The organism is Hungatella hathewayi WAL-18680 (assembly GCF_000235505.1).
GTDB lineage: Bacteria > Bacillota > Clostridia > Lachnospirales > Lachnospiraceae > Hungatella_A > Hungatella_A hathewayi_A.
This window is the reverse complement of the sequence record NZ_JH379028.1, coordinates 620,192-677,862: the sequence shown is the minus strand read 5'-3', so window position 1 is coordinate 677,862 and position 57,671 is coordinate 620,192. Positions and strand designations below refer to the sequence as shown.

The window sequence follows — 57,671 nt, the reverse complement described above, 5'->3', positions numbered from 1 at the left end:
GCACCTACTACGGAAGGATGTACGAGTCAAAGTTTCTGATGGGCGCCATCGCGGCATCCATGGCCCAGTCGGATAAGCTGGGATATATCGCGGATTATCCCGTCTTTGGCACCATTGCCAATATCAACGCGTTTGCGCTGGGCGCCAGGATGATTAACCCATATGTGAAGGTGTATCTGGAGTGGTCCAGGTTGAAGAACGCCAGGAGCCAGGAGGCCCTTCAGGAGGAAGGGATTTCCTACATTTCCGGTGAGGATATGATAACGCCGAGGACGGCTTCCAGGGAGTACGGCCTCTACCACAAGGAAGAGGACGGAACTTGTGTTAACCTGGCAACGCCCATCCTTCACTGGGGAAAATTCTACGAGCGGATTGTGAAGGTAATCAGCCACGGTTCCTCGGAACTGAAAGGCATGAAGGGAAAACAGGCGGTCAACTACTGGTGGGGCATGTCGGCGGATGTGATTGATGTCATCTGCTCCCAGAATCTACCTCACGGCACCAACCGGCTGATCAGCTTCTTGAAGAGTTCCATCCGGGCCGGCAGTTTCCAGCCTTTTGACGGACTGATCTACTCCCAGGGCGGAGTGGTTCAGTGCAAAGAGGACGAGAGCCTGTCGCCACAGGAGATTATCACCATGAACTGGCTGGCGGAAAATGTAGTAGGACGGATTCCCGATTTTGATGAGCTGACACCGGAGGCCCAGTCACTGGTGCGTCTCCAGGGTGTGAAACTTGATGACAATGAGGATGCGGAGGATAAGCAGATTGAAGATACTGGTTCTGGCGGACAGTGAGTCCAAAAATTTATATGAATACTACGAGCCGGAAAAACTGCAGGATATTGACTTAATCATATCCTGCGGCGATTTGCGGCCTGGGTATCTCAGCTTTTTCGCCACATTTTCCCATGCCCCACTGCTCTACGTGCGGGGCAATCACGACGGCCAGTACAGCGAGAGGCCGCCGGAGGGCTGTATCTGCATTGAGGACAGCATTTACCGTTTCCGGGGCATTCGGATCATGGGGCTGGGCGGTTCCATGGAGTACATACCGGGGGCGGACAACCAGTATACCGAGCGCCAGATGGCCCGGAGGATACGGAGGATGGGAGGAAAGCTGCGGCGCAGCAGGGGGATTGATATCCTGGTATCCCACGCGCCGGCATTTCAGCTCAACGATATGGAGGACCTTCCGCACCGGGGATTTGACTGCTTTAACCGGCTGATGAAAAAGTATGAGCCGAAATATTTTGTACACGGACATGTTCACGCCAATTACGGCGGGAATTTCAAGCGGATTGACCAGTTTGGGACAACCACGGTTGTCAACGCCTACGAGTCTTATGTCATTGAGTATCCGGACAGCGAGTGTACCGTGGAGAATAGGGGAGTATTATGGAAAACGGTGGACAGAGTAAGACAGCGCAGTATGCTCTGATTCAGGGACTGTACTGGATGAGCTTCTGCATGATATTCGCCTATGCCAGTGTTTATCTGCTGGACAGAGGACTCAGCAACACGGCTATCGGGCTGCTGATTGGAATATCGGGAAGCGTATCGGCCATCCTCCAGCCATGGATTGGCGGTATGGCAGGGGATGGCCCCGGGAAAATGCCGCTGAAACGGATGATTATGCTTGGCTGCAGTTTGATGCTGCTGGTGGGGCTGAGTCTGTTTCTGGTTTCCGGAAACCAGGTGCTGACGGTGGTGTGCTATGGCGTTGGAGTCACGTTTCTCCAGGTGCTGACCCCGCTGGTCTATTCCCTTGGGATGGTGTGCATCAACCGGGGGGAGAAGCTGGACTTCGGGCTGGCGAGAGGGATTGGCTCCCTGGCCTACGCCGGGATATCCTATGTGGCCGGATTTATGGTAGCTTCGATGGGAACGGCGTTTATCCCGGCTTCTATCGCGGTGCTTTACGGGGGGATGCTGGCGGCTGTGTTTGCCTTTCGCTCCGGGGAAGAAGCGTCGGGGGGAAGAGTGTCCGGTGAAATGTCATCCGGTGAAATGTCTTCGCCAGGCGGTGGTGGCACGAAGGGCGAAGGGGATGGCGGGCCTGTGTCCGGCATGACGCTACAGCGAGAACATGGCGGGGAAGGACAGCAGGAAGTGTCATTTTTCAAGCGGTATCCCCGGTTTTTCATGCTTTTGTTGGGCGCCATCCTGGTGTTTGTCAGCCATAACATGCTGAATAACTTTGCATTTCAAATCATGGAGAGCAAAGGGGGAGGCAGCTCCGCCATGGGGACAGCCATTGCCCTGGCGGCGGCCAGTGAGCTTCCTACCATGTTTCTGTTCGGATGGATGGTGACGAAGGTGCGGTGCGATGTCTGGCTGAAGATATCGGGGCTGTTCTTTCTCATAAAAGCGGCGGCCACCGTGCTGGTGAGAGATGTGGCCGGCATGTATCTGATACAGGGACTTCAGATGTTTGGGTTTGCCCTGTTTGTGGTGGCTTCGGTTTACTATGTGAATATGATTATGAAGGATAAAGACCGCACGAAGGGGCAGGCGTTTATGACTATGACGAATACCCTGGGCGGCGTGCTGGGCTCGGCCTGCGGCGGGGCCCTGATAGATGGCTTCGGCATTCATACCATGCTGCTGGTGTCCACGGGTGTGGCGGCAGTGGGAATGGCGCTGATGAGCGGGGCGGTGAAGAGACGATGAGAACGGCATGACAGAGAGGAGACAAAAATATGGCAATTGAGAGAGTTGGCATCATCGGGCGGGGCGCGGTTGGCGTGCTGTACGGCAATCTCCTGAATGAGAAACTTGGGAAGGAGCGCGTGGGCTTTATCGCAGATGAGAAGCGGGCCAGCCAGTACCGGGATAACCCGGTATTCTGCAATGGCCGGATCTGCGATTTTACATATGCCAGCGACGGGAAATCCTACGGGCCGGTGGATTTGCTGCTGATTGCGGTGAAGTATCCGGTGCTGATGGAGTCGTTAGAAAGCGTGCGGGATTTTGTGGGAGAGGATACCATAATCCTGAGCCTGTTAAACGGTGTCACAAGCGAGGGCATCACGGAAGAAACGCTTGGCAGGGGTGTGGTGCTTCACTCAATCGCCCAGCTGATGGATTCCGTCAAGGCGGGGAATCAGGTGGAGTACACGAAGACCGGCGAGATTGTGATTGGCACCAACGATGAGGGAAAGGAACCTCAGCTGCGGGAGGTGGAAGCATTTTTCCGGGAGAATGGGATTCCTCATCATGTGGCGGAGGATATTATCTACGAGCAGTGGAGCAAGCTGATGTTAAACTGTGGCATCAATCAAATCTGCGCCGTATATGATATTCCATACAGAGGCTGCCAGAGCGGCCAGCCCTACCGGGAGGAATTCCGGGATACCATGGAGGAGGTGCGCCGGATAGCCGTGCTGGAGGGGATTCCTCTCAAGGAGGCGGATATCGAGCGCTGGCTGGTTGCCATAGACGGGCTGGATGCCGATTCCATGCCGTCCATGCGCCAGGATATGCTGGCGAAGCGGAGGACGGAGGTAGACCTGTTCTCGAAGACTATCATGGAATTAGCAAAGAAGCATGGGACGGAAGCACCGCTGAATACAAAGCTGTATCAGAAGATAAAAGAGTTGGAAGAAAACTTCAGATAATAATAGGAGCGGAGACAGAGCAGGAGATATGGAATGAGTAATCAGCAGAAACGGAATAACCAGGTGGAAGCTTACTGGACGCCTGTGAGGCAGGTGGAAGCATGCTGGGAGACAGCGCGGGCGAATCTTTGGAAACTGGTATTGACGGTGATGGTGCTGGCCGGCATCTGCGCCATGAATACTTGGGCGGAGGAGCCGGAGCAGTTTGTAAACGGGACCACAATTAACGACATCAGCGTCGGCAAGATGACTGTGGATGAGGCGAAAGCAAAGATACAAAAGACCTACACGGAGAGTTATAAGCTGTCCATCGTGGAAAAGGGCGGGAAGAAGGAGCAGATTGCCGGCGGGGATATCGGATATTCGGCGGCTGTGCCGGAGGGGCTTCAGGCGATTCTGGATGAGCAGAACGCCACAGGCCGCCGGTGGGGACCGTCCATCGACAATTCCCACACCATGGAGATACCGGCTGTCTATGACGAGAAGGCGCTGGAGGCGGCCGTTGGACGGCTGAACTGCATCAGCGGAAGTGAGATAGTGAAGACCATGGATGCGCGGGTGTCGGAGTACCAGGAGGGCCAGCCCTTCACCATCATTCCGGAGGTGCAGGGAAATGATGTGGACGAGGCCAGAGTGATGGCGTTGATAAAAGAAGCCGTGGCGTCGGGAAAACAGGAAGTGAACCTGGAGAGCGGCGGATGTTACCGCACCGTGAAGGTGAAAGCCAGTGACGAGAAGCTGAAAGCCCAGTGCCAGGTGATGAACCAGTGCAGGGATATGGTGATTACTTATACGTTTGGTGAGACGGCCGGTTCCGGGACAGCGGGCGAGGAAGCGTCAGCGGGCAGCGGAGCAAATGCAGTCGGAACCGTGGATGCGGGTACTGCTAGCGCTTCAGAGAATGTGGAAGCTGCTTCCGGCGGAAGTGTCGAATCTTCAACGGGAGCGGAAACTGCCGCTGGCGCCGCCAGAACCGAGGTCCTGACCGGTGAGACCATCTGTACCTGGCTCACAGGCACGGAGAACGGGGAAATCAGCGTCAACCGGGATTCAGCCGCTGCCTACGTGGCAATGCTGGCCGAAAAATATGACACAGCGGGAACCAGCAGAATATTCCACACCTCCACCGGAAAAGATGTGGAGCTGACCGGCCCCTACGGCTGGAAGATCGACCAGGCGGGGGAGATTGACGCACTGATTGCCGCCATCCGCACCGGCCAGAGCCAGACCAGGGAGCCGCTGTATGCCAAAAAAGCGGCGAGCCGCACCTTGCCGGACTGGGGAAACACTTACGTGGAGATTGATTTGGGCTCCCAGTATGTGTCCATGTTCCAGAATGGCGAGCGGGTATGGAGCTCCGGATGCGTTACCGGAAACGTCTCCAAAAACTACACCACCCCGGAGGGCATATACAGTCTGACCTACAAAGAGAAGAGCCGGGTTCTGCGCGGAGCCAAGAAGGCCGACGGAACCTATGAATACGAGAGCTACGTGGATTTCTGGATGCCCTTCAACGGCGGAATCGGTCTCCACGATGCCAACTGGCGTGGCCAGTTCGGCGGCACGATCTACAAAACCAACGGAAGCCACGGCTGCGTTAACCTGCCGCCGGTGAAGGCGAAGGATTTATATGAGCTGGTTTACACAGGGATTCCGGTTATCTGTTTTAATTGAGATGGGAATATAAAAATACCAGACAGGAACGGCGGATAATAAAAATCTGCGTGTTTCGGTCTGGTATTTTCTTTTGGCTGTCTGATAAAAGAATTTTGCAACTCTGTTTGTGAACTATGATTTACTGAAATCGGTTATCCTCCAGTTTCCTGACAACAATGGCTCTGGTTGTGGTATACTGGTGGTGCGGAGACGATAGGAAGAGATATAATAAATAGAGAGATAATGAATATAGAAATCATGGGAATAAAAATAATACGAACGGAGACAGGAGCGGCGGGATATGGCGTTTTTTGAATATGGGGAGAGGGAAATCCAGTATCTGACGGAGAAGGACAAGGTGTTGGGGGAGGCGATAGAGAAGATTGGGCATGTGGAGCGGAAGGTGAACCCGGATTTGTTTGGGGCGCTTGTCAGTTCCATTGTGGACCAGCAGATTTCCACGAAGGCGGGGCAGACGATCTGGAAGCGGATGTGTGACGGGCTTTCGGAGGTGACGCCGGAGACGATTGGGAAATGCCCGGTGGAGGAGCTTCAGGCGTTTGGGATTTCGTTTCGGAAGGTGGAGTATATCAAGAATGCGGCCAGGAAGGTGCTTGACGGGGAGTTGAATCTGGAAGCATTACATACCATGAGTGATGAGGAGGTCTGCCGGGAGCTGTCGTCCCTAAAGGGCGTCGGGGTGTGGACCGCCGAGATGCTGATGACATTTTCCATGCAGAGACCGGATGTGTTCAGTTTCGGGGATTTGGCCATCCACCGGGGGCTGCGGATGCTGTATCATCACAGGAAGATTGATAAAAAGCTGTTTGAAAAATACCGGAGGCGTTATTCCCCCTATGGCACGGTGGCCAGTCTGTATCTGTGGGCCATAGCCGGCGGAGCCATCGAGGGCATGAGGGATTACGCGCCGAAGAAAAAATAGGAGAATAGACACATGAAGATTATCATTTCCCCCGCGAAAAAGATGCGGGTGGACACGGACAGTATGGAGACGGTGGGCGTGCCGGTGTATGTGAAAGAGACGGGGCGGCTGCTTGAGGTTTTGAGGGGGTATTCGTTAGGGGAGCTACAGAAGCTGTTTGCGGCTAACGAGGATATTACCAGACTGAATTATGAGCGTTACCAGGATATGAATCTGGAGGAGCGGCTGACGCCTGCGGTGCTCTCCTATGTGGGCATTCAATACCAGTCCATGGCGCCGGGAGTATTTACATCGGAGCAGTGGGAGTATGTGAACCGTCATCTCCGTATCCTGAGTGGATTTTACGGAATTTTAAATGCATGCGACGGCGTGGTGCCCTACCGCCTGGAAATGCAGGCGAAGCTGCCGGTGGACGGCTGCCGGGATTTATACGAGTTCTGGGGAGACCGCTTATACCGTGAACTGGTAAAGGAGGATCAGGTTATCATCAATCTGGCCTCAAAGGAATACAGCAAAGCGGTGGAGCCCTACATAGAAAAGGATGTCACCTTCCTCACCTGCGTCTTCGCAGAAGAGCAAGCCGGAAAACCCAAAGTAAAAGCCACCGCCGCCAAGATAGCCCGCGGCACAATGGTCCGCTGGCTGGCCGAGCACCAGGTCCAGGATGTGGAGAAGATCAAGGAATTTGACGAGGGCGGGTATCGGTATTGTGGGGAGATGTCGGGGGAGAGGGAGTGGGTGTTTCTAAAGAATAACGATTTGCTGTAAAGAAGTAAGGCAAAGATGATAGAATATCATGGATTTAGAATTAGGACAGTGGATGCACATAACCAGTAGTTATCAGAATCCACTGTCTTTAAGCTGTATTTAATTAAGGCAGCAGATAAATTGCTTCATAAATTCTTTTATGCTGCCATTTTCGATTTTTTCCTGAACTAAGTCAAAAAATAATACCTCTATGACGTCCTTGATTGCTGGATTATTTTTATGTGTTTCAAGAAATACATAAAACAATTCATATAGAGCTTCCTTTTCCAAGTTTTTAATTGTATTTTGATAGGCCTTTAGGGAGATGGAGCCGCTATCATATGTGTTACAAATGATAGACCAGTAACCGGGATTATTCTTAACCCATGTATTCATTTTTTTGATTTGCTGGGTTCTTTTATTCATAAAAATTACCTCCTAATGTGTTTTGGGTAATAGATAAGTGCAATTTTATTATAACAGAAAAATATCAGAGAAAACTGATTTGACGGCAGAGTGACGGCGCGAAATTTTAGAAATACTTTACAAAAGAGAGCGGGTATTGTAAAGTGTTTATTATCAAGGGATTATTGAAGTAGAGAATGTGCTGCTACGCACCTTATGGGTCAAAAGAAATGTGGGAAGGGGTACACCCACCAATAATCCTTTGGTAAGCATATCTGATTGTATCTGGTGTAAAGAAGTGATTTGTGTTGTTGGTACAGTCATTTTTTTATTCTGTAAAATTTATAATCATAGGTGCGAGATTCCATAAAAATTGAGAATAGGCTTAAATAATGAATTCATGCTTGTAATAAAGGATATTTTCTGTTATATTAAGGATGTACGCAATGCGTACAAGACGATGAAATTAGTCAGATATTGTCTGACCAATTTGAAAATTAATAGTTTTCTGCTATAATATGGATATGATTGCGGAAAGGGGACTGTATGGAATTTAAGAGAACGATATACAGTGAATTGATGAAGTGGAAGGAGAGGCATACAGGCAGGGTACTTGAATTAAAGGGTGCCAGGCAGGTGGGCAAAACCTATATCCTCCAAAAATTTGCAAGAGAAAATTATAGCCATATGACTTATTTTAATATGGCAGAAGTGACGGGAAAACGTTTTTTGGAATGTCTGGCCTTGGCAGAGGAATGGAAACCTGGAATGCCACAACCCGAACATGAACTTCAGAAGGCGATGATATTATATGATGTGGATTTTAAAGATACAAGAGATACAATCATTGTGATTGATGAAATTCAGGAATCTTCACAGGTGTTTAATAAAACCAGGATGTTTGCCAGAACGCTTGCCTGTGATGTGATTATTACAGGTAGTTATCTTGGAAAAATACTTGATAAAGAATTCTTCCTGCCAGCTGGTGATCTCGATATTCTGGAGATGGGAACTTTGAGCTTTGAAGAATTCCTGGACGCTTCCGGTAAACTTGATTTGTTTGAGCAATTGGACCTCTATGGAAATTCACCACATGAAGGATATGATGAAATTAAGGAGTGTTTTTCTATATATGAACGCATAGGTGGTTATCCGGCTGTGGTAAGGACCTATTTTGAGACACATGATTTTGAAGAATGTGACAAGATTTTGCGGTCATTGCTGGAAGTCTTCACAAGAGAATCCAAACGGTATTTTAAAGAAATTATTGATGTGAATATTTTTGAAAAATTATTCGATGCAATAGGGAGGTTGATGATTAAAGAAAAGACCGGAGTGCGGGATTTGGTAGAAGAAATCAGTAAAATTGCATACCAGAGTGAGAGTGGAAGAATTACTAAGAAGATGGTAAATCATGCAATCGGATGGCTGGAAGAATCCCATATACTTGGCTATGCTGCTAAAAGTATAGATTGTAATTATTTGGATATTAAGGAAAATTGTCGATTGTATTTTTTGGATTTGGGTATAGCGTATACTTTTCTAAAGCAAGTCGGAGCAAGCGAGAAGGAATTGCAGGGGATTTTAGCAGAAAATTTTGCGTATTTGATTTTAAAACGTCATGTTCATGTTGACATTGCCGGAAACAACCCATGGTTTGCTATTTGGCAAAAAACCAAAGGTGAGTTGGATTTTTTTGTCAGAGGACAAGATGGTAAATCTTATGGAATCGAAGTAAAAAGTACAGATGAATCTGCTAAAACAGCTAGAGCAATATTTGATGCAAAGAAGTTAGATTATCTTTATTGCTTAAAGGGTGACAGTTATGGTGGAATTGCTGAAAATGGCAGGTGGTTAACAGTTCCGTTGTATTTGACACCAAGAATAAGGTTTGATCTTTCATAAGTTGAATAATTTGAAGATAACAGGAAGGTGGTCAATTGGCCACCTTCCTGTTATGAATGGGAAATAGACATACGGTATAGAACATTTTTTTGATAAGGTAAATCATGAATTCATGCTTGTAATAAGAGAATTTTTCTGTTATATTAAAAATATACGCATTGCGTATAAGATGAGGAGGCGCACATGAGTTTAGGGGATCGATTGATTCAATTGAGAAACCGCACAGGGATGAACCGGGCGGAGTTTGCGGAATATTTTGGGATACCGTATCGAACGGTGCAGGATTGGGAACTGGGGAACAGGCAGATGCCGGAGTATTTGTTGCGATTGATGGAATATAAGATTGGGATTGAGAAAGAACTTGGAGGAAGCGGCTTGTGTGTGGATGAGACAAAAAGTCGTGGACCAGATGATATCTAAGGAAGTATTGTATGGTTTGTTGTATGACTATATGCGGGAATATGGGTGGAATGGAGCGAAATTGATATTTATGAAACCGGATTTGGTTGATTTATTTTTGCGAAATGAAACTCATAGGAAGATAACAACTTGGGAAGCGGAGCGGATTCTAAATCAGAAATTGCAGGTGAAAAGAAAAAGAGGGAGAGGATATATTGGAAGAAGTATCAGTGCCAACGCTCAAAAGGCCTATGAGCACGGTTTGAAGCCGATTTCCAGATTTACCACAGCCGATTTAAAAGCATGTGGATTTGATTATTCTCTTGAGTTTTTCAAATGGCTGGTTAAGAACTGGGGTATCAAGCCAGAAGAAATCCATCACACATCCGCCGCCTGCCGCAGGACTTATTTCTATGGTGAAGCCACCATCCGCCATCTGGTAAGATGGTGTAATCTTAAACTTTTATATCGGATATACCGTAAGGAGATAACAATACCGCAGGCAATGAATATCCGCAAAATCCAATTTGCAAAAGTCCAAATCGCAGACAGCCTGATAGGTGGACGCTTCGGAAAACCGATTGATATGGATTGCATCATATGTGACAGACTTGTCTATTACTCTCCCCAAATGTGCTTTCGTGAATCCGATTCCAGGGTACATGTGCTGGAGAGGTATGACGCAAGACCTGTACATGGATTTGAGAATGAGAGGTTAAATTTTTTTGAAGAAAAGCTGCTGAAATTCAAGACAGGCTTTTATAGAAGGTACATAAAAGAATAAAGGGAATGATATAAATTAGGAGTGCCTTTATGAAGTTTCACCGATAACATAGGTTTCACCACAATGGTGAAAGGGGGTAGTTCAGTGAAACTGGATTTTGGGGGAGAGAAGGATTAGGACTTGCGAATGTGAACGTTTAAACCCCTCGAATTCGAGGAGGTTAAATAGCCGTTTTTCAGTTAATTGGAATATGAAGCGCAAGAGGGCTGCTGCAAAAGTAGATAAATACTGGAGCAGTAGCTCCTTTTTTTGCGTCAAAAAAACAGAAAAGCGGGCTCCGAAGAGTCCGCTATCCGTGATAAAAAATGCACGAAAGCGAAGGGGAACAAGCGTCTGTATGTGTCGAATATTATCTTTTGATATGTTTGGGGGACAGTTTCAACTGCTGGATGCCTTCCATCTCCGAAAAGAGTAAGTTACCCATAGGATTGTCTGTAATTCCATAGACTTTATTTTAAAGAATGTTTTTCTATGTATTCTCTATATCCTGCCTCCAAAATAAGAAATGCACAGCTGTTATCCGTTAAAATTTGCTTGCGATTTGTTATAACCATCTCATATATCTTACTTGCTTTCTTTTTAATTCGTTCTGCATTATCCATACAAAACCTGTATTCTTTATTAAGCAGTAATCTGTATTTTTCATCTTCAACTTCTTTTATTATTAATTTTTGAATACATTCATTTGGAACTGGTATCATATAATTGAATCGTAACGAGCCTTTAATTTCTTTTTCATCTCCTGGCACACGAATTAAAATATTAGCTTCCTGTTTTTTATTGAAGGATGATACAGAAACATAGTAATTAATGCCATTTATATCCAAAACAGCACCAAATGAAAACTTATTATAATCTGTATATCGAATATTAGGAACTTTCGTAATTCCTCTTTTTTCTTTTTCGTATCTTTGTAGAAATTTATTATATTCCTCATCTACTCTGTAAAAATCCACTTTTTTCCTCCATAATAAAAAAGGGAGATAAGAAATTATCTCCCTGAATAAATAACGATTCGCATTTCAAGCTGCGAAGCACTTAAATTAAAGGTTCACATTCAAAGTAGTGAAGCACTTAAATTAAAGGTTTGCACTTAAAGCTGCAATGCACTTGAATTGAACAAATTCTTTTGTTCCTTTATATTATATGCAATTTTCTTAAAAAAATCAACTGTTTTTAACGGAATGGAAGCTTTTGTGACACCCTGTTTATATAATTCTCTTCGATTCCATCCCTATGCCGCCCGTTTCTTATGATGATGGGTTTCCTCCGTCGCATCCCAGTAGGGGTGAAGGTCTCCGGATGATAAGAAGTTATCCAGGCGGACCATGAGGCGATAGCCTAGCAGGGCCATGACCAGCAGTGTTAATATAAAAAGAATATGTAACATATCATCCACCTCCTTGTAATTTTATTATAAAGGATAAGAAATTAGCATGGGATTGGGGTTTGGGGTGTGGTATTAAGATTATATAAAGATTTTTCTGGGAAGAATAAAAGAAAAAAACAACTTGACATTTTTAACTGTAACTGATACGATTACAGTATAAAACTTGTTGAAATCAATAATTCCATGATTCGCATCATAAGGAGGTGCTATATATGAATCAAAAATGGATGTTGCGTTCCGCGTTAGTTGTAATCGTGTTATTGGGAGTTTATGCAGTTGCGAAGGGCCTGGGGAAAGATGCTTCGGCGGCGGCCCCGCAGGCACCGGCCAATCAGGAAGAGAGAGAGGAGACGATGATGGCAGTGAATATCAATACGGAGAATTTGCACGAGATTTATTATGCGGGAGGATGTTTCTGGGGCGTTGAGGAGTATTTCTCACGGATTCCAGGGGTATACGATGTGGTTTCCGGTTATGCAAACGGAAATGTGGAAAACCCCACCTACGAGCAGGTGTGCTCCAACACCACCGGTTTTGCGGAGACCATCCGCGTCCAGTATGACCCGGAGATTATCAATCTGGAAACGCTGACGGAGCAGTATTTTACTCTCATCGACCCGCTCAGCGTGAACCGTCAGGGAAATGATACCGGGAGCCAGTACCGGACGGGAATCTATTACACCGACGAGGCGGACAGAGCGCCGGCCGAGAGAGTGATGGCCGGAGTGCAGAAGAAGTATGACAAGCCGCTGGCCGTGGAATTGCAGCCGTTGACAAACTTTTACCTGGCGGAAGATTATCACCAGGACTACCTGAAAAAGAACCCCAACGGTTACTGCCACATCAGTTTTGACGGCCTGAACGATTTGAAGGTCCGTTCAGACGGCACGGTGGGGATGAAACTCAGTGAGGGGGAGCTGCGGAAGCTTCTGACTCCGGAGCAGTTTGAGGTGACACAGAACTCCGCCACCGAACGGCCATTCACCGGGGAATACTGGGACAATGAGGAACCGGGGCTCTACGTAGATGTGGTCACCGGCGAGCCATTGTTCTCCTCCGCCGACAAATTTGATTCCGGCTGTGGCTGGCCCAGCTTCACGAAACCGCTGGAGGATGATGCGGTCACAGAGAAAAGAGACAGCAGCCACGGGATGGAGCGGGTGGAGATCCGCAGCAGCCAGGGCGATTCCCACTTAGGCCATGTATTTGAAGATGGACCAACCGACCGGGGCGGCCTGCGCTACTGTATCAACAGCGCCTCCCTCCGTTTTATCCCGCTGGACCAGATGGAAGCGGAAGGCTATGGGGAGTATATCCCCATGGTAAAACCAGAGTAAACAGAAAACAACAAAAATGTTAAGGACCGGGAAGTCATGCTAATGTGACTTCCCGGTCCTTTTTCCGCCTGTCACCCCAAAACCTCCACCACCACCTGAAATCAAAAAATTCAATATGAAACAAAAACTTTCACCCTATACTCCAATTGTAAAGTATGCCCTGAAAATCATTTCTAATTGTCACTTATGCAAATAGAAATAAAAAGCAGATTCCCTTATAGTTTATGTTATCAAAAGCAACGAAAATTCCATCCATAAGATGAGAGGAACAGGCGATTATGAAGATTGTAGATGTAAAACTGACAAAATTCAAAAAGAAGACGTGGCTGGGCGTGGACCGGGACGGCCACATGCATCCGTCGAAGGAAAAAATGTCCCAGACAGCCATGATTGAGATTGTGACGGACGACGGATTTACCGGAAGATATTTTACGGCGGACAACTATCTGGTTCCCTCCGGGCAGTATGACGAACAGGGGCTGACCAATCTGTGCAACGACAATTATATCCCGGTGGGAACCGGCGATTCCCTGCGGGATGCCATAGAAAAGCTGAAACCGGTTTTAATCGGCGAGGACCCCTTCTGCCGGGAACGGATTTACCGAAAACTGTTCCGCATGCAGCGCCTGGGCGGCAGCGTCCCGATACTGGACGAAATCATCGGCATTATCGACTGCGCCCTGTGGGACTTGGCGGGCCAGTACGCCAATCTTCCGGTGTACAAGCTACTGGGCGGCCACCGTACCAGAATCCCGGCCTACGGGAGCATCATGGTGGGGGACGATTACAGACATGGACTGGCCCAGCCGGAGGATTACGGCATCTATGCCAAGCAGCTGAAGGACCGGGGATACCAGGGTATCAAACTCCACACCTGGATGGACGAAAACTGGTCCGACAGCGTCATCAGTGGGAAACCGGAGCTGGAACGTGACATAGATGCCTGCCGTGCCGTCCGTGATGCCGTGGGGGAGGAAATGCCGCTGTTCATCGACGCGTTTCATGATTACACCCGGTATGAGGCGTTGAAGCTGGGAAGAGAACTGGAACGTCTGCATTTCGAGTGGATCGAGGAACCCATGGACGAGTATAACCTGGAGGACTACAAATGGCTGGCCAGCCAGCTGGACATCCCGGTTATCGGCCCTGAGACGGCAAAGGGGAAATCCCAGACGAGGCTCCAGTGGATACTGAGCGGCGCCTGTGATATCTGCCGGGCCGGTGTCATGGATGTGGGCGGCATTACCCAGATTATGAAGACTATACATATGTGCGAGATATTCGGGGTGCCCCTGGAGCTGCATTCCCCCGGAGCCGCGACCCTCCACGTGATGGCGGCCATGATGGTGCCGGGCAAATACTACGAGAGAGGGCTGCTGCATCCGTATCTGGATTACGATGTGACACCGCCCTGGTTCCACACCCCGGTGGATGTGATGGACGCGGAGGGCTTCATGCACGTGTCGGACAGAGCCGGTCTTGGCTATGACATCAACTGGGAGTATATCAAAGAGAATCAGGTTATATGAGAAGGGGAGTCTATATGAGCGCAAAAAGGATTAAGCAAATGATCATCAACAAGAAAACCATCCCATATCTGCTTTTGCTGCCCGCCTTTTTATTCATTGGTGCCTTTATGCTGTATCCCATCGGAAACACGGTGGTGATGAGCACCCAGCACAACGTGATGATTGACGCAAAGGGAACGTCCTTTATTGGCCTTGACAATTTCAAAAAGCTGATATTGGAGGACGAGGTGTTCCATTTGGCCCTCCGCAATTCCCTGGTATGGGTGGCCGGAAATGTGGCCCTGCAGAGCGTGCTGGGCATGGTGCTGGCATTAATCCTCAACCAGAGCATGAGATGCCGGGGCTTTATCCGGGCCATCACCTTCTCGCCGTGGGCCGTATCCGGCGTCATCGTATCTCTGATGTGGAGTTTTATGTACAGCGAGAGTGTGGGCGTGTTCAATGATATCATGCTGCGGCTGGGAATCATTGACAGCCGGATATCCTGGTTTTCCACAGGACCCAGGGCGATGCTGGCCATGATTATCGCCACCACCTGGAGGGGAATCCCGTTTTTTGCTATCAACTTTCTCTCCAGTCTTCAGACCATTTCCGAGGAAATGTATGAGTCGGCCAGGGTAGATGGCGCCGGGGCGCTGAAACGGTTTTTCTACATTACCATGCCTATGATGAAGGACACGGTGGTGCTGACGCTGCTGCTTCGAACCATCTGGACCCTGAATATCGTGGATATTATTTACAGCACGACGGCGGGAGGGCCGGCCAACACTACACTGACCGTGCCAGTCTATATCATGAACACCTTTATGGGCTCTCTGGATTACGGATACACATCCGCCATGGCGGTCATCATGGCCATCATCATGATTGTGTTCTCGCTGATTTTCATCAAAGCCACAAAATACGGAAAGGAGTCCTTATACTGATGTCACCAAAGGCAAAAAAACGAGTTGTTGGGATTGTGTTTGTCCGGCTGCCGCTGTTACTATTTCTGGTGGTCATTCTGTTTCCGTTCTTCTGGATTTTGTCCACGTCCTTAAAGGATGCCCAGGAGATTATGGCGCCGGTGCTGACCTATATTCCAAAGGCGGTAACGTTTAAAAACTATGAAAAGGTATGGAACAGTATTGGCTTTAACCAGTTCTTCTTCAACAGCTTCTGTACCTCGGGAGTCACCGTTCTCAACGTGATGGTGGTATCCTTATTGGGCGGCTACGCGCTGGCCAGATATAAATTCGCAGGCAAGGGATTTGTCATGATGCTGATGCTGCTGACGCAGATGATTCCGGGAATCATTCTGGTCATCCCTCTGTTTAAGATATGGCTGCAGCTGCATTTGAACAACACCCTGTATTCCCTGATGCTGACGTACAGTACCACCCAGCTGCCATTCTGTATGGTGATGATGAGCGGGTTTTTCGCGGGTCTGCCGCGGGAACTGGAGGAAGCGGCACAGATAGACGGCTGCACGCTGCTGGGGGCGCTGTTTCGCATCCTGATTCCGACGATAGCTCCGGGGATTGTGGCGACAGGGGCGTTTGCATTTGTAAATTCCTGGAATGATTTTGTGTATGCACTGAACTTTATTAACAACCAGAAACTGTTCACGCTGCCGGTGGGACTCAGCATGATGAAGGGGGAATTCACCATCGATTACGGAGCGCTGTGCGCCGGGTGTATCATCAGTCTGATTCCGGTACTTCTGCTGTTTGCCTATGTGCAGAAGTACCTGGTAAAGGGACTGGCGGCCGGAGCGGTGAAGGGATAAAAAGGAGGAGTATTTTATGAGAAGACAGAAGAGAAATGCAGCATGGGGGCTGGCGGCAATGATGATGGTCATGGCGTCTCTGAGTGGATGTGGTGGAAATGCGGACACGTCCCAGGCGCCGGCACCGGCAAAGAGCCAGAGCCAGGGGGAGACGGCGGCGCAGACGCAGCCGGGAGCCCAGACAGAAGCGGCCGGGGAGCCGGTGACACTCACCTACTGGCATCACGATGCGTCGGAAAATATTGTGACGCCGTTAAAAAAGGTGATTGCGGACTTTGAGGCGGAGAATCCAAACATTAAAATTGATTTTCTGGCGCTGCCGGCGGACAGCTTCTACCAGAAATATGTGACCGCGGTGGCGACCAACACGGCGCCGGATATCTTCGGTGTCCGGGACACGGAGTTGCTGGCCCTGGTCAACCAGAACGCCATAGTTCCGTTGAATGACTATCTGGACCAGTGGGACGAAAAGGACAAGATTGCCCAGAGCATCTGGGATTCCGTGGATTCCTACACGGAGGACGGAAAAACCTACATGGTACCAAGTTATATGAATGCATGTATTATGTGGTATAATACGAAAAAAGATGGGGGAAGCGGGGGTTGAGATTCCCACAACCATCGATGAATTTTTAAAGGACTGTGAGACATACGCAAAGCCGGAGGAAAACAGCTATTTCTATTCCCTGCGCGGCGGAGTCGGCTCCTACGACAACTTATTTATCTTCCTGATGTCCTATGCGGGAGCGGACGGGTTCTTCGATGAGAATGGAAACTGCATCTTAAACCAGGATATCTTTGCGGAGGCCATGGATAACTATGCGGGAATCTACAAAAATGGCTGGGTATCCAGGGACAGTGTGACCAACAGCTACAAGGAGATGGTGGCGGAATTTGGCTCCGGAATCTCCATGAGCATGTCCCACAATTCCACCTCGGCCACCAACCATAAGGAGAACCTTGGGGAGGGCAATTTCACCAACGCTATCCACCCGGCGGGAAAGAGCGGGAAGACCGCCATCCCGGTGCCGTCCATCATCGGCGCGGCCGTGACGACCCAGAGCAGTCATCCGGCGGAGGCGGCCAAATTCGTGGAGTATTTAGGCGCCCACAGCGCGGCATCCTATTTCTGCCAGGCGGCAGGTAAGACACCGGTCAACGATTTGGTGTACGAGGACCAGTGGTGTAAGGAGGACCCGTACATGGGAAAATATTCGGAAATCATGAACAGCGACAGCGTGATTCTCTACAACAATCCCATCTGGCTGACCGAGTGGGCCAGCTTCACGGGACAGGATATCGTGTCGGATTTCCAGGCAGTTCTTATGGGAGACAAGGAAAGCAAAGAAGTTCTGAATAGCTGGGCGGAAAAACTCACATCTTATCAACAGGAATATCTGAAGGGAAGACAGTAACACTTCCGGGGAATGGATTTCACACATCCATTCCCTTTTCGGGTTTATCATGAGGAGGTCAAAGCGATGGGGAAAATTGTGCTGTTCCTGCCGAATGACAGGATGATTGGTCAGGCCATGCAGGTGTTGCAAAATCAGGAATACTATATCGATGTCATCAAGCGGGTGGATACGGAAAATATTGTGGCCGAGGCCAGAGCCCAGGTGAGAGACGGGGCGGACGTCATCATCGCCAGAGGAAACCAGGCGTTGTTGATCAAACAGAATCTGACGGTTCCGGTGGTGGATATCCGGGCGACGGGGCAGGAACTGGGACTTCTGCTGGCGGAGGCCAGGCGGATATCCGGAAAGGAGCGGCCGGAGATTGCGGTGATTGCCAGCCCCAACATGCTTCCGGACACGACCCATCTGGGCGAAATCTATGGGGTGGAAATCCGGATTTACATTGCCCAGTCCAATGTTGACGTCCGCCTGCTGGTGCAGAAGATTGCGGAGAGCAAGCCGGATGTCATTATCGGCGGCAGCAATGTGGTGAAGGCGGCCGGGGAATTTCATATCAAGACGGTATACTTTTCCCTGACACAGGACGGACTGCGGGAAGCCTTCCGGGTGGCGAAAATGATGAAGTATGCCAGGGACATCGAGAAGAAGAGCAACGCCCAGATGAAGGCCCTGGTGGACTATTCCATCACCGGAATCATGAGGACTGACCGGGAGGGCCGTGTGATTCAGACCAACGAGCAGATGAGAAATATTCTCCGGAAAAAGGATGGAGAAATCACCGGAAAAAACGTATTCCGGCTGTTTCCGGGACTGGAGGTGGGGGAGATAAAACGGGTGCTGGAGGAAGGCGGCCCGGCCCACAACACCTATATGGTCATCCATGACCAGGCGGTGAACCTGATTGCGACGCCGATTGTGGTGGAGGAGGAGAAGGAAGGGCTGATTCTGCTGTGCTATCCGGTGAAAAAACTGCAGAAGTCCCAGGCGGGAGTGCAGCAGGATGCGGCGAGGGGATATCATTCCTTTGAGGATATTCTCCATCTGTCCCCGGCCATGGGGCGGTGCGTGCATCTGGCCCGCGCCTATCTCCAGTCCTCCAGCCCGATTCTGATTCTGGGGGAGGCGGGGACGGAGAAGCGGGAACTGGCGGAGGTGATATATCATTGCAGCGAGTATCAGTATGGGCCGTTTCTGTCGGTCAACTGCGGGGCATATGATGAGGAGCGGCAGGCGGAAATTCTGTTTGGCGGCCATGGAGATGGATCTGGAGATGAAAATGATCATGACGCCGGTGCGGTCAGTCAGGCGCAGAAGGGAGTGCTGCTGCTGGAGCATATCGAATTTCTGACGGAGAGGAACCAGGCGGAACTGGTGGAGTTACTCAGACAGGGAGAACTGGGAAACGGGCAGGAGAGAACCTTCCGGGTGCTGGCCACGGGAACGGATGGGGCGGAGCTGATGGACCTGGTGGAGGCGGGAACATTTTCGGAGGAATGCTACTACTTGTTAGCGGGATTGACGCTTAAGATACCGCCGCTCAGGGAGAGACCGGAGGATATGGAGTGCGCTCTTGACCGGTATTTTGAGGCGTACAAGAAAAAGTATGCCAGATATTTCTCACTGACGAAGGGGGCGCGAAAGTATATTCTGGAGCAGCCCTGGTATGGGAATCTGATTCAGCTGGAGCGGTTCTGCGAGCAGATGATTCTGACCTCCGATGTGAGAGTCATCAACGAGGAGGCTGTCAGAGCCGTGTTGAAAGAGCCGGTGAGACGGGAAAGAGGGGGACAGACAGCCGGGGAAAATAGGCAGGAAGAGGAGAAGGACAGGATACTGGCCCTGCTGGAACGATACCACGGAAACCGGCAGCAGATAGCGGATGAGCTGGGAATCAGCAAGGTGACACTCTGGAGAAAGATGAAAAAATATGAGATACAATAGGGGGAACGAAAATGAGGGAGATGGAGGCATTTTTACAGCGCAAGAAGGCATTTTATGAGCATCCGGAACAGTATCTGGTGAAACCGTTTCAAATCATGGGAAATCTTTATTTTATTGGAAACCAGGACGTGGCGTCCTATCTGATTGACACCGGGGACGGACTTGTGATTTTGGATACCGGGTACCCCACGACCCAGGGGATGCTCGTCTACTCCATCACGGCGCTGGGATTCCGGGTGGAGGACATCCGGGTGATTCTTCACACCCACGGTCATTTTGACCATATCGGCGGGACCGCGCTGTTAAAGGAGTTGTCCCACGGTGTGACGTATCTTGGATGGAGAGACGCCAAAATGTTTGAGGAACGGCCGGAGCTGTCATTGAAGGAGTACTCCGGCTGCCCCTGCTTTACGCTGTTTACTCCGGATAAAGTCATGGGGGATGGCGATGTCATCCGGCTGGGAGATACGGAGATCACCGTCCGTGAGACGCCGGGCCATTCGGATGGAACCGTGTCCTTCTTTTTCCGTGTGGAGGAGGGGGGAAATGTTTACCGCTGTGGTCTGATGGGCGGTTCCGGCTTAAACACGCTGACGGATGCGTTTATCAAAACCTATGGCCGCAGCCGGGCCAGGGCGGAATTTTTAACGAGCCTTGAAAAACTCTGCGAGGAGAAGGTGGATATCAATCTGGGAAATCACACGAACCAGAATTTTACCATGGAAAAACGGGAGCAGATGGAGAAGGCTTCCATGGAAGGGAGAAATCCGTTTGTTGATTCCCAGGAATGGAAGCGGTTTTTGGATGGAACAAGACGCCGGTATGAGGAAATGGTGGCTTCCCCATAAGAAAATCAGAAAGATGGCAAATGTAGGCGCGTGGGGAGGAATTTTGTGTTATAATTCAGATAAATAAGGTTGGGGAGGGAGGTGACGGGATGGAGCGCGCGGATTCGAAACGGATTGTGGTGCGGGATATCATAAGGAGTCTTCTGCTGCTGGTGATGGCGACGCTGCTGGGGCAGGTGTTCCGGGAACTGGGATTTTCGGAGGCGAATATTATTATGGTGTATATTCTGGGGGTGCTGCTGACCGCGGTGTGTACCCAGAGGAGAGTGTACAGCCTGGTGTCGTCGCTGGTGAGCGTGCTGGCGTTTAACTATTTCTTTACGGTTCCTTACTATACACTAAAGGCATACAACGACGACTATCCGGTCACCTTCCTCACCATGTTCCTGTCGGCTTTCATCGCCAGTACCCTGGCGGTCAGGATGAAGCAGCAGACGAAGGATGCCTCGGAGGCGGCTTACCGGACGAAGATTCTGCTGGAGACCAACCAGCTGATTCAGAAGGGGAAGGGCGTGGAACTGATTGGAAGCGTTGTGGCCGACCAGTTGGTGAAACTGCTGAAGAGAGACGTGGTGGTTTACCTGGTGGAGGACGGGAAGCTGGCGGAGCCGATGCTGTTTCAGGCGGCGGACGTGGGGACAGCCGAGTCCGGGACTTCGAAAACGGATGGAAGGAAAGCACCAGGAGCGGAGACTGCGAATGGAAGGAAAATGCCAGGGACGGAGACGACGGACAGGGGAAGGACAGAAGGAGTTCCGGAACCGCCGGACAGGACCAGTTCGGAAGCATTTCGGGGACCGTCAGAGCGGAAGGCGGCCGAGTGGGTATTCGAGAACCGGACGCGGGCCGGGGCATTTACGGAGAAATACCAGGAGGCGGGGTACCTGTACCTGCCGGTCTGTGCGAAGGATAAAAGCTACGCGGTGGTGGGCATTTCCATGGGGGAGGCCCCTCTGGAAGGGTTCGAGAGCAGCGTGGTGCGCTCCATTCTCGGAGAGTGCGCCCTGGCGCTGGAAAATGAGATTGCGCTCCGGGAGCGGGAGCAGAGCATGCTGGTGGCGAAGAACGAGCAGCTGCGGGCCAACCTGCTGCGCTCCATCTCCCACGATCTGCGGACGCCGCTCACCTCCATATCGGGAAATGCCGGCATCCTGCTGGCCAACGCGGACGACATGGACAGGGAACAGCGGGGGAAGCTGTATCAGGATATGTACGACGATTCCCTGTGGCTGATTAATCTGGTGGAGAATCTGCTTTCCGTCACCAGGATTGAGGACGGCACCATGAAGCTGCGGCTGTCGGCGGAGCTTCTGGACGACGTGGTTTCCGAGGCGCTGCGCCATGTCAACCGGAAGAGTGTGGAGCACAAGATAACCGTCCGTCAGAAGGAGGAATTTATGCTGGTGAGGGCCGACGCCCAGTTGGTCGTCCAGGTCATCATCAACATTGTCAACAATGCCGTCAAGTATACGCCGGCCGGCTCCGAGATTGTGATTACGACGGACAAGCAGGATGGCATGGCGGTGGTGGAAATCGCGGACAACGGCCCGGGGATTCCGGATGAGGAGAAGACCAATATTTTCGATATGTTTTACACGCTGAATAAAGGCGTGGTGGACAGCCGCCGCAGTCTGGGACTGGGGTTAGCGCTGTGCAAATCCATTATCTCGGCCCACGGCGGCGAGATTATGGTAATGGATAATCAACCGGCAGGAAGCATTTTCCGCTTCACACTGCCCATAGAGGAGGTAATGCTTCGTGAATAAGCCACTGGTACTGGTGGTGGAGGATGATGCGGCTATCCGCAATCTCATTTCCACCACATTGGAGACACACAATTATAAACACCGCACGGCGGGAAACGGGGAGATGGCGCTGATGGAGGCCGTTTCCCACAATCCGGAGGTGGTGCTGTTAGACTTGGGACTGCCGGATATGGACGGGGTGGAGATTATCAAAAAAATCCGTTCCTGGTCCAGTATGCCCATTATCGTCATCAGCGCCCGGAGTGAGGAGACGGATAAAATCGAGGCGCTGGACGCGGGGGCGGACGACTACCTGACGAAGCCATTTTCCGTGGAGGAACTTCTGGCCAGACTGCGGGTGACGTTCCGGCGGCTGAGCTACTATGCCAGCAATGCGGGGGCGGAGACCTCCGTGTTTGAAAATGGGGGGCTGAAGATTGACTACTCGGCGGGCTGTGTGTACTTAAACGACGAGGAGCTCCACTTAACGCCCATGGAATACAAGCTGTTGTGCCTGCTTGCCAAAAATGTGGGCAAGGTGTTGACCCATTCCTATATCACGAAGGAAATCTGGGGCAGCTCCTGGGATAATGACGTGGCGTCCCTGCGGGTGTTTATGGCGACCCTGCGCAAAAAGCTGGAAAAGGACGAAAACTCGCCCCAATACATCCAGACCCATGTGGGAATCGGCTACCGGATGCTGCGGGTGTAGGGAGAAGTGTTTGGAGGAAAAGGTTTGGAAGAAAACTGAAAAGTGCTTGACAGACCGGAAAACTAGCGGTATCCTAAAACAAGGAATTCGAATTGCCAGAAAATACAAAAATTGTCAGATACAAAATGTCAGATTCAAAATAAGAAGAGGAAAGGAGGCAGAAGAATGAAACGGATGGTTAACTCTAACAGCAATGGAATCAACAACAACAGATTGGGAAGCAGCAGTCATAAACAGAATGAGAGAGAATATACTACCCGCTCAGTCTGCCTCGTAGATGATGGGAACTGTCTTTGATGGAGGAATATAAACTCCATCAATCGCAGGAGATCAGAATCCATAGAGACCGTGGCTGTTGTGGGCCACGGTCATTTTTTATGCATTTGTGAAGGAAACAGCGCGTGAAAAGACCGTAGAAGGGACTTTTTATGCGCTGTTTTTGCGTGTGAGTTACATAAAAATATCAGGGGGAATTACGGCTATGAAGAATCTTTGGAACTATATTAAAAAATACTGTCCGCTTTATCTGGTCGCCATCATTGCCATGGTTGTCAGTATCCTGCTGGACGCGCTGGCGCCGCAGATTACCAGGCATATCATCGACGATGTGATTGTGGGCGGGAAGCGGCAGCTTCTGCTCCAGCTGCTGCTTGGCCTGGTGGGAATTGGGCTGGGACGGGCGGTGTTCCAGTATGTGAAGGAATTTATCTTTGATTACGCGGCGGTGGGGATTGGCAGCAAGCTGCGAAAGGATTTGTTTGACCATATCCAGACCTTGTCCATGGGATATTTTGACAGCCACAACACGGGGGAACTGATGGCCCGTGTGAAGGACGACGTGGACAGAATCTGGAACGCCTGCGGGTATGTGGGGATGCTGATTCTGGAATGTACATTCCACACGGTGATTGTGATGGTGTGCATGTTCCGCATCAGCCCCATACTGACGCTTCTGCCAGTGGTGGTGATGCCGTTGATTGCCTGGAGCGCCATCAGGATGGAGAATGGGCTTGGGGCTGTCTACGACAAAATCAGCGAGGAGACGGCCGAGTTAAACACGGTGGCCCAGGAAAATCTGGCGGGCGTGCGGACGGTGAAGGCGTTTGCCAGGGAAGAGTATGAGATTGAAAAGTTTAAGAAGCACAACCACCGGTTCTACAAGCTGAACATGGACCAGGCCCGGTTTATCACCAAATACCAGCCGGGGATTTCGTTTCTGTCCAAGGTGCTTTTGCTGGCGGTGATTGTCTTTGGCGGAATTCTGGTCATCCGGGGGCAGATTACCATTGGGCAGCTGGGAGCATTTTCCGAGTATGCCAACAATATCATCTGGCCTATGGAGATGGTGGGCTGGCTGTCCAACGACTTTGCGGCGGCCATGGCTTCCAACCGGAAGATAAAGAAAATTATGGCGGAGAAGCCCGATATCCGGGAGCCGGAAATGCCGGTGGCGCCGGAGAAGATTGAGGGCAGACTGTCCTTCGACCATGTGGATTTTGACCTGTACGGGAATCGGATTCTGTCGGATATCACCTTCTCCCTGGAACCGGGCGGAACGCTGGGAATCATGGGCGTGACCGGCTCCGGGAAGACCTCGGTGGTGAATCTGATACAGCGGTTCTACGATGTGTCCAGGGGACGGATTCTGCTGGACGGGACGGATATCCGCAGACTGCCGTTAAAACGGCTGCGGAGCAGTACGGCGGTGGTGATGCAGGATGTGTTCCTGTTCTCGGACAGCATTTCGGAGAATATCAAGACCGGCGGCAAGGAAGTGGTGCCGTGGGAGAGTGTGAAGGAGGCGGCCCTGCGCTCCGGGGCCAGCGAGTTTATCGACAAGCTGACGGAGCAGTATGACACGGTGATTGGCGAGCGGGGCGTGGGACTGTCCGGCGGACAGAAACAGAGAATCAGCATTGCCAGGGCCATGGCCAAGGGAGCGCCCATCCTGATATTGGATGACTCCACGTCGGCTCTCGACATGGAGACGGAGAAGGTGATTGAGGGACATTTGTCCGAGATGAAGGACTGTTCCAAGATTATCATCGCCCACAGAATCTCGGCGGTGCGCCACGCGGATGAAATTCTGATTCTGGATGGCGGGCGAATCATCGAGAGAGGAACCCATGAGGAGCTGATGGCGCTGAAGGGGCAGTATTACAAGACTTACCAGGTACAGTACGGGGAAAGCCCGCGCCTGCATGGACAGACCTGGAACGGTGGAAAGGAGGGAGCAGTATGTCAGTAAATTCCAGCAGAATGGACGAAGAGCAGAAGGAAGTGTTGAAGAAAGAGACGCTGCTTCGTCTGTACAAATATTTGTTTGCATATAAGAAAGAGATTGTCATTGTTTTGGGAATTATGGCGGTTACCATCGCCATCAGTCTGTCGGCGCCGCTGTTGATGGAGTATGCCATCAACGTGTGCGTGGCCGGCGGGGATGTGCCGGGGCTTTTGAAACTGGGCGCCGGGGCGATGGTGCTGTTTGTCATCTTCCTGATTGGAACCAGGGCCAGGATGTACATGATGGCCGACGTCTCCAACCGGGTGCTGGTGACGATTCGGGAGGAACTGTATGAGCATATCCAGACGCTGAGTTTTCATTTCTTTGACAGCCGGCCGACGGGGAAGATTCTGGCCCGCATCATCGGGGATGTGAACTCGCTGAAGGATGTGCTGTCGGACAGTGTGACCCAGCTGATACCGGATATGCTGACGGTGTTCTGTGTGGCGGTTATCATGGTGGTGAAGAATTACAAGCTGGCCATGGCGGCGCTTCTGACTCTGCCGCTGTTGCTGCTTGGCATGCTCTTTATCGAGGTGCGGGCGCACCGGCGCTGGCAGGTATACCGGAAGAAGACTTCCAATTTAAATGCCTATGTTCACGAGGATTTGTCGGGGATAAAGATTGTCCAGAGCTTCGCCGCGGAGCCGGAGACCAGACAGGAGTTTGCCCAGCTGACGAAGGAACACCGGCAGGCGTTTCTGGACGCGGTGCGTCTGGCGGACGGATTTGGGCCGGTGGTGGAGATTACCTGGGGGCTTGGCGGGTTTCTGTTATACTATATTGGAATCGAGATTGTGGGCGTGGAGGAAATCGGCATCGGCACGTTTCTGGCATTTTCCACCTACATTGCCATGTTCTGGAGCCCGATCCGGAATCTGGCCAACTTCTATAATAAGCTGGTGACCAACATTTCCGGGGCGGAACGGATTTTTGATATTATGGATACAAAAGCGGATATTGTGGACCGGGATGGGGCGTCGGAGCTTCCGGATATTCAGGGAGAGGTGGCGTTTGAGCATGTGTCCTTTGCCTATCAGGATGAGCCGGAGCGGATGATTCTGGAGGATGTGAATTTCAGAATCCGGCCCGGAGAGACCATCGCACTGGTGGGACCCACCGGAGCGGGGAAGACGACCATTGTGAATCTGATCAGCCGGTTCTATGACGTGACGGCCGGGCGGGTTACGATTGACGGGTATGATGTGCAGGATGTGACAATCAAGAGTCTGCGGCGGCAGATGGGCATTATGACCCAGGATAATTTCCTGTTCTCCGGGACCATAAGGGAGAATATCAAGTATGGGCGGCTGGACGCCACGGATGAGGAAATGATAGCGGCGGCGAAGGCGGTGGATGCCCACGAGTTTATCATGAATCTGGAGCATGGGTATGATACCCAGATAAGCGAGAGAGGGGCGCGGCTGTCCATTGGACAGAGGCAGCTGCTGGCATTTGCCAGGACGATGGTGTCGAATCCAAGAATCCTGATACTGGATGAGGCGACGTCCAGCATTGATACCCATACGGAGCTGCTGGTGCAGAGAGGGATTGCGGCGATGCTGGAGGGGAGAACTTCGTTCGTGATTGCCCACCGGCTCTCCACCATCCGCAGAGCGGACCACATTTTCGTCATTGACAATGGAAATGTGATGGAGGCGGGGACCCATGAGATGCTGATGGAGCGGAAGGGCGCTTACTACCAGCTGTACCAGAGCCAGTTTTCCCACTGAGTTTATAGTGAATAGGCAGTGATAACCGGAGTGTGCCAGAAACAAGGCAGGCTCCGGTTATTTTTATATGGGAATTTTCAGGTTTTAGGGGCCGCATGCAAATATCGATAATTATTATCAATACTATTTATTGACAAATTTAAGGACGAATGTTATCATAAACAAAAGTTAGCAATTACTAACTGCAATAAAACCATAATTCCGGTATTAACTGCCTGATTAGGGCAAATACTAGTGAACAAAATCATGTACTAACAAAATCAGGAACCAACAAAATCAGAAATCAACAAGAAAAGGAGAATACGCAAATGTCATTAATTGGAAAAGAAATCAGCGACTTTACGGTACAGGCTTACACAAATGGAGAATTCAAACCAGTGTCCAAGAACGATATCTTAGGGAAATGGTCCGTATTTTCTTCTATCCGGCCGACTTTACATTTGTATGTCCCACGGAGTTAGAAGATTTGGCCAACAAATACAGTGAGTTCCAGGCCATCAACTGTGAAATTTACAGTGTGTCCTGCGATACACACTTTGTCCACAAAGCATGGCACGACGTGTCCAAGACGATCCAGAAAATCCAATATCCCATGCTGGCCGACCCAACCGGCGCCCTTGCGCGGGACTTCGAGGTGATGATTGAATCCGATGGCCTGGCCGAGCGCGGCAGCTTTATTGTAAATCCGGAAGGCAAAATTGTAGCTTATGAGGTGATTGCCGGAAACGTAGGAAGAAATGCTGACGAATTGTTCCGCCGTGTGCAGGCATCCCAGTTTGTGGCCGAGCATGGCGACCAGGTCTGCCCGGCCAAATGGCAGCCGGGAGCAGAGACATTAAAACCGAGTCTTGATTTAGTAGGACTGTTGTAATGCGGTAATTTCCAATTCCCCGTCTCAAGAAAAAAGAGACGGGGTTTTCTTTCAAATAACAGGAGGTGCACATGCAGGAAGAAATCACAAAAAATTTATATGACGTTATCATCGCAGGCGGCGGGCCGGCCGGTTTATCTGCCGCCATTTACATGGCAAGAGCCAGATACCGAGTGCTGGTAATGGAAAAAGAAAAAATCGGTGGTCAGATAACCATAACCTCGGAGATAGTCAACTATCCGGGGGTCAAGAAGACCAGCGGCAAAGAGTTGACCGAATCCATGCGCCTGCAGGCGGAAGCCTTTGGCGCGGAGTTTGCTATCGGAGAAGTTGTGAGTATGGAGCTGGGGGAAGAGATGAAAATCCTCCACACCACAAAAGGCGATTTTAGCGCTTTGGGGGTGATCATTGCCACCGGCGCCAATCCGAGAAAACTGGGCTTTAAAGGGGAAAAAGAGTTCCAGGGCCGCGGCGTTGCCTACTGTGCGACCTGTGACGGGGAATTCTTTACCGGGATGGAGGTCTTTGTCATCGGCGGAGGATTTGCGGCGGTGGAAGAAGGTCTGTTTCTGACCCAATATGCCAAAAAGGTGACTCTCATTGTCCGGGAAGAAGATTTCACTTGCGCAAAGACGGTCTCAGACCAGTTGAAGAGGAGTGACAAGATTGCCGTTCATTTTCAGACGGAAATCATGGAAGTCAAAGGAGCATCCATGGTGACGTCGGCCAGATTCAGGAATAATGAGACGGGCGGGGAATGGACTTATGAATCGGAAGAGGGTTTTGGCGTGTTCGTGTTTGCCGGCTATGTGCCAAATACCGGGTGGCTGGGCGAAGAGATCCAGTTGGACGGCCAGGGGTATGTTATTACGGACGCCAGCCAGAAAACCAATCTGGATGGCGTCTATGCCGCCGGAGATTTGTGCGTAAAGAATCTCCGTCAGGTAGTGACCGCGGTTTCCGACGGCGCCGTGGCGGCGGTTTCCATGGAGAAATATGTGGCGGAGTTGCATGACAGACTGGAAATACCGGAGCTCGTGAGAAAAAAGGCGGATTTAAGCAGACTGGAATGGGTGGAGGAGATGGCAGACAAGAGTGAGACGGATAGACCGTCAGGCCAAACGTCTTCTGACATCTCTGCAAGTTCATCCCAGGATAACGACAACCGTTTCCTGAACACGGAAATCCGTGCCCAGCTGGAGAGCCTGTTCCCTAAATTTGAGAACCGCGTACGCATCCGTACCTGGCTGGATGACACCTCATTGTCCGGTGAAATCAAAGGCTTTTTGTCTGAATTGACGGAGATAAGCGGCAAAATCATCTGGGAAGAAGGGGATTCCTCCCAGGACCGTCTCCTTCCGGCTATGGAGCTGTGTTACGAGGACGGTACCGGCAGTGGGATACTGTTTCACGGTGTGCCGGGCGGCCATGAATTCAATTCGTTTATTATTGCCCTCTACAACGTAGCGGGGCCGGGACAGCAGACGGATACCGATATTGTGAACAGATTAAAGAGCATCACCAGGGACAGGAATGTGAAAGTCATGATATCCCTCTCCTGCACCATGTGCCCGGAGGTGGTGATGGCGGCCCAGAAGGCGGCCTCCATTTCCCCTCATATCACGGCGGAGATGGTGGATTTAATGCATTATCCGGAATTAAAAAAGAAGTACCGGATTATGAGTGTGCCCTGCATGGTGGTGAATGATGAGGATGTGTATTTTGGAAAGAAGAGTCTGGAGGAAGTGGTGGAGATAATTGAGAAAACTGGTGCCTGAAAAATCAGGAATCAGGCATTATTGCGAAAGTCTCTCATTTACCTGGCTTTACAATCGAAAATGAAATGGTTATACTTAATGTTGTCAGGAAAATTATGGAAGAACTGGCAATCGGCACAAAGAAGTCCGTCTGAAAACGGGCTTCTTTTTAAAACAATAGTTAGCAATGACTAACTACAAAAACATAAGGAGGTGCAAGCGTGAAAGAGAAAAAACGAAACAGTGTTGCAGTGCTTCTTGACTACGCCGGCGGCCACAGGAGGCTGACGATAACGGGGTGTATTCTATCGGGTGTTTCGGCAGTGCTGGCTACGGTGCCTTATATCTGTATCTGGTATGTCATCCGCGAGGTTATCCGGGTGATGCCGGATTATGAAAATGCGGGAGGGGCTGTCCGTTACGGGTGGATGGCGCTGTGGTTTGCGCTGGCCAGCGCGGCGGTGTATTTTGCGGCGCTGATGTGTACCCATCTGGCGGCATTCCGGACGGCCAAAAATATGAGAAAGGCGGCAGCTTCCCATCTGGTGGATGTCCCTCTTGGCTATTTCACAGCCAGTCAGTCAGGACGTCTGCGCAAGCAGATTGATGACAATGCGGGGATGACGGAGACAATGCTGGCTCATGAGCTGCCGGATTTGGTGGGGGCTGTGGTGACGCCGGTGGCGGCTATTGTTCTTTTGTTTGTCTTTGACTGGCGGATGGGGCTTGTCTGTCTGCTGCCGCTGGCAGTCTCCGTCTATCTGCTGACGCGGATGATGGGCGGAAAGAATGCAGACTTTTTCGAGCGCTACCAAAAGTCCATCGAGGAGCTGAGCGCGGAGGCGACTGAATATGTCAGGGGAATTCCGGTGGTGAAGGTATTTCAGCAGACGGTATATTCCTTCAAGAGCTTTTACACTTCCATCATCAAATACAAAGAGCTGGCCACGGACTATGCCATGGGCTGCGGCCGGCCGATGACGGCGTTTACCACGGTGCTCAACAGTACGTTTCTGCTTCTGATTCCGATGGGGATGCTGTTGTGCGCCAGGGCATCGGATGGCTGGGCCGTGCTGGTGGATTTGTTATTTTATATTCTGTTTACGCCGCTGTGCACCATGATGATGAACCGGATTCTGTTTGCCAGCACGGCCGTTATGGAGGCGGATGAGGCGGTGCGCCGTCTGGCTCCAATTATGGGAACGGAGCTTTTGAAGGAACCGGCCGGAGGGGACGGGAGTGTTCCGAGTGAGACATCTATCGAGTTTCGTGATGTATCCTTTACCTATCCGTGGGGCGGTTTCCCAGGCGCTCTCCCATGTCAGCTTCCAGGTAACGGCCGGCCGGACAGCGGCGCTTGTGGGCCCCTCCGGCGGGGGAAAGACGACGGCGGCCAGTCTGATTCCAAGGTTCTGGGATGTAGATGCGGGGCAGGTGCTTATCGGCGGCGTGGATGTGAGGAACATTCCCTCCAGAGAGCTGATGAACCTGATATCCTTTGTGTTCCAGGATACTCATCTGTTTAAAACAAGTCTTCTGGAAAATATCCGGGCGGCCAGGCCGGATGCCACAGAGAAGGAGGCGCTTGAGGCGGCCCATGCCGCCCAGTGCGATGATATTCTGGCGAAAATGCCCCAGGGAATCCATACGGTCGTAGGGACGAAGGGAATTTACTTATCGGGCGGGGAACAGCAGCGGATTGCGCTGGCCCGGGCGATTTTAAAGGATGCGCCGATTGTGGTACTGGACGAGGCGACAGCATTTGCGGACCCGGAAAATGAAATGCTGATACAGAAGGCATTTGAAACATTGACCAGAGGAAAGACGGTTCTGATGATTGCCCACCGGCTGTCCACCGTCCAGGGGGCGGACCGGATTCTGGTGTTGGAAAGCGGCGTGGTGGCAGAGAGTGGCACCCACCGGGAACTGTTGGAACGGAAAGGAGTGTATGCGGCCATGTGGAAGGATTATCAGACATCAGCTCAGTGGAAAGTGGGAAAGGAGGTGCTGGCATGATTGGAAAACTTCAGAAAATTTATGCACTCAGCGAAACTGGCGCCAGGGACCTGGTGAAGGCTGCCTGCTGGACGGTGGCAGCGAATTTGAGCCTGATGGTACCGGTAGGGCTGTTGGCTTCGGTGCTGAACCTGATAGTAACTGCATTGTCAAGGAATACGGATGCGTCGGCGGGAGTGGGGATGTATACGGCCCTGGCGGTGTTTCTGGTGGCGGTTATGTACGGGATTCACTGGCAGCAGTATAAGGCTCTTTACATTGCGACCTACAAAGAGAGCGCCAACCGGCGTATCCGGCTGGGGGAAAAACTGCGGGAGCTGCCATTGTCATTTTTCGGAAAAAAAGATTTATCAAATTTGACGTCCACGCTGATGGGGGACTGCAGTTCCCTGGAACAGACATTTTCCCACTATATTCCCCAGTGTTACGGGACGGTGATTTCCACGGTATTGATTGGCATCGGACTGCTGTGTATGGACTGGAGAATGGGAATTGCCGTCTTGTGGGTCGTGCCGGTCTCCGCTCTGCTGGTGTATGGCTCCAAGTGGCTGCAGGATAGGTTTGGGACACGCAGCCTGCTGGAGAAGCGGGCTGCCACGGATGGGCTGCAGGAGCTTCTGGAGACGGTGAAGGATATCAAAGCGTGTAACCAGAAGGAGCGGTATCTGGAAGGTATAAACGAAAAACTGGACGTGGCGGAGCGGGCCACCATTCATTCGGAACTGGTGACGGGAACCTGCATTACCTTTGCACAGGCATTTTTGAAGGCGGGGCTTGCCACCACGGTGCTGGCGGGTGTCACGCGGCTGATTGACGGCAGCCTGGATCTGTCCTTGTTTTTGGTGTACCTGATTGCGGCATCCCGGTTTTATGACCCGGTCAGCGCTGCCTTTACCAATATGGCGGCGATGTTCAGTGCCAAGATTAAGATTAACCGGATGCGTGAGATGGAAGAACAGCCGGTGCAGACGGGGAGAAACAGCTGTGAGCCGTCCGGATACGATATCGGGTTTGAGCATGTGCGGTTTGCCTACCATGAGCAGGAGGGAGTGCTTAAGGACGTGACGTTTGATGCGAAGCAGGGGGAGGTGACGGCGCTTGTCGGTCCATCCGGAGGGGGCAAGAGCACAGCGGCGAAGCTGGCGGCCCGGTTCTGGGATGCAAATTCCGGCAGGGTTACCCTGGGCGGCGTGGACGTGTCCAGTGTGGAGCCGGAGGCGCTGCTGAAGCATTTTGCCATTGTATTCCAGGATGTAGTGCTGTTTCATGACACGGTGCTGGAAAATATCCGTCTGGGGCGGCGGGACGCCACGGATGAGGAGGTCATGGAGGCAGCCAGAGCGGCCCAGTGCGAGGAGTTTGTGAACCGTCTGCCGGAGGGCTATGACACGGTGATTGGGGAGAATGGCTCCACCTTATCCGGGGGTGAGCGGCAGCGCATCTCCATCGCCAGAGCGCTGTTAAAGGACGCTCCGGTGATTCTGCTTGACGAGGCAACGGCCAGTCTGGATGTGGAAAATGAGACAGCGGTGCAGAAGGCGCTGTCGGGCCTGGTGAGAAAGAAGACCGTGCTGATTATTGCCCACAGAATGAGGACGGTTATGGGAGCAGACAAGGTGGTGGTGCTGGCCGACGGCCGGGTGGTGGAGGCCGGCAGGCCGGAAATGCTGATGCGGCAGAAGGGGCCTTTTTGGAATATGGTGGAGATTCAGACGAAGAACCAGCAGTGGGTGCTGGAGAATTGAGGATACCTGCCGCGTGTTATCCTTTCATGGATTTCTTCAGGCCCATGTACCAGTCTTTGCCGATGGGAAGCTCCTGGCCGTCCTGCAGGATGGCTTTGTAGCGGTAAATGGAGTCGATATAGTGGGTGTTGACGATGTAGCTTTTTTGAATCCGCCTGAAAAATGGGGGCAGCTTGGCTTCGTGGGAGGCGAGAATGCCGGTGGCCTGAAAGTCACCGGTTTTCGTCACGACGATGGAGTGCTGGCCGTCGGCTTTGATGTAGAGAATCTCTGCTGGGAACAGATAGCGGTGACGGCCATCTCTGTCCCGGAAGGAGATTTTGTCGGTGTTGGAGTTTAGGGAATTCATGTGTTTTAAGTAGTCAAAATAGGGGCTGTCTTCCGTCAGCGGTTCTTTTGGCGGGGCAATCTGGTTCAGGGGGATGTCCTGGGCGTGGGAGCCGTGGACGTGAAGCAGCTTTAACTCCCCGTTGAACCGTCTCCAGACATAGGTTCCACGCACGTGGGCATAGATGGCGGAGCCGTCCTCCAGCACCGTGGATATCTTGTAACGGCCATAGACAACCCACACATTTCTCTCGTGAAACAGCAGATGAAATTCTTCGTCGGAGAGCATCACCGGCGGTTCTTCGTATTCTTTTTTGGTTACCCGCAGAAATTCTTTCAAACTTTCACACCACTGAAAATCATTGGCCCCAATCCACATAAAATTGTCTGCCATGGGAGCGGTGTTCATGTCGGGATTCCGGCTGTAAAAACCTCGGATGGTGTCTATCGTCATCCGTATGATACGGGCTTCCGTAACTGGGTTTTTGTTCATTTGATTACCTTCTTCTATATGAGATACCAACATTATAACAGATTGAAAACGGGACAACAAGGGAAGAAGAACGAAATTTTGGCACTATTTACCCTGTTATTTTCCTAATTTGCCCACATATAAACGACAAAATGACCTATGGAGGGCTTGTTCATGTTTATGTCTGAAAAATATAAGAAACAAGAAAGAAATTGGGGAGGAGGTTGTGTTATGATAAAGTTAGAATCATGCAGGGGAGTACCGTTGAGAGAGGAGGAGCGTTATGAGGAGAGGTTATGCAGCTGGCTGGGTGATGGCAGGGATCATGTCTGTCTTTCTGGTGGGCTGCCAGGCAGAAGAGGCGGTGCGGGAGACGGAGACAGGTGCGGAGACGGTAACAGAGGCGCGAACGGAAGCGAAAACAGAGATGGAAACGGAAACGGAGCCAGAGTCGGAAGAGAGCTTCCCCGCTCTGCTATATCAGTTTGCAAGAATGTATGGAATCATCAAATCGGAATATCCGGTTTATGAACTGGATGAGGGAATGGAGTGGGAACTGCCGGAGAAAGGGAAGACTATATTGCTGACGTCCGCCATCCATCAGGACCGGGAGCTGATTGTAAGCATGTTCATGAATGATTATTCGGACCGTGCGGTGCTGGCGGAGGAGAGGTATCAGAACGAACTTTGGAAGTCAGGGGATGGTTTGTTTCTGACAGGACCCGGCATCCAGGGAGAAGGAATAAAGCCACAGGAATCGATATATGCCACCGACACGGCCTATTCGGAGGAGTATGGCTATGGGCGTTATGTGATTGAGGCGAGGTTTGAGCTTCCTGTGGCTCCTGATGAAGGAGATAAGATATCCGGTTATGCGATTCGGCTCCTTGATTTTGAGGAACCGCTGGAATTTGCCCTGAAGCGTGTGCCGGAGTATGATACCTTGGAAGAACTGGCGAAGCAGGAGCATGGAAGCTTGGATACCCATGACAACATTTCCATTATCAGCATGGGAGAACGGGTGGAAGAGGGAATTCTGGTATCCTGGTATGTGTACAGTGAGACGGGAAGGAGGTCTATCAGCGTGATCTATAAACCTCCGTTACAGGAGGTGGAACTGCCAGTCATATCAGGGAATGGAAAGCAGTACCCCATCAGGCAGTTATTCGCCAATCCCTATGGCGATAATCTGGGACATTACCGTCTGTCAGATTTAAAACAGTATGGACGGCGCACCCGGTGTCTGTTTGATGTTCCACAGGAAGAACAGAATGGGGTCTTTCAGATGGAGATTCCCGGCATCACATTTTTGGACAGTAAGGAATCCGAACCTGTCACGCTGCCGATTCCGGAGGACTATGAGGAAGTAAACGAGGATGTTTTGTGGGACGAAGGTTCCGTTCGGATTCTTGGCATTACCAGAATGAAGGAGCCGCAGACCATGGAGATAACCGACAATCAGGGAAACGGGAAAGTCAGGGAGAGGCCGGCGGTATACATCGATGTGGCAGCGGTGGATGAAGAGAAGGATTTGGCGTTAAGAGGCTTAATCTGCCAGAGAAAGTTAAGATGGAGCGGATGGGAGAATGAGAGATATGATTATGATCAGGAAGGCAATTTAAACGGATTCCGGATTTTCTACGAGGAAGGCGATACGGAGGTGACGCTGAAATTCCACGGGGCGGCGTTTTACTGGAATCAGCCTTATGAAATGGAACTGCCACTGCTGGAATAGAGATGGGAGCGGGAAGGAAAATGAAAACGGGTACTTGAAAAAATCAGGTGCCCGTTGTATTTTATAATCATGGTCATCAAAGCTGGGTGACGTAATAGGGACAAAACAGGTTCAGACAGGACAGGTGCAAAATATGCGGGATCGGGTTATGGGGAACAGGGATAGCAGTCTCATCAGGAATCTGCTTTACACGGTTGGATTTCTGGCGGCGGCTACGGCGATTGGTTATGTGTTTCAGTTTAAAGGGATGCAGGAGACGAATATTGTGCTGGTCTACATCGTGGCGGTTTTTATGACGGCCAGATGGTCAGATAAGTTTATCTGGGGCATTGTATCGTCTGTCGCGGCCACGTTTGCGTTTAATTTCTTCTTTACGGAGCCGCTGTTTACATTTTCGGTAAACAACAGCAGTTACTTTATCACCTTTGTATGCATGACGGCCACAGCCATCGTCACCAGTTCCCTGACCATGAAAATGAACCGGTACGCGAAACGGACGGAGGAGAAGGAGCGGGATATCCATGCCCTTTACGCCTTCACCAGCGAGCTGTCCAGCGCGGATACCGTTGAAAAAATCAGCGATATTGTGACGGAAAGCATCCGAACCATGTTTGGAAGAAATGCCTCGTTTCGCTATTTGGACGTAATGCCGTCCGGAGAAACATTAACCTCGGACGAATCAAGTGCCCCGGACGAATCAAACGCTCCGGCGGCCCAGGACACCCCGTCCGCCACCTCAAGCCCGGAGCATTTTACCGTCAAAGGCCGTGAGGGCGCCCTTGGAATCGTGGAGATAGCCAGGGAGGACGGCGCCGGCATCTCGGAGGAGCAGCGAACCCTTCTCAACACCATGCTGGAAAATACCGGCATCGCCGTGGACCGTATCTACTCCTCGGAGGAGCGCTACCGCAACCAGAAGCTGATGGAGCAGGAGAAATATCGGGCCAATCTGCTGCGGGGGATTTCCCATGACCTGCGGACCCCGCTGATGGGAATCATGGGGACGGCGGAAATGATAGAGGAGATGTCCGGGGAGGATGACGGGAGGAAGAAGCTGGCCCAGGATATCTACCAGGACGCCGACTGGCTCCACTCCCTGGTGGAGAACATTCTGGGACTGACCCGGTTAAACGACGGCAACTCCCTGCTGAACAAGACGCCGGAGCCCATCGAGGAGATCATATCCAGCGCCATCAAGCGGGTGGAGAAACGGGCCGCGGGCTATGAGATCGGAGCGGAGCTGCCGGAGGAATATCTGGAGGTGCCTGCGGATGCCAGACTGCTGGAGCAGGTATTGATCAACCTCCTAGATAACGCGGTGAAACACACCCCACGGGGAAATGAGATTAAAATCGTGGTGCAAAGGCAGGAGCCGGAGCAGGTACGGATTGATGTGATGGACCGCGGCGAGGGCATCAGCGAGCGGGACATTCACCGGGTATTTGAGATGTTTTACACCTCCTCGGAGCGCCCGGTGGACATCAAGAAAGGGATTGGCCTTGGCCTGGCCATCTGCGACACCATTGTAAAGGCACATGGAGGAACCATCACGGCGTCAAAACGGGATGGAGGCGGCACCGTATTTACCATGACACTTCCACTTGCCGGGAAAGGAAACAGCGATGTTTGAGGAAACCATCTTAATTGTTGAGGACGACATTCAGATACAGAACTTTATCAAATACACCCTGGAAAAAGAGGGCTACCAGACCCTGTGCACCGATAAGGGCAGACAGGCGGTGGAGATGGCCATGACGGAGAAGGTGGACATGATTCTGCTGGATATGGGATTGCCGGACATGGACGGAAAAGAGGCCCTTGCGAAGCTGCGGGAGTGGTCGGATATGCCGGTGATTATCGTGTCGGCCAGAGACCAGGAGAAGGAGAAAGTTATGGCCCTCGACATGGGGGCTGACGATTATCTCACAAAGCCGTTCCTGGCCAATGAGCTTCTGGCCCGCATCCGCCTGGCTTTCCGCCATTATTTCCGGACGGACGGGAAAAAGACGTCGTCCCACATCAAAAACGGGGAGCTGGAGGTGGACAATGATAAGCATACCGCCAGCCGGGCCGGCGAGGAAATCCATCTGACCAAACTGGAGTTCGCCCTGTTATTCCTGTTTATGCAAAACCAGGGAAAGGTGCTGACCTACGGCTATATCTTAAAGGAACTTTACGGCAAAAATTACGGCTCGGACACCCAGGCGCTTCGCGCCCTGATGGCGGGCCTGCGCCGGAAAATCGAGGAGAATCCGGACAAAACCCCGATACATCACAACTGAAATCGGAATCGGATACCGGATGATGGAGCAGTGACAACAGAGAATTCCTATCGGAAAGAGGCAGAAAACCCATGCCTCTTTCTTTTTTTGCCCAAAACATGCCCCAAATAGGGTCACTTCTACAAGCGTTCTCACAGAAAACTCACAGACCCCGCCGTTTTCTCACAGCATCCTTATGCCCCAGTCCGCAATCTCACACACGGCTCACGGCTTTTTTACTATACTTTAGGCAGAAAGAGAGAAGGAGGCGGCAGTGATGGAGAAAAGAGAAATCTGTCTTACAATAAAAACACTGATTGAGCAGGGGCAGTATGAACGCGCCTATGAGCTCATTGTAAATCATATGAAGCTGGCCCCCGATGATGCGTCCTGGCACAATCTTCTTGGGATTCTCTACGAAAAGCAGGGCAATCATGTGGGCGGCATGAAACATTTTCGGGCGGCGTGGGCGCTGGATGCGGCTTATCTGCCGGCCAGGTGGAATATGGAGTTGTACGGCGGCTTTGAAAAAGGCGGGAAAACATGTGCCTATCTGGCAGAGGAGTGTCAGTACGGGCAGACAGAGAAAGGTGGAAGAGGATATGAAGCTGTTTAAGGAGAAACATCCGTCAGGATATATTATCATCGGAGGCTGTGGCAGACTGGGAGCCGGTCTGGCGGCCAGACTGTCCCTGGAGAAAAAAGATGTGGTGGTCATGGACCGGCGGGAGGAAGCTTTCCGGAAGCTGGCATCCTCCTACGGCGGCCAGACCATGTGTGCGGACGTCAACGACATCGGCAGACTGGAGGACGCCGGCATCCGCAAAGCCGATGTCTTCATCGCTGTGACGGACAGGGACAATGTCAACATCATGGCAGCCCAGATAGCAAAGCAGTTGTACGGTGTCCGCCATGTGGTGGCCCGGGTCTACGACGCGGAAAAATTAAAACTGCTGGAAGGCTCCGGGATTGAATATTTCTGTCCCACGGAGCTTTCGGAAAAAGAAATCAACCGGTTTATGGATTGGGAGGACTAACTTTATGAAGACAAATATTTTACTGGTGGGCGGGTATCACAAAACATGTTCCATGGCGGAATCCCTGCTGCTCAAAGGCTTCCATGTGACGGCCATTAACTCTGACAGGGAGGACTGTGAGCGGCTGGCGGAGATTGAGGATTTGGAGGTCATCTGGGGGGATGGCAGCAAGGAGTTCATATTGAAGGAGGCCGGCATTTTAAACCAGCAGATTGTGATTGCCATGACCCCTCAGGATGAAGATAACTTCGTCATCTGCCAAATCTGCAAGAAACTGTACCACACGCCCAAGGTGGTTGCCCTGGTGGGGGACCCCAAAAAGACGTCTTTCTTTTACCAGATGGGCATTGACCGGGTGGTATGCGCCATCAACGCCATCACAAACATTATTGAGGAGCAGGCCCTGATGGAGAAAATGACCACCATGATACCGCTGACCAACGGCAAAATCCACATTCTGGAGGTGCCTATTCTGGAGCATGCCCAGGCCCTGGGGAAGGAACTGCGGGAGCTGCCTCTGCCCAAAGCTGTCATTATCGGGTGCGTGGTGAGAGGGGAGTTAAGCATTATCCCAAGCGGCGACACCAGGCTGAAAGCCGGTGACGTGGTCATCCTCATCACCACCGGGGAGGAACAGGAAAAAGCGGTACAAATACTGTCAGGAAGCAGTGAAAAGGGGTGAAAACCATGAAAAAAGAGAGGACGAAGACAAACAACATATACGGATGGATGATGATGCTGGAGGGCGGTCTGCTCTTTATTCCCATTGTTGTCCTCCCATTTTTTCCGGAGGATGCCGTCTGGCTTCCCTGGTTTGTGGTTCCCGGCGGCCTGTCAGTTCTGCTTGGAAAGCTGGTGGGACTCCACAGCCGGAGCATGGCGTCTATCCTTCAGGAGAAGAAGAGCTGCCAGGTGGTGCTGTTTGCCTGGGCCTACGGATTTTTCATCACCATGCTGCCTTTTCTCGGTCTGAGGCAATACCGGCTGACCCAGATCTTGTTTGAGTCTGTCAGTGGTCTCACCACCACGGGGCTGTCGGTGCTTGATGTGACGGCCATGGCGCCCATCTACTTATTTTACCGGAGCTTTCTGCAGTTTGTCGGCGGCCTCGGCTTTGTCATGATGATGCTGGTCTTTTTCCAGGATAAGGATTCCATGGAAATGTACATCGCCGAGGGTCATTCCGACCGCCTGATGCCCAATATCGGGCGGACGGCCCATGTGATTTTTCTGATGTACAGCGGTTTTCTGGCGCTGGGCGTAATCTTGTACCGGCTAAGCGGAGTCTCGCTGTTTGAGGGGCTGCTCCACGCCATGTGCGCCCTCTCCACCGGCGGCTTTTCCAACCGTCTATACAGCATTGGGGAATATAATTCCCTTCTGGTGGAGCTGGTGACCGTGTTACTGATGCTGGTGGGCACCACCAACTTTGCCGCCCTTCTGCTGTTGATAAAGGGAAAATGGAGACAGCTGGTGAAGGTGAGTGAGATTCGGTTTATGCTTCTTCTGGGGGCGGCATTTATCCCCCTTATGGCTGTCTTTCTCGTGATGCAGAACGGTTATGGAGGAGCCGAGGCGCTGCGCCTCTCTTTTTTTAACGCGTTTTCCGCCCTGTCCACCACCGGATTTGCCACCTGTGATTACGGCGCCTGGCGCGCCGCGGCCATCGGAATAATGGTTCTTCTCATGCTGGTTGGCGGCGGCGCCGGCTCCACCGCAGGCGGTATCAAACTGTCGAGAGTCTATCTGGTGATGCGCCGCCTCTTCTCCAATATCGGCGGAAAATTCGGCCCGGAGCGGCGGGTGAAAAATATCTATTTTGTGAAGCCGGTGGAAGGGAAGATACAGATTCGCGAAGCGCTCATGGAGGAGGCGTCCACCTATATGGGCACCTACCTGCTGATTTACATGGCAGGAGTGCTGGCGTTGACTCTGGCTGCCAACTGCACCCTCACCGAAGCCATGTTTGAGTTTGCCTCCGCCCTTGGCACCGTGGGACTTACCATCGGTGTCACCTCGGCGGAGTCGGGAAACGCGGTCCTGTGGATAGAGATTATCGGCATGGTGCTTGGGCGGCTGGAGATATTTTCCGTTTTCTTAGGAATTGCCCGTGCCGGCGCCATGCTTCGCAAAAGGAGGGCCTGTTAATATTCATGCCGTCTTAATATGGAAAGATTTCTTCCTTATCCCGGCTTTACGGCGGCGCTGATATACTCATGCTTGTTATAAAAATACAGTTCAAGACATTTGAATGGCAGGAAGGAGAATGAGATATGGAAATGCTTCTGGGTTTGATTGCGGCAGCCGGAATCGGGATGCTCATCTATTATTTTGCAATATTGCTGAAAGGAGATAACAGATAATATGGCAGCGTTTATTCAATACGTGGTATATTTCATCATCCTTGTGGCGCTGGCCATCCCCCTTGGCGCCTACATAGGAAAAGTAATGAGAGGGGAGCATGTCTTTCTGTCCTGCATCTGCGGGCCCTGCGAGCGGCTGGTTTACCGAATCATGGGCATTGACAGCAAGGAGGATATGAATGCAAAGACCTACGCGCTCAGCGCGGTTTTGTTTAATGTCATCGGCTTTTTCGTACTGTTTGTCATGTTGCTGATACAAGGAATTCTGCCGTTGAATCCGGAGAAGATATCCGGCAATTCCTGGCATCTGGCTTTCAACACGGCCGTCAGCTTTATGACCAACACTAACTGGCAGGCATACAGCGGGGAGACCGCTCTCAGCTATTTCTCACAGATGATGGGGCTGACCGTGCAGAACTTTGTGTCGGCGGCCTGTGGCATGGCCGTTCTGTTTGCCATCATCCGGGGATTCACCAGAGTGAAGGCTAAAGGGCTTGGAAACTTCTGGGTGGATTTGACAAGATCGGTGCTCTACATATTAATGCCGATTTCCATGGCAGGAGCCATCCTTCTGGCCTCCCAGGGCGTGGTCCAGTCCTTTCACGCCTACGATGAGGTGGAACTTCTGGAACCCATGGCTGCGGACGCGGAGGGAAATGTGATAGAGGGCGCCGTGATTGATGTGGAACAGGGCACAGTCACAGTGGATGGGACTCCGGTGGAGGGCGCTTCCATTATCACGAAGCAGATGGTACCTTTGGGACCGGCGGCGAGCCAGATTGCCATCAAACAGCTGGGAACCAACGGCGGTGGATTCTTTGGACTTAATTCCACCCATCCCTTTGAGAATCCCACGATATTCAGCAATCTGATTGAAATGTTGTTCCTGCTCCTGATTCCGGTGTCTCTCTGCTTTACCTTTGGCGCCTGTGTGCGGGATAAGCGGCAGGGAATTGCCATATTTGCGGCCATGATGATTATGCTGGTGGCATTTACGGCTGTCTGCGGGGTGAGTGAGCAAAACGGAACCCCCCAGTTGTCACAGAACGGCGCGGTGGCCATGGAGTCCACAGACGGCACGGCCGGAGGCAACATGGAGGGCAAAGAGACCCGGTTCGGGATTGCCACCTCGGTTACCTGGGCGGCCTGGACCACGGCGGCTTCCAACGGTTCCGTCAATTCCATGCATGACTCCTATACGCCCCTTGGCGGTCTGGTGCCAATGCTTCAGATGCAGCTGGGCGAGGTGATATTCGGCGGTGTGGGCTGTGGTCTGTACGGAATGCTGGCCTTTGCCATCCTGGCCGTCTTTGTGGCGGGACTGATGGTGGGCAGAACGCCGGAGTATTTAGGCAAGAAGATAGAGCCCTTTGAGATGAAAATGGCGGCCCTGTGCTGTCTGGCGACACCCCTGGTGATTTTACTGTTCAGCGGAATTGCCACCCTGGTACCTTCCACGGTGGAGAGTCTGAACAATCCGGGAGCCCACGGACTGTCGGAAATCCTGTATACCTATTCCTCCGGCGGCGGCAACAACGGCTCCGCGTTTGCAGGCTTTAACGCCAACACCCCATTTATCAATGTGACGATGGGGCTGACCATGCTGGGAGCCAGATTTATCCCCATGCTGACCATGATTTACGCGGCCGGAAGTCTGGCGGCAAAGAAGAAGGTGGCGGTGACGGCCGGTACGCTCTCCACCTGCAACGGATTATTCGTATTCCTGCTGGTATTTGTGGTTCTGCTGGTAGGCGCCCTCAGCTTTTTCCCGGCGCTGTCCTTAGGACCGATTGCGGAATATTTCCAGATGATGGCATAGGGATGACGGGAAAGTAAATAGGAATGGAGGTTCAACAATGAGCAGTACAATGAAAACGGGAAATGCTCTTCATGATAAAAAAATGGTTGCCCAGGCAGTCCGGGATTCGTTTGTCAAATTAAATCCCAAGACACAGATTAAGAATCCGGTCATGTTCCTGGTGTTTGTATCGGCAATTCTGACTACGGTATTATTTCTGGCATCCTTAGCAGGTATCCGGGATGCGGGCTCCGGCTATATTCTGGGGATTACGGTGATTTTATGGTTTACCTGTCTGTTTGCCAATTTCGCGGAGGCCATAGCGGAGGGCAGGGGAAAGGCCCAGGCGGACTCTCTGAGGGCGGCGAAGCAGGATGTGGAGGCTCACAGGATTCCGTCTGCAAAACAGAAGGATGAGGTGACCAGCATCACGTCCGCCAGCCTGGTGAAAGGGGACCTGGTGATTGTAAAGGCCGGGGAGATGATTCCCGGCGACGGCGAAGTGATAGAAGGAGCGGCCAGTGTGGATGAGAGCGCCATCACCGGAGAATCCGCTCCGGTAGTCCGGGAAGCAGGCGGGGACCGAAGCGCCGTCACCGGCGGCACAAAGGTTCTTTCCGACTGGATTGTGGTGAGAATCACCAGTGAGCCGGGGGAAAGTTTTCTGGATAAGATGATTGCCATGGTGGAAGGGGCGGCGAGAAAAAAGACGCCCAACGAGATTGCGCTGGAGATTTTTCTGGTGACGCTGTCCATTATCTTTATTCTGGTGATTATGGCGCTGTACGGTTACTCCGCGTTTTCAGCGGGACAGCTGGGGATGGCGAATCCCACCTCCATCACGTCTCTGGTGGCGCTTTTAGTCTGCCTGGCGCCTACTACCATTGGCGCTCTGCTGTCGGCTATCGGCATTGCAGGCATGAGCCGGTTAAATGAGGCCAATGTGCTGGCTATGAGCGGCCGCGCCATTGAGGCGGCCGGGGATGTGGATACGTTACTGTTAGACAAAACAGGAACCATCACCTTAGGAAACCGCCAGGCCTGTGAGTTCATCCCGGTGGACGGCCACGAGGCCAGGGAGCTGGCGGACGCGGCCCAGCTGGCTTCCCTGCCGGATGAGACGCCGGAGGGACGAAGCGTGGTGATCCTGGCCAAGGAAACCTTTGGCATCCGGGAGCGGGAATTGGCGAAGGAGCATATGACCTTTATCCCATTTACGGCCAGAACAAGAATGAGCGGTGTGGATACGGCCACTGTCACCATCCGCAAGGGAGCGGCGGAAGCCATGAAGGACTATGTGCAGGCCCAGGGCGGCATATACAGCCGGGAGTGCGAGGCGGTTGTGAAACGGATTTCCGAGAAGGGCGGCACGCCGTTGGTGGTAGCGCAGAATCATATGGTGCTGGGCGTTATCTATCTGAAGGATATCATCAAATCCGGTGTGAAGGAGAAGTTTGCGGATTTGCGGAAAATGGGTATCAAGACGGTGATGATTACCGGCGACAATCCGCTGACTGCGGCGGCCATCGCGGCGGAGGCGGGAGTGGATGATTTCCTGGCGGAGGCCACGCCGGAAGGGAAATTGAACATGATTCGCGATTTACAGTCCAAGGGTCATATGGTAGCCATGACTGGCGACGGTACCAACGACGCCCCGGCGCTGGCCCAGGCGGATGTGGCGGTGGCGATGAACACCGGAACTCAGGCCGCCAAGGAAGCCGGCAATATGGTGGATTTGGACAGTTCCCCCACCAAGCTGATTGATATTGTGAGAATCGGCAAACAGCTGTTGATGACGAGAGGCAGTCTGACGACCTTCAGCATTGCCAATGATGTGGCGAAATATTTTGCCATTATCCCGGCCCTGTTTATGGGGCTGTACCCAGGGCTTGCGGCGCTTAACATCATGCATCTGCACAGCGCCCAGAGCGCGATTTTCTCGGCCATTATTTACAACGCGCTTATCATTGTGGCCCTGATTCCGCTGGCGCTGCGGGGGGTAAAGTACCGGGAGGTATCCGCGGGACAGCTGCTATCCAGAAACCTGCTGGTTTATGGAGTGGGCGGTATCGTGGCTCCGTTTCTCTTTATCAAGCTGATTGATATGATTCTTGTAATTACCGGATTATTCTGATAGGAGGTTGAGCGGCATGTGGAAACGAGTATTAAAAAAGACAGCAATTCTGTTTGGCATTATGATGATTCTCTGCGGCCTTCTCTATACGCTGGCAGTCACGGGGATATCCCGGCTGCTGTTTGGAGGGAAGACGGACGGCAGTATCATTGAAATCGACGGGGTGAAATACGGCAGCGGCCTTCTGGGGCAGCAGTACACGGATGAGAGCCATCTGTGGGGAAGAATTGTCCTGGCGGACACCTCCCTGGTCAATGAGAACGGCGAGACCGTGGTCTACGCCTGGGCGTCCAACAAGTCCCCGGCGGGGGAGGAGTTTGAGAGCGCGGTTGCGGAGCGTGTGGCCATGATTCAGGAGGCCAACCCGGACGCGGAGATGGAGGCCATTCCCGTGGAGCTTGTCACCTGCTCCGGCAGCGGGCTGGACCCCCACATCTCCCCGGCGGCAGCCGAGTACCAGGTACCACGGATTGCCAAGGAAAAGGGCATGATGGAGGACGAAGTGCGGGCCGTGATTAAGCGGTATACACAGGGAAAGCTTCTTGGAATTCTTGGGGAGGAGACCGTCAATGTCCTGAAGGTAAACCTGGCGTTAGATGGAATCTTGACGGAATCCTGACGGAATCGATAAGAACAGAAAGGGGGAACATCAGGCATGGGTGAAGCAGAGCGGAATGCGGACGCTTATTTAAAGCGGGCCGAGGCGGAACTGGAAAAAGAGAAAAAAGGGAAAATGAAGATATTTTTCGGCTATGCCGCCGGCGTCGGGAAGACCTATGCCATGCTGTGCGCCGCCCAGAGAGAGAAAAGAAGCGGCGTCGATATCGTGGCGGGCTATATCGAGCCCCATGCCAGGCCGGAAACCGCAAAGAAGGTCCAGGGCCTGGAGACGATTCCCCCCATAGTAATGCAGATGGACAAAATCGCCGTGAAGGAGATGGACATCGACGGGATTTTAACGCGCAGACCCCAGGTGGTGCTGATTGATGAGATGGCCCACACCAATGCAAACGGCAGCAGACATGTCAAGCGCTATCAGGATATCGAGGAAATCCTGAATGCGGGAATTGACGTCTATACCACCTTAAATGTACAGCATATTGAGAGTGTCCACGATACGGTGGCTGCCATCACCGGCGTGGCGGTGAGAGAGCGGGTCCCGGATAAAATCTTTGATAAGGCGGCCCAGATAGAGATGATAGACATCCCCCCGGAGGAGCTGATAGCCAGACTCCAGGCGGGAAAGGTCTATCAGAAGGAGAGTGTCGGCCAGGCCCTGGGCAATTTCTTCAGTGTGGAGAATCTGACCGCCCTGCGGGAGATAGCCCTGCGGCGGATGGCCGACTGGCTGAACCGGGAGCAGGATGAAGCGCTGTCCGGGGAAGTCAAGGGCAATGCCACAGAGCATATCATGATGTGCCTGTCCACCTCCCCCTCCAACGCCAGGGTCATCCGGCAGGCCGCCAGAATGGCGAAGGCATTTCACGGAAAGCTGACGGCCTTTTATGTGGAAACGTCGGACGATGGGCAGATGGGGCCGGAAAATGTAAGGCGGCTCCAGGAGAACCGGAAGCTGGCGGAGAAGTTCGGCGCCAAGGTGGTCACTTCCTTTGGAAATGATATTGTGGAGCAGATTGCCGGGTATGCCAAAATCGCCCGTGTGACCAAGATAGTCCTGGGGCGCAGCTATAACCGGCGGAAGCTGTTTTCCGCCAGGGAGAGTATGTCGGAGAAGCTGGTGGAGCTGGTGCCGAAGCTGGAGATCTTCCTGATTCCCGATTCCTATGACAAGACCTATGTGAAGCGGAAGAGAAGGAGAAGAAGGATTGCCGGAAATGTGGACGGGTACAAGGTTCTGTGGGATATGGGAGCCGTGTGTCTGTCCCTTGCGGGCGCCACGGCAGTCTCCTGGCTGTTTCAGAAATGTGGATTTGGAGAGGCCAACATTATCATGGTCTATGTGCTTGGCTGTATGCTCACCGCCCTGGTGTCCGGATACCGCCCTACCGGCGTCCTCTACGGCATCCTGGCGATTCTGAGCTTCAACTTCTGTTTCACGGAGCCAAAAGGAACGCTCAACGTGTACGATGCCGGATATCTGGTGACCTTCCTGGTCTTCTTTGCCCTGTCCGTCATCATCACCACCCTGGTGAGAAAACTGAAGGCCGTCACCAGACTCAATGTGGAGAAGGCGTACCGGATGGGGGTTCTGCTGGACACCAGCCAGATATTCCAGCGGGACAACAGCAGGGAGGAAATCGGCCGGGACACGGCAAAGCAGATCGGGACCCTGTTAAACAGGAGCGCCTGCTGCTTCATCGGCAATCCGGTGGAGCAGGAGCCCCTTCTGTATGAAATTCCAGGCAGGAAAATGGTGCTGACGGAGCAGGAGCTGGCGGTAGCCTCCTGGGCCTACAAGAATAACAAGGGGGCCGGAGCCGGAACCTCCACCCTGCCAGGCTCCAAAAATCTGTTTCTGACGATCCGAAACGGGGAAAAGATATTTGGCCTGGTGGGAATCGACATGCAGGAGGGGCTGCTCACGGCCTTTGAGGAGAGTGTGATGCTGGCCATGTTGAATGAAAGCGCTCTGGCCTTTGAAAAATACGAGATTACTCCACTTTAATCATACGGTACCCCACACCAATGTGGGTCTGGATGTACTGGGGAGAATCCGGTTCCCGCTCAATTTTTTGCGCAGGGTCGCCATAAAGACCCGGAGAGAGGCGATATCATTGTCCCAGGTGCTGCCCCATATTTTCTGTGTGATGAAGGTATGGGTCAGCACCTTTCCCACGTTCTGGGCGAGGAGGCAGAGCAGCTTGTATTCCATGGGGGTTAGGTGGAGCTCCTCCTCCCTAAGATAAGCGCAGCCTGCCGCAAAATCAATGCGCAGGGCTCCGTTGGTGAAGGTGGAGCCGGCCGGGGAGCTGCTGTGCATGACGGCGAGCCGCCGGATGGTAGCCCGAAGCCGGGCGAGCAGTTCCTCCACCGAGAACGGTTTGGTGAGATAATCGTCCGCCCCGGCGTCCAGAGCTTCTATCTTGTCCGCGTCCTCGCTTCTGGCGCTGATGACAATGATGGGCATGGTGGACCAGGTTCTGATTTTCTCAATCACCTTCACGCCATCCATATCCGGCAGTCCCAAATCCAGCAGGACGATATCGGGATTGTGGGAGGATGCCTCCAGGATAGCCGCCTCCCCCGTGCTGGCGGTGAGATAGCGGTAGTCATGGGTCTTTAAGGTGGTAGTGATTAAGTTGCGGATAGGCGCGTCGTCCTCGACGACTAAAATAAACGGTTTATTCATGTAAAGTTACCTCCTCTGCCGGTAGTGTGAATGTGAAAATACTTCCATGCGGTTCCTGATTGGACAGGAAAATGTCTCCGCCATGGGCGCGGATAATCGAGTGACAGAGGGCAAGCCCCAGTCCGAGGCTCCGCCTGCTGTCCGCAATCTCATTGGCTCCGCAGTAAAACATATCGAATACGTGTGGCTTGGCATCATCCGGGATGCCTGGCCCATTGTCTGCAATTTCCACGATGACCCATTCCCCCTCTTTCTTTGTCTGGATTCTGATTTCCGAACCTTCCGGCGTATATTTGATGGCATTGTCCACGATATTGATTATCACCTGGATGATAAGTCTGGCGTCCATGCGTGCCAGCAGGAATTCCTCCTGGCTTTGCACGGTGATGGTGTGCTCCGTGTGTTTCCGGTTGATATGGCGCAGGGCCTCCGCGATGACCTCATCCATCAGCTGGGCCGATGGGTTTAAATTCATCTGGCCATCCTCAATGCGGGTGACGGAGAGCAGGTTTTCCACCAGATTGATGAGCCACATGGAATCGTCATAGATATCGGTGTATATCTGTGTTTTGGTCTCCTCATTTAAACCGGAGCCGTAGGAGAGCAGGTTGGTGGCATTGCCGGAGATGGAAGTCAGCGGTGTGCGCAGGTCGTGGGAGATGGAGCGTAGCAGGTTGGCCCGCAGCTGCTCATGCTCGGCCAGAATGGCGGCGGTCTCCTTCTCTCTGGCGTTCCGGTCATTTTCCAGGGCCAGGGCGCTCTCCGCCAGAATGGAGAGCAGGACGCTGCGCTCAAAGGAGTCTAACGGCTCTTCCCCCATGACAATGCCGGCCACGCCGTGGATGTGCTGGCTGGTACGGATGGCCAGATAGAGGCAGCTGGCGCTTGAGAGGGTGTCGGTGGCCGCCCCGGCCTGATGGTTGTGCTGGAAGACCCAGGCGGCCACGGCCTTCTCATTGTCTGACTGGCTGCATGGCGCCGGCCCTCTGTCGTCTGCCGGAAAGAACTGTGGTTCCCCCAGCTTTTCTCCGTCCGAAAGATAGAACACCACATCCCGCTCCAGCAGTTTTACCAGCTGGCTGGCGGCCGCCGCCATAATCTCCTGCCCGCCCCTGGCCTGCTGGAGCAGCTGGCTGGTCTCAAACAGCACTCTGGTGCGGTACTCCGACTGTGCTGACTGCCGCGCCTGGTTCTTCAGCCGGGATGCCAGGGAGCCGGTGATAAACGCCGCCAGAAACATGACAAGAAAGGTGACCGGATACCCCTGGTCGTAAGCCTGGAAGGTGAAGTGGGGCGCCGTAAAAAAGAAATTGAAGACAAGGACGCTGACCAGGGAGGAAATCAGGCTGTATATCCAGCTGGAGGTGACGACGGATATCACCAGAACACCGAGGATGTAGATGGTGATGATATTGGCTTCCGTGAATCCCAGGTGGAAAAAGAGAAAGCCTGCGAGGGTGACGGCAAAAAGCAGCAGGATACATTTCCCGGTATTCCGGAGGACGGAGGGCAGGGAGAGCGCCTGATTTTCCGTGTCATATAAGTTCATTTGGTTTCCTCCTGTCTGTAAACGATCTGTTTTATCATGACATGGAGAATTGTAAGATAGTGTTAGAATGTGGGGCGCGGGTATTAAAATAAAATTAAGAGCGGCCGGGATGATTTTATACTATTTTAGTATGAATTAAGATTTTTGTAATAGTAACTTAAGGGAAGAACTATTAGACATGGATAGGGGGATGCGTTATAATAAAGAATGCGATTGTGAGTTGAGAAAGGAATTTACCAATGATTGGAAGGACGAAAAACAGAGCCAGAAGCAGGAGGAAGAATTCTACCGCATGGACAGCTATCATTGCCGCCGCAGGTGTGCTGGCAGTGGCCGCTGTGGCCATGGGGGGAGTGTACATATATAAGGGACAGAAATATAAGGATGTGTTCTTTCCCAATACTACCATCAACGGCGTGGACGCGTCGGAGAAGACGGTGGAGGAAGTGAAGGAGCTGATTGCCTCGCAGATTGACGGGTATGTGCTGACGCTGAACCAGAGGGGCGGCGCGAAGGAGCAGATTACCAAGGCGGATATCGGGCTCCACTCGGAGTTTGACGGCAGTCTGGAGGAAATGCTGTCGGAGCAGAAGCCGCTTTCCTGGTGGGGACACCGGAAGAAGGAGACGGAATACCAGATAGCCACCATGATCGCCTACGACGAGGAACTTCTGCAGAAGAAGATAGATTCTCTGGAGTGTTTCAACGAGGAGAAGGTGCAGGCGCCGGTGAATGCCTACGTGTCGGACTACATTTCCGGCCAGGGGTATACGGTGGTGCCGGAGGAGCCGGGCAATCTGCTGGAGAAAGAGGTGGTGGAGGCGGGAATCACCCTGGCGATTCAGAATCTGAAGGAGGATGTCTCCTTTGAGGAGCTGAACGCCTATGTGAAGCCGGAGATTACCAGCGCGGACGAGGAACTGGTGAAGGTGGCCGACAGCCTGAACAAGCACACCAATGTGACGGTGACTTACAAGTTCGGGGACAAGACGGAGGTGCTGTCCGGGGAGACGATTCATGACTGGATCAGCGTCAATGCCGACAAGACCATCGGCCTGGACCGGGACAAGGTGGCGGCTTATGTGAAGAGTCTGGCGGACAAATATAATACGGCTTACAAGAAGAAAACGCTGAAGACCTCCTACGGCAAGGAGGTGACGATCAGCAGCGGTTTCTATGGCTGGCGCATCAACCAGAGCGCGGAGACGGATGAACTGTACGGCATTATCCGCTCAGGGGAGAGCCAGACGAGGGAACCCATATACTCCCAGAAGGCCAACAGCCACGGGGCCAATGATTACGGGAACACCTATGTGGAGATTAACCTGACGGCACAGCATCTGTTCTTTTATAAGGATGGAAAGCTGCTGGTGGAATCGGATTTCGTGTCGGGGAATTCCTCCAAGGGTTATGACACTCCGCCGGGGGCCTACCCCATCACCTATAAGGAGAGAAATGCCACCCTGAAGGGGGAGGATTACCGGACGCCGGTCGACTACTGGATGCCATTCAATGGCAATATCGGCATGCATGACGCGGGATGGCGCTCCAGCTTTGGCGGAAACATTTTCAAGACAAGCGGTTCTCATGGGTGTGTGAACCTGCCGCCGTCGGTGGCGAAGACCATCTATGAGAATATTGAGGCGGGAATGCCGGTGCTCTGCTATACGCTGGAGGGAACCGGCAGCAAGACCACCTCCTCGGTTCCGAAGGAGACGGCAGCGGCCACGACAGCGGCACCGACCACGGCGGCGCCAGCCACGAAAGCGCCGGCTGAGACCACAGCGGCTCCGGAAACGTCAGCGTCTGTGCCGGAGACATCGCCGGTGGAGACCACAGCGGCCCCGGAGACCACGGCGGCGCCTGAGACAACCAAGGCGCCTGAGACGAGACAACCAAATGGCCCAGGCGACATGGGCGGCGGCGGAAACAGTTCCGGCGGCGAGAAGGGGCCAGGAGTGTAGAATCATCTGACAGAGAGGTCAGCTTGAAAGAGCGGGCCTCTTTCTGCGTTTTCCACCGGATATGTCTGGGAAATGTCTCCGGCCGCCGGTTCCGGCGCCGATAGAAGGTAACATCGGCAAATACAGGCGGAAACCTTGACAATTCCTGACTTTATCATCTATAATGTAGCTATTTGTTATACTTATCGCGAAGCGGCGTCTGCTCCACAGGGACAGGCACACGGCAGGTTTGACAGGTATGGGAAAATGCAGTCAGCAAAAACCCAGCAGGGGATTGGAAAGAGGAGAGAAGATTATGAGAAAAAGTATGAGAACAGCAGCAGCGATTCTTGCGGCCGTCATGGCGGTAGGTATGTTAACCGGATGTGGCGGTAAGGCCGAGAGCCCGGCAGGAACCCAGGTGGCAGACGGAGAGAAGAAGACTCTGAGAGTGGCTATGGAGTGTGCCTACGCGCCTTACAACTGGACACAGCCGGATGATTCCAACGGAGCCGTTCCCATTGCAGAGAGCAATGAGTACGCTTACGGTTACGATGTGATGATGGCAAAGAAGATCAGCGAGGAGCTGGGTTATGATTTGGAGATTGTGCGTCTCGACTGGGATTCTCTGATTCCGGCCATTCAGGCGGACAAGGTAGACTGCGTTATCGCGGGTCAGTCCATCACCTCCGAGAGACTGGAGGCTGTGGATTTCAGCGAGCCATATTACTATGCAACGATTGTCACCCTGGTAAAAGAGGGAAGCAAGTATGCGGACGCCAAGAGTGTGGCGGATTTGGCAGGGGCTACCTGCACCTCCCAGCAGAGCACCATCTGGTATGACATCTGTCTGCCACAGATTGCGGACGCCAACATTTTAGCGGCTACCGCCAATGCACCGGACATGCTGATGTCCTTACAGGCTGACAAATGTGATCTGGTAGTGACAGACCAGCCGACCGGCAAGGGCGCTCTGGTGGCCTACCCGAACTTCAAGCTGCTGGAATTTGGCGGCGCGGAGAATGACTTCCAGGTAACCGATGAGGAGATTAACATCGGCATTTCCATGAAGAAGGGCAACACCGAGTTAAAGACAGCGATCGACGGCGTGTTAAGCAAGATGACGAAGGATGACTTCTCCAAGATGATGGATGATGCGATTGCCGTTCAGCCGCTGGCAAGCTAAGGATTGAAATCGAGGCAGGGCGCCCGGAAATGGCCGGGGCCTGTCACGGAGGATAGTCAGGATATTTACACAGAATAAGGAGAAACGGATATGCCAACAGACTTTTTCGGCCGCGTAATGGTCGTATTCAACCGATATGGTTCGTCCATGTTACAGGGCGCCGGGGTCAGTCTCCGGATTGCCCTGGTGGGTACCGTTGTGGGATGTATCATTGGTTTCGCGGTGGGTATCGTGCAGACCATTCCCGTAGAACAGAAAGACAATCCGGTAAAGAAAGGATTTCTGTGGGTGGTGAAACTGATTTTGAACGCCTACGTGGAGTTCTTCCGCGGAACGCCTATGATGGCCCAGGCCATGTTTATCTACTTCGGCCTGCTGCCGCTGCTGGGCGTGAATATGACCATGATTCAGGCGGCCAACTTCATTTTGTCCATCAACACCGGCGCTTACATGGCCGAGACAGTCCGGGGCGGTATTCTTTCCATTGATTTGGGCCAGACGGAGGGCGCGAAGGCCATCGGTATGACCCATGTGCAGACCATGCTCTACGTCATTCTGCCGCAGGCGCTGAGAAATATCATGCCGCAGATTGGCAACAACTTAATCATCAACATCAAGGACAGCTGCGTGCTGTCTGTCATCGGCGTGGCCGAGCTGCTCTACAAGACGAAGGCGGCGGCCGGCGCCCTGTACATGAACTTTGAGACCTACACCATCACCATGGTGATGTACTTCATCATGACCTTTACCTGCTCCAGAATCCTTCGGTGGCTGGAGAACCGGATGGACGGTTCCGACAACTATGATTTGGCGACGACGGACACCCTGGCGCACACCAGCGGCATGTACCGCTACCCGGAGACAAAGAAGGAGGAGAAATGATGGCAGCGAATCATATATTGGAAGTGCGCCACTTGAGCAAGTCCTTTGGCAAGCATGTGGTTCTGCGCGACATTGATTTTACGGTGGATAAAAGTGATGTGACCTGCATCATCGGCGCCTCCGGTTCCGGTAAATCCACCCTGCTCCGGTGCATCAACATGCTGGAGACTCCCACCACGGGAGAAATCCTGTTCCATGAAAATGATATCACCGAGCGGAAGATGAACGTGCCCCAGTACCGCTCCAAGGTGGGCATGGTGTTCCAGAGCTTTAACCTGTTCAATAACCTGACGGTCCTTGACAACTGTATCGTGGGCCAGACCAAGGTGTTGAAGAAAAATAAAGACGAGGCGAAGAAATCTGCTCTCTACTATCTGGAAAAGGTCGGCATGGCGCCCTACATCAACGCCAAACCGAGACAGCTATCCGGCGGACAGAAACAGCGTGTGGCCATCGCCCGCGCCCTGGCCATGGAGCCGGAGGTGCTGCTCTTCGACGAGCCAACATCCGCACTGGACCCACAGATGGTAGGCGAGGTTCTGGCCGTCATGAGAACCCTGGCAGGCGAGGGCCTGACCATGATTATCGTGACCCACGAGATGGCATTTGCCCGCGACGTGTCCAACCATGTGGTATTTATGGCGGACGGTGTGATTGAGGAGGAGGGAACTCCGGCAGACATCTTTGGGAACCCGCAGAAATTGAAGACAAAAGAATTCTTAGGCCGGTTTATGAATGGCTGATTGAGAAACGCGCTGATTCGATGGAAACAGAATCAGCGCGTTTTTTGTTGGTTGTTATTCTATCGGCACATCGAATTCCCTGTTTTTGTAATAATACTTCCGGTCATCTTCCGTAATCTCGCGGATGACCTTGCAGGGATTGCCGGCGGCGATGACATTGTCGGGGATGTCCTTTGATACGACGCTTCCGGCGCCGATGACGACGTTATTGCCGACGGTGACGCCGGGGAGAATGACGGCATTGCCGCCTATCCAGACATTGTCTCCGATGGTGACGGGGATTCCGTACTCGTAGCCGGTGTTCCGGCTGTCGGGGTGAATGGGGTGGCCCGCCGTGTAAATGGAGACGTTGGGGGCAATCTGGGCATTTTTGCCGATGGTTATTTTCCCCACATCCAGCAGCGTTAAGTTATAGTTGGCAAAGAAGTTTTCGCCGACTTCGATGTTCCAGCCGTAATCACAGTGAAACGGCGCTTCGATCCAGACGTGTTCCCCTGTTTTCCCCAATAACTGTTTTAACAGCTCCAGTATTTTGTCCTGCTCCGTTGGAGGCAGGTGGTTAAATTCATAGATTTTCTGTTTGCAGGCAATGCGTTCTTCCTCCAGTCCGTCCAGCCACGCTTTGTATGGCAGTCCGGCCAGCATTCGTTCTCTCTGGTTCATTGGTGTTCCTCCCTGTTGGTTTAGTTTTTTTGTTCTTGTTTTATATGTTTGTTTCCCGCGTCAAATCCTTTACCCACCGGTATTTCTTATAGTTTCCGTAAACGGCCGGAAGTTTGACAAGCTCGTCCAGGTTTAGAATTACATACACGGCAAGCACGGGGAAATCAAGGACGAAGGCGGCAGTCAGTCCAAGCGGAATGATGATGACCCACATCGTAATTAAGTCGCACAGGAATCCAAATTTCGTGTCCCCTCCCGCGCAGAAAATACCGGCAATGGTGGTGGAGTTGATGGATTTTGCCACGATATAGTAAGCGCAGACAAAAAGCATGACACGGAGATATCCGTGGGCGGTGGGGGTTAAATTCCCGACGCCGTGCAGAATGAGGGGGGTGAGAAGCAAAATCACCACTCCGGAAAAAATCCCCGACACGGCCGCCAGTCTGCACAACCGCCCGCCGTCCTGTCTGGCTTTGCCCAGATTGCCGCGCCCCAGTTCATTTCCAATCATGATTCCGCTGCCGGTTCCGATTCCCATGCAGAAGCAGGAGATCAGGTTTTTGACAATGTTGGCATAGGAGTTCGCGGCGATGGCATCACTTCCAAGGTGTCCCATAATCACGGTAAACATGGTAAATCCACAGCCCCACACCAGCTCGTTGGCCAGGACCGGCGAGGTATAGCGCCAGAAATCCTTTTTCAGAATGCGGTTCGTATGTACGATATTGGAGAGTCTCAACCGCACCACGTCCGGTCTGGCGTTCTCGCAGAGGACCAGGGCCAGCTCCACCAGGCGGGCTATCACCGTCGCGATTGCGGCGCCCACGATGCCCAGCTTTGGAAAGCCGAAGAGTCCGAATATCAGGATGGCATTTAACAAAATGTTCAGTGTCATGGAGGTGATGCTGTAAAGGGTGCTTTTCAGGGCTCTTCCGCTGTTTTTCATAATGCAGAGATAAATCTGCGAGACGGCGGCCAGCAGGTAGGACCAGCTGACCGTGTGCAGATAACCGGCTCCCGCCTGTATCAGCGTCTCCTCGTTGGTAAAGATGCGCATCAGCATGGCCGGGCACAGGAGGGCCGCCATAAAAAAGACGGTTGATATCAACACCGACAGTGTTGTCGCAAATGCCAGAATATGCTCCACGGCTTCGCGGTTGTGTTTTCCCCAGTACTGGGCCGCCAGGATGGTGGTTCCGATGGTTAATGCGGCGTAAAAAAGGCTCAGCACAAATTGAATCTGCGTGGCCAGGGACACTGCCGACAAGGATTCCTGGTCTACCATGCCCAGCATCAACGCGTCGGAGGCCCCGACAAAGGCGGACATCAGATTTTGTAGTGCGATTGGCAGTACCAGGGCAAATAGTTTTTTGTAAAAGGCTTTGTTTTCCGTATTCATCTTTTGACACCGATTCCTCTCAAATGTTATAATAATATACATAAGCTCAGAATTCTAGCACAATATGGTTTAAATATTATCACAATCGTATTCGGCCTGTTGAAGGAAGCAGGCGGTATCCGCCCGGAAAGGAGCAGCCGATATGGCAAAACTTCAGATTGACACCATGCCGGACCAGTATGAAATCATCCACTATGACACGCCCGGAATCCCCCTCTATATCCGAAAGGGGAACCTGTTTGACTATCCGGGCAGAAGAGCGCCCTGCCATTGGCATGAAGATGTGGAATTCATTTTTTTGCTGGACGGGGAAATGA

The 57,671-nt window shown here is 52.2% G+C and carries 48 protein-coding genes and 3 pseudogenes (2 of these 51 running past the window's edge); 43 read left to right on the top strand and 8 right to left on the bottom strand.

Features of this window, described 5'->3' with window-relative positions; genetic code table 11:
• The 7 genes from HMPREF9473_RS18900 to yaaA form a co-directional block, all read left to right on the top strand.
• A protein-coding gene (locus tag HMPREF9473_RS18900) for a BMP family ABC transporter substrate-binding protein (protein ID WP_006781807.1) crosses the window boundary here: on the top strand, positions 1-797 show its final stretch. 1,183 nt of this gene lie to the left of the window's left edge; 797 of the gene's 1,980 nt are visible here — the last part of the coding sequence; the start codon falls outside the window, past its left edge; it ends in the stop codon at positions 795-797.
• Complete coding sequence (locus HMPREF9473_RS18895; protein WP_006781806.1) at positions 769-1,440, top strand: metallophosphoesterase family protein; 672 nt, start codon at positions 769-771, stop codon at positions 1,438-1,440. Before HMPREF9473_RS18900 ends, HMPREF9473_RS18895 begins: the two co-directional genes overlap by 29 nt.
• Positions 1,398-2,672, top strand: a complete 1,275-nt coding sequence (locus HMPREF9473_RS26470) for an MFS transporter (RefSeq protein WP_006781805.1) — start codon at positions 1,398-1,400, stop codon at positions 2,670-2,672. Before HMPREF9473_RS18895 ends, HMPREF9473_RS26470 begins: the two co-directional genes overlap by 43 nt.
• A 29-nt stretch (positions 2,673-2,701) precedes the next feature.
• A complete protein-coding gene (locus tag HMPREF9473_RS18885; protein WP_006781804.1) occupies positions 2,702-3,619 on the top strand; it encodes a ketopantoate reductase family protein in 918 nt (305 codons plus the stop codon).
• Positions 3,620-3,652: 33 nt separating this feature from the next.
• Positions 3,653-5,293, top strand: a complete 1,641-nt coding sequence (locus HMPREF9473_RS18880) for a L,D-transpeptidase family protein (RefSeq protein ID WP_006781803.1) — start codon at positions 3,653-3,655, stop codon at positions 5,291-5,293.
• Between the two features lie 283 nt (positions 5,294-5,576).
• Complete coding sequence (locus HMPREF9473_RS18875; RefSeq protein WP_006781802.1) at positions 5,577-6,218, top strand: DNA-3-methyladenine glycosylase family protein; 642 nt, start codon at positions 5,577-5,579, stop codon at positions 6,216-6,218.
• A gap of 12 nt (positions 6,219-6,230) precedes the next feature.
• Positions 6,231-6,986 (top strand): peroxide stress protein YaaA, encoded by a 756-nt coding sequence (gene yaaA, locus HMPREF9473_RS18870; protein ID WP_006781801.1) that lies wholly within the window; start codon positions 6,231-6,233, stop codon positions 6,984-6,986.
• Positions 6,987-7,085: 99 nt separating this feature from the next.
• On the opposite strand, the gene HMPREF9473_RS18865 is transcribed toward yaaA, so the two are convergent.
• Positions 7,086-7,391, bottom strand: coding sequence for a hypothetical protein (locus HMPREF9473_RS18865; protein WP_006781800.1), 306 nt, complete (start codon positions 7,389-7,391; stop codon positions 7,086-7,088).
• A gap of 525 nt (positions 7,392-7,916) precedes the next feature.
• On the opposite strand from HMPREF9473_RS18865, the gene HMPREF9473_RS18860 reads away from it, so the two are divergent.
• The 3 genes from HMPREF9473_RS18860 (at position 7,917) to HMPREF9473_RS18850 (ending at position 10,458) form a co-directional block, all read left to right on the top strand.
• Positions 7,917-9,275, top strand: a complete 1,359-nt coding sequence (locus tag HMPREF9473_RS18860; protein ID WP_006781799.1) for an ATP-binding protein — start codon at positions 7,917-7,919, stop codon at positions 9,273-9,275.
• A 183-nt stretch (positions 9,276-9,458) separates the two neighbouring features.
• A complete protein-coding gene (locus HMPREF9473_RS18855) occupies positions 9,459-9,695 on the top strand; it encodes a helix-turn-helix domain-containing protein (protein WP_006781798.1) in 237 nt (78 codons plus the stop codon).
• Between the two features lie 166 nt (positions 9,696-9,861).
• Complete coding sequence (locus tag HMPREF9473_RS18850) at positions 9,862-10,458, top strand: hypothetical protein (RefSeq protein ID WP_207636805.1); 597 nt, start codon at positions 9,862-9,864, stop codon at positions 10,456-10,458.
• 449 nt (positions 10,459-10,907) lie between these two features.
• Here the strand turns inward: HMPREF9473_RS18850 and HMPREF9473_RS18840 are convergent, their stop codons facing one another.
• Entirely contained in the window at positions 10,908-11,414 is a 507-nt protein-coding gene (locus tag HMPREF9473_RS18840) for a type III toxin-antitoxin system ToxN/AbiQ family toxin (protein ID WP_006781796.1), read from the bottom strand.
• A 278-nt stretch (positions 11,415-11,692) separates the two neighbouring features.
• Positions 11,693-11,848, bottom strand: a complete 156-nt coding sequence (locus tag HMPREF9473_RS27455) for a hypothetical protein (protein WP_006781795.1) — start codon at positions 11,846-11,848, stop codon at positions 11,693-11,695.
• 356 nt (positions 11,849-12,204) lie between these two features.
• Between HMPREF9473_RS27455 and msrB the strand changes: the two genes are divergently transcribed.
• The 17 genes and pseudogenes from msrB (at position 12,205) to HMPREF9473_RS18760 (ending at position 33,552) form a co-directional block, all read left to right on the top strand.
• Positions 12,205-13,185 (top strand): peptide-methionine (R)-S-oxide reductase MsrB, encoded by a 981-nt coding sequence (gene msrB, locus HMPREF9473_RS18835; RefSeq protein WP_050810095.1) that lies wholly within the window; start codon positions 12,205-12,207, stop codon positions 13,183-13,185.
• A 278-nt stretch (positions 13,186-13,463) separates the two neighbouring features.
• The gene (locus HMPREF9473_RS18830) at positions 13,464-14,714 is read left to right on the top strand and encodes an enolase C-terminal domain-like protein (protein WP_006781793.1); all 1,251 of its coding nucleotides are present in this window, start codon (positions 13,464-13,466) and stop codon (positions 14,712-14,714) included.
• 14 nt (positions 14,715-14,728) lie between these two features.
• Positions 14,729-15,640 (top strand): carbohydrate ABC transporter permease, encoded by a 912-nt coding sequence (locus HMPREF9473_RS18825; RefSeq protein ID WP_006781792.1) that lies wholly within the window; start codon positions 14,729-14,731, stop codon positions 15,638-15,640.
• A complete protein-coding gene (locus HMPREF9473_RS18820; protein ID WP_006781791.1) occupies positions 15,640-16,482 on the top strand; it encodes a carbohydrate ABC transporter permease in 843 nt (280 codons plus the stop codon). Before HMPREF9473_RS18825 ends, HMPREF9473_RS18820 begins: the two co-directional genes overlap by 1 nt.
• Before the next feature lie 16 nt (positions 16,483-16,498).
• Entirely contained in the window at positions 16,499-17,089 is a 591-nt protein-coding gene (locus HMPREF9473_RS18815) for an ABC transporter substrate-binding protein (protein ID WP_006781790.1), read from the top strand.
• Positions 17,070-17,897, top strand: coding sequence for an extracellular solute-binding protein (locus HMPREF9473_RS18810; protein ID WP_006781789.1), 828 nt, complete (start codon positions 17,070-17,072; stop codon positions 17,895-17,897). Before HMPREF9473_RS18815 ends, HMPREF9473_RS18810 begins: the two co-directional genes overlap by 20 nt.
• Positions 17,898-17,963: 66 nt before the next feature.
• On the top strand, positions 17,964-19,841 hold the full coding sequence (locus HMPREF9473_RS18805; protein ID WP_006781788.1) for a sigma-54-dependent Fis family transcriptional regulator: 1,878 nt from the start codon (positions 17,964-17,966) through the stop codon (positions 19,839-19,841).
• A gap of 11 nt (positions 19,842-19,852) precedes the next feature.
• On the top strand, positions 19,853-20,689 hold the full coding sequence (locus tag HMPREF9473_RS18800) for an MBL fold metallo-hydrolase (RefSeq protein WP_006781787.1): 837 nt from the start codon (positions 19,853-19,855) through the stop codon (positions 20,687-20,689).
• Between the two features lie 89 nt (positions 20,690-20,778).
• Complete coding sequence (locus HMPREF9473_RS26465) at positions 20,779-22,455, top strand: DUF4118 domain-containing protein (RefSeq protein ID WP_006781786.1); 1,677 nt, start codon at positions 20,779-20,781, stop codon at positions 22,453-22,455.
• Entirely contained in the window at positions 22,448-23,146 is a 699-nt protein-coding gene (locus HMPREF9473_RS18790) for a response regulator (protein WP_006781785.1), read from the top strand. Before HMPREF9473_RS26465 ends, HMPREF9473_RS18790 begins: the two co-directional genes overlap by 8 nt.
• Positions 23,147-23,311: 165 nt before the next feature.
• Positions 23,312-23,443: a hypothetical protein gene (locus HMPREF9473_RS28415; protein ID WP_006781784.1), complete on the top strand. Its 132-nt coding sequence runs from the start codon at positions 23,312-23,314 to the stop codon at positions 23,441-23,443.
• Between the two features lie 184 nt (positions 23,444-23,627).
• Positions 23,628-25,394, top strand: coding sequence for an ABC transporter ATP-binding protein (locus tag HMPREF9473_RS18785; protein WP_006781783.1), 1,767 nt, complete (start codon positions 23,628-23,630; stop codon positions 25,392-25,394).
• Positions 25,385-27,163, top strand: coding sequence for an ABC transporter ATP-binding protein (locus HMPREF9473_RS18780; RefSeq protein WP_006781782.1), 1,779 nt, complete (start codon positions 25,385-25,387; stop codon positions 27,161-27,163). Before HMPREF9473_RS18785 ends, HMPREF9473_RS18780 begins: the two co-directional genes overlap by 10 nt.
• 308 nt (positions 27,164-27,471) lie before the next feature.
• Positions 27,472-28,034: pseudogene (gene ahpC, locus HMPREF9473_RS18775) on the top strand (alkyl hydroperoxide reductase subunit C).
• A gap of 71 nt (positions 28,035-28,105) precedes the next feature.
• Positions 28,106-29,812: an FAD-dependent oxidoreductase gene (locus HMPREF9473_RS18770; RefSeq protein ID WP_006781779.1), complete on the top strand. Its 1,707-nt coding sequence runs from the start codon at positions 28,106-28,108 to the stop codon at positions 29,810-29,812.
• A gap of 200 nt (positions 29,813-30,012) precedes the next feature.
• Positions 30,013-31,807: pseudogene (locus tag HMPREF9473_RS28665) on the top strand (ABC transporter ATP-binding protein).
• Entirely contained in the window at positions 31,804-33,552 is a 1,749-nt protein-coding gene (locus tag HMPREF9473_RS18760; protein ID WP_006781776.1) for an ABC transporter ATP-binding protein, read from the top strand. Before HMPREF9473_RS28665 ends, HMPREF9473_RS18760 begins: the two are co-directional and overlap by 4 nt.
• A 16-nt stretch (positions 33,553-33,568) precedes the next feature.
• Here the strand turns inward: HMPREF9473_RS18760 and HMPREF9473_RS18755 are convergent, their stop codons facing one another.
• The gene (locus HMPREF9473_RS18755; protein WP_006781775.1) at positions 33,569-34,372 is read right to left on the bottom strand and encodes a LytTR family transcriptional regulator; all 804 of its coding nucleotides are present in this window, start codon (positions 34,370-34,372) and stop codon (positions 33,569-33,571) included.
• A gap of 262 nt (positions 34,373-34,634) precedes the next feature.
• On the opposite strand from HMPREF9473_RS18755, the gene HMPREF9473_RS18750 reads away from it, so the two are divergent.
• The 11 genes from HMPREF9473_RS18750 (at position 34,635) to HMPREF9473_RS18700 (ending at position 48,305) form a co-directional block, all read left to right on the top strand.
• Positions 34,635-36,086 carry a hypothetical protein gene (locus tag HMPREF9473_RS18750; protein ID WP_006781774.1) on the top strand — a complete coding sequence of 484 codons (1,452 nt, stop codon included), beginning with the start codon at positions 34,635-34,637 and terminating at the stop codon, positions 36,084-36,086.
• Positions 36,087-36,234: 148 nt separating this feature from the next.
• On the top strand, positions 36,235-37,716 hold the full coding sequence (locus HMPREF9473_RS18745) for an ATP-binding protein (protein ID WP_034859810.1): 1,482 nt from the start codon (positions 36,235-36,237) through the stop codon (positions 37,714-37,716).
• Positions 37,709-38,368, top strand: a complete 660-nt coding sequence (locus HMPREF9473_RS18740) for a response regulator transcription factor (protein ID WP_006781772.1) — start codon at positions 37,709-37,711, stop codon at positions 38,366-38,368. The genes HMPREF9473_RS18745 and HMPREF9473_RS18740 overlap by 8 nt, the downstream gene beginning before the upstream one ends.
• Positions 38,369-38,624: 256 nt before the next feature.
• Positions 38,625-38,963 (top strand): hypothetical protein, encoded by a 339-nt coding sequence (locus HMPREF9473_RS18735; protein WP_006781771.1) that lies wholly within the window; start codon positions 38,625-38,627, stop codon positions 38,961-38,963.
• On the top strand, positions 38,950-39,384 hold the full coding sequence (locus tag HMPREF9473_RS18730; RefSeq protein WP_006781770.1) for a potassium channel family protein: 435 nt from the start codon (positions 38,950-38,952) through the stop codon (positions 39,382-39,384). The genes HMPREF9473_RS18735 and HMPREF9473_RS18730 overlap by 14 nt, the downstream gene beginning before the upstream one ends.
• A 4-nt stretch (positions 39,385-39,388) precedes the next feature.
• A complete protein-coding gene (locus HMPREF9473_RS18725) occupies positions 39,389-40,066 on the top strand; it encodes a potassium channel family protein (protein ID WP_006781769.1) in 678 nt (225 codons plus the stop codon).
• Positions 40,067-40,071: 5 nt separating this feature from the next.
• Positions 40,072-41,532: a TrkH family potassium uptake protein gene (locus tag HMPREF9473_RS18720; RefSeq protein WP_006781768.1), complete on the top strand. Its 1,461-nt coding sequence runs from the start codon at positions 40,072-40,074 to the stop codon at positions 41,530-41,532.
• Between the two features lie 216 nt (positions 41,533-41,748).
• On the top strand, positions 41,749-43,566 hold the full coding sequence (gene kdpA / locus HMPREF9473_RS18715) for a potassium-transporting ATPase subunit KdpA (RefSeq protein ID WP_006781766.1): 1,818 nt from the start codon (positions 41,749-41,751) through the stop codon (positions 43,564-43,566).
• Positions 43,567-43,603: 37 nt separating this feature from the next.
• Complete coding sequence (gene kdpB, locus HMPREF9473_RS18710; RefSeq protein WP_006781765.1) at positions 43,604-45,679, top strand: potassium-transporting ATPase subunit KdpB; 2,076 nt, start codon at positions 43,604-43,606, stop codon at positions 45,677-45,679.
• 16 nt (positions 45,680-45,695) lie between these two features.
• The gene (gene kdpC / locus HMPREF9473_RS18705) at positions 45,696-46,298 is read left to right on the top strand and encodes a K(+)-transporting ATPase subunit C (protein WP_006781764.1); all 603 of its coding nucleotides are present in this window, start codon (positions 45,696-45,698) and stop codon (positions 46,296-46,298) included.
• 36 nt (positions 46,299-46,334) lie between these two features.
• The gene (locus HMPREF9473_RS18700; RefSeq protein ID WP_006781763.1) at positions 46,335-48,305 is read left to right on the top strand and encodes a DUF4118 domain-containing protein; all 1,971 of its coding nucleotides are present in this window, start codon (positions 46,335-46,337) and stop codon (positions 48,303-48,305) included.
• On the opposite strand, the pseudogene HMPREF9473_RS18695 reads toward HMPREF9473_RS18700, so the two are convergent.
• Positions 48,292-48,989: pseudogene (locus tag HMPREF9473_RS18695) on the bottom strand (response regulator). The gene HMPREF9473_RS18700 and the pseudogene HMPREF9473_RS18695 sit on opposite strands and share 14 nt — an antisense overlap.
• On the bottom strand, positions 48,982-50,538 hold the full coding sequence (locus HMPREF9473_RS18690; RefSeq protein ID WP_006781761.1) for a DUF4118 domain-containing protein: 1,557 nt from the start codon (positions 50,536-50,538) through the stop codon (positions 48,982-48,984). The pseudogene HMPREF9473_RS18695 and the gene HMPREF9473_RS18690 overlap by 8 nt, the downstream one beginning before the upstream one ends.
• Before the next feature lie 239 nt (positions 50,539-50,777).
• Between HMPREF9473_RS18690 and HMPREF9473_RS18685 the strand changes: the two genes are divergently transcribed.
• The 4 genes from HMPREF9473_RS18685 (at position 50,778) to HMPREF9473_RS18670 (ending at position 55,292) form a co-directional block, all read left to right on the top strand.
• Positions 50,778-52,502 (top strand): L,D-transpeptidase family protein, encoded by a 1,725-nt coding sequence (locus HMPREF9473_RS18685; protein ID WP_006781760.1) that lies wholly within the window; start codon positions 50,778-50,780, stop codon positions 52,500-52,502.
• A 295-nt stretch (positions 52,503-52,797) separates the two neighbouring features.
• Positions 52,798-53,667 (top strand): transporter substrate-binding domain-containing protein, encoded by an 870-nt coding sequence (locus HMPREF9473_RS18680; protein ID WP_006781759.1) that lies wholly within the window; start codon positions 52,798-52,800, stop codon positions 53,665-53,667.
• 90 nt (positions 53,668-53,757) lie between these two features.
• Positions 53,758-54,549 carry an amino acid ABC transporter permease gene (locus HMPREF9473_RS18675; RefSeq protein WP_006781758.1) on the top strand — a complete coding sequence of 264 codons (792 nt, stop codon included), beginning with the start codon at positions 53,758-53,760 and terminating at the stop codon, positions 54,547-54,549.
• Positions 54,549-55,292 (top strand): amino acid ABC transporter ATP-binding protein, encoded by a 744-nt coding sequence (locus tag HMPREF9473_RS18670; protein ID WP_006781757.1) that lies wholly within the window; start codon positions 54,549-54,551, stop codon positions 55,290-55,292. Before HMPREF9473_RS18675 ends, HMPREF9473_RS18670 begins: the two co-directional genes overlap by 1 nt.
• Before the next feature lie 54 nt (positions 55,293-55,346).
• Here the strand turns inward: HMPREF9473_RS18670 and HMPREF9473_RS18665 are convergent, their stop codons facing one another.
• Both HMPREF9473_RS18665 and HMPREF9473_RS18660 read right to left on the bottom strand, forming a co-directional pair.
• On the bottom strand, positions 55,347-55,955 hold the full coding sequence (locus HMPREF9473_RS18665; protein ID WP_006781756.1) for a sugar O-acetyltransferase: 609 nt from the start codon (positions 55,953-55,955) through the stop codon (positions 55,347-55,349).
• A gap of 40 nt (positions 55,956-55,995) precedes the next feature.
• The gene (locus tag HMPREF9473_RS18660) at positions 55,996-57,354 is read right to left on the bottom strand and encodes an MATE family efflux transporter (protein ID WP_006781755.1); all 1,359 of its coding nucleotides are present in this window, start codon (positions 57,352-57,354) and stop codon (positions 55,996-55,998) included.
• Between the two features lie 142 nt (positions 57,355-57,496).
• Here HMPREF9473_RS18660 and HMPREF9473_RS18655 point away from each other — a divergent pair, with 142 nt between their 5' ends.
• Positions 57,497-57,671 carry the 5' end (the start) of an AraC family transcriptional regulator gene (locus HMPREF9473_RS18655; RefSeq protein ID WP_006781754.1) on the top strand. 713 nt of this gene lie beyond the right edge of the window, so 175 of the gene's 888 nt are visible here — the first part of the coding sequence; it begins with the start codon at positions 57,497-57,499; its stop codon lies beyond the right edge, outside the window.

What these genes read in the sequence shown, in the direction of transcription:
- HMPREF9473_RS26470 (WP_006781805.1), top strand. Translation starts at nt 1,398, where the DNA reads ATGGAAAACGGTGGACAGAGTAAGACAGCGCAGTATGCTCTGATTCAG.
- HMPREF9473_RS18885 (WP_006781804.1), top strand. Translation starts at nt 2,702, where the DNA reads ATGGCAATTGAGAGAGTTGGCATCATCGGGCGGGGCGCGGTTGGCGTG.
- HMPREF9473_RS18880 (WP_006781803.1), top strand. Translation starts at nt 3,653, where the DNA reads ATGAGTAATCAGCAGAAACGGAATAACCAGGTGGAAGCTTACTGGACG.
- HMPREF9473_RS18875 (WP_006781802.1), top strand. Translation starts at nt 5,577, where the DNA reads ATGGCGTTTTTTGAATATGGGGAGAGGGAAATCCAGTATCTGACGGAG.
- yaaA (WP_006781801.1), top strand. Translation starts at nt 6,231, where the DNA reads ATGAAGATTATCATTTCCCCCGCGAAAAAGATGCGGGTGGACACGGAC.
- HMPREF9473_RS18865 (WP_006781800.1), bottom strand. Translation starts at nt 7,391, where the DNA reads ATGAATAAAAGAACCCAGCAAATCAAAAAAATGAATACATGGGTTAAG.
- HMPREF9473_RS18860 (WP_006781799.1), top strand. Translation starts at nt 7,917, where the DNA reads ATGGAATTTAAGAGAACGATATACAGTGAATTGATGAAGTGGAAGGAG.
- HMPREF9473_RS18855 (WP_006781798.1), top strand. Translation starts at nt 9,459, where the DNA reads ATGAGTTTAGGGGATCGATTGATTCAATTGAGAAACCGCACAGGGATG.
- HMPREF9473_RS27455 (WP_006781795.1), bottom strand. Translation starts at nt 11,848, where the DNA reads ATGTTACATATTCTTTTTATATTAACACTGCTGGTCATGGCCCTGCTA.
- msrB (WP_050810095.1), top strand. Translation starts at nt 12,205, where the DNA reads ATGGCAGTGAATATCAATACGGAGAATTTGCACGAGATTTATTATGCG.
- HMPREF9473_RS18830 (WP_006781793.1), top strand. Translation starts at nt 13,464, where the DNA reads ATGAAGATTGTAGATGTAAAACTGACAAAATTCAAAAAGAAGACGTGG.
- HMPREF9473_RS18825 (WP_006781792.1), top strand. Translation starts at nt 14,729, where the DNA reads ATGAGCGCAAAAAGGATTAAGCAAATGATCATCAACAAGAAAACCATC.
- HMPREF9473_RS18820 (WP_006781791.1), top strand. Translation starts at nt 15,640, where the DNA reads ATGTCACCAAAGGCAAAAAAACGAGTTGTTGGGATTGTGTTTGTCCGG.
- HMPREF9473_RS18815 (WP_006781790.1), top strand. Translation starts at nt 16,499, where the DNA reads ATGAGAAGACAGAAGAGAAATGCAGCATGGGGGCTGGCGGCAATGATG.
- HMPREF9473_RS18810 (WP_006781789.1), top strand. Translation starts at nt 17,070, where the DNA reads ATGGGGGAAGCGGGGGTTGAGATTCCCACAACCATCGATGAATTTTTA.
- HMPREF9473_RS18805 (WP_006781788.1), top strand. Translation starts at nt 17,964, where the DNA reads ATGGGGAAAATTGTGCTGTTCCTGCCGAATGACAGGATGATTGGTCAG.
- HMPREF9473_RS18800 (WP_006781787.1), top strand. Translation starts at nt 19,853, where the DNA reads ATGAGGGAGATGGAGGCATTTTTACAGCGCAAGAAGGCATTTTATGAG.
- HMPREF9473_RS26465 (WP_006781786.1), top strand. Translation starts at nt 20,779, where the DNA reads ATGGAGCGCGCGGATTCGAAACGGATTGTGGTGCGGGATATCATAAGG.
- HMPREF9473_RS28415 (WP_006781784.1), top strand. Translation starts at nt 23,312, where the DNA reads ATGAAACGGATGGTTAACTCTAACAGCAATGGAATCAACAACAACAGA.
- HMPREF9473_RS18785 (WP_006781783.1), top strand. Translation starts at nt 23,628, where the DNA reads ATGAAGAATCTTTGGAACTATATTAAAAAATACTGTCCGCTTTATCTG.
- HMPREF9473_RS18780 (WP_006781782.1), top strand. Translation starts at nt 25,385, where the DNA reads ATGTCAGTAAATTCCAGCAGAATGGACGAAGAGCAGAAGGAAGTGTTG.
- HMPREF9473_RS18770 (WP_006781779.1), top strand. Translation starts at nt 28,106, where the DNA reads ATGCAGGAAGAAATCACAAAAAATTTATATGACGTTATCATCGCAGGC.
- HMPREF9473_RS18760 (WP_006781776.1), top strand. Translation starts at nt 31,804, where the DNA reads ATGATTGGAAAACTTCAGAAAATTTATGCACTCAGCGAAACTGGCGCC.
- HMPREF9473_RS18755 (WP_006781775.1), bottom strand. Translation starts at nt 34,372, where the DNA reads ATGAACAAAAACCCAGTTACGGAAGCCCGTATCATACGGATGACGATA.
- HMPREF9473_RS18750 (WP_006781774.1), top strand. Translation starts at nt 34,635, where the DNA reads ATGAGGAGAGGTTATGCAGCTGGCTGGGTGATGGCAGGGATCATGTCT.
- HMPREF9473_RS18745 (WP_034859810.1), top strand. Translation starts at nt 36,235, where the DNA reads ATGGGGAACAGGGATAGCAGTCTCATCAGGAATCTGCTTTACACGGTT.
- HMPREF9473_RS18740 (WP_006781772.1), top strand. Translation starts at nt 37,709, where the DNA reads ATGTTTGAGGAAACCATCTTAATTGTTGAGGACGACATTCAGATACAG.
- HMPREF9473_RS18735 (WP_006781771.1), top strand. Translation starts at nt 38,625, where the DNA reads ATGGAGAAAAGAGAAATCTGTCTTACAATAAAAACACTGATTGAGCAG.
- HMPREF9473_RS18730 (WP_006781770.1), top strand. Translation starts at nt 38,950, where the DNA reads ATGAAGCTGTTTAAGGAGAAACATCCGTCAGGATATATTATCATCGGA.
- HMPREF9473_RS18725 (WP_006781769.1), top strand. Translation starts at nt 39,389, where the DNA reads ATGAAGACAAATATTTTACTGGTGGGCGGGTATCACAAAACATGTTCC.
- HMPREF9473_RS18720 (WP_006781768.1), top strand. Translation starts at nt 40,072, where the DNA reads ATGAAAAAAGAGAGGACGAAGACAAACAACATATACGGATGGATGATG.
- kdpA (WP_006781766.1), top strand. Translation starts at nt 41,749, where the DNA reads ATGGCAGCGTTTATTCAATACGTGGTATATTTCATCATCCTTGTGGCG.
- kdpB (WP_006781765.1), top strand. Translation starts at nt 43,604, where the DNA reads ATGAGCAGTACAATGAAAACGGGAAATGCTCTTCATGATAAAAAAATG.
- kdpC (WP_006781764.1), top strand. Translation starts at nt 45,696, where the DNA reads ATGTGGAAACGAGTATTAAAAAAGACAGCAATTCTGTTTGGCATTATG.
- HMPREF9473_RS18700 (WP_006781763.1), top strand. Translation starts at nt 46,335, where the DNA reads ATGGGTGAAGCAGAGCGGAATGCGGACGCTTATTTAAAGCGGGCCGAG.
- HMPREF9473_RS18690 (WP_006781761.1), bottom strand. Translation starts at nt 50,538, where the DNA reads ATGAACTTATATGACACGGAAAATCAGGCGCTCTCCCTGCCCTCCGTC.
- HMPREF9473_RS18685 (WP_006781760.1), top strand. Translation starts at nt 50,778, where the DNA reads ATGATTGGAAGGACGAAAAACAGAGCCAGAAGCAGGAGGAAGAATTCT.
- HMPREF9473_RS18680 (WP_006781759.1), top strand. Translation starts at nt 52,798, where the DNA reads ATGAGAAAAAGTATGAGAACAGCAGCAGCGATTCTTGCGGCCGTCATG.
- HMPREF9473_RS18675 (WP_006781758.1), top strand. Translation starts at nt 53,758, where the DNA reads ATGCCAACAGACTTTTTCGGCCGCGTAATGGTCGTATTCAACCGATAT.
- HMPREF9473_RS18670 (WP_006781757.1), top strand. Translation starts at nt 54,549, where the DNA reads ATGGCAGCGAATCATATATTGGAAGTGCGCCACTTGAGCAAGTCCTTT.
- HMPREF9473_RS18665 (WP_006781756.1), bottom strand. Translation starts at nt 55,955, where the DNA reads ATGAACCAGAGAGAACGAATGCTGGCCGGACTGCCATACAAAGCGTGG.
- HMPREF9473_RS18660 (WP_006781755.1), bottom strand. Translation starts at nt 57,354, where the DNA reads ATGAATACGGAAAACAAAGCCTTTTACAAAAAACTATTTGCCCTGGTA.